This window comes from Nocardia sp. NPDC003482 (assembly GCF_053588115.1).
This window is the reverse complement of the sequence record NZ_JBSFPI010000035.1, coordinates 1-49,574: the sequence shown is the minus strand read 5'-3', so window position 1 is coordinate 49,574 and position 49,574 is coordinate 1. Positions and strand designations below refer to the sequence as shown.

41 protein-coding genes and 1 pseudogene are annotated in these 49,574 nt (G+C 70.4%); 33 read left to right on the top strand and 9 right to left on the bottom strand.

Annotated elements, in window-relative coordinates; translation table 11 throughout:
* Positions 1 to 238: pseudogene (locus ACWDSJ_RS35015) on the bottom strand (polyprenyl synthetase family protein); the annotation flags it as partial.
* Positions 239 to 356: 118 nt separating this feature from the next.
* On the opposite strand from ACWDSJ_RS35015, the gene ACWDSJ_RS35010 reads away from it, so the two are divergent.
* Both ACWDSJ_RS35010 and ACWDSJ_RS35005 read left to right on the top strand, forming a co-directional pair.
* On the top strand, positions 357 to 1,355 hold the full coding sequence (locus tag ACWDSJ_RS35010) for a methylenetetrahydrofolate reductase (protein WP_450037066.1): 999 nt from the start codon (positions 357 to 359) through the stop codon (positions 1,353 to 1,355).
* Positions 1,356 to 1,459: 104 nt separating this feature from the next.
* Complete coding sequence (locus tag ACWDSJ_RS35005; protein WP_450037065.1) at positions 1,460 to 2,146, top strand: hypothetical protein; 687 nt, start codon at positions 1,460 to 1,462, stop codon at positions 2,144 to 2,146.
* Positions 2,147 to 2,271: 125 nt separating this feature from the next.
* On the opposite strand, the gene ACWDSJ_RS35000 is transcribed toward ACWDSJ_RS35005, so the two are convergent.
* The 5 genes from ACWDSJ_RS35000 to ACWDSJ_RS34980 all read right to left on the bottom strand — a co-directional run bounded on the left by ACWDSJ_RS35000 (position 2,272) and on the right by ACWDSJ_RS34980 (position 7,500).
* Complete coding sequence (locus ACWDSJ_RS35000; RefSeq protein WP_450037064.1) at positions 2,272 to 3,450, bottom strand: glycosyltransferase family 2 protein; 1,179 nt, start codon at positions 3,448 to 3,450, stop codon at positions 2,272 to 2,274.
* Between the two features lie 353 nt (positions 3,451 to 3,803).
* Positions 3,804 to 4,520: an LppM family (lipo)protein gene (locus tag ACWDSJ_RS34995; RefSeq protein ID WP_450037063.1), complete on the bottom strand. Its 717-nt coding sequence runs from the start codon at positions 4,518 to 4,520 to the stop codon at positions 3,804 to 3,806.
* Positions 4,521 to 4,523: 3 nt separating this feature from the next.
* Complete coding sequence (locus tag ACWDSJ_RS34990; RefSeq protein WP_450037062.1) at positions 4,524 to 5,312, bottom strand: carotenoid biosynthesis protein; 789 nt, start codon at positions 5,310 to 5,312, stop codon at positions 4,524 to 4,526.
* Entirely contained in the window at positions 5,309 to 6,880 is a 1,572-nt protein-coding gene (locus tag ACWDSJ_RS34985; RefSeq protein ID WP_450037061.1) for a phytoene desaturase family protein, read from the bottom strand. Before ACWDSJ_RS34985 ends, ACWDSJ_RS34990 begins: the two co-directional genes overlap by 4 nt.
* A complete protein-coding gene (locus ACWDSJ_RS34980) occupies positions 6,877 to 7,500 on the bottom strand; it encodes a GNAT family N-acetyltransferase (protein WP_387361631.1) in 624 nt (207 codons plus the stop codon). Before ACWDSJ_RS34980 ends, ACWDSJ_RS34985 begins: the two co-directional genes overlap by 4 nt.
* A 117-nt stretch (positions 7,501 to 7,617) precedes the next feature.
* On the opposite strand from ACWDSJ_RS34980, the gene ACWDSJ_RS34975 reads away from it, so the two are divergent.
* The 24 genes from ACWDSJ_RS34975 (at position 7,618) to ACWDSJ_RS34860 (ending at position 35,895) form a co-directional block, all read left to right on the top strand.
* Positions 7,618 to 8,058: an SAV_6107 family HEPN domain-containing protein gene (locus ACWDSJ_RS34975; RefSeq protein ID WP_387361633.1), complete on the top strand. Its 441-nt coding sequence runs from the start codon at positions 7,618 to 7,620 to the stop codon at positions 8,056 to 8,058.
* 126 nt (positions 8,059 to 8,184) lie between these two features.
* Complete coding sequence (locus ACWDSJ_RS34970) at positions 8,185 to 8,604, top strand: DUF3040 domain-containing protein (protein ID WP_387361635.1); 420 nt, start codon at positions 8,185 to 8,187, stop codon at positions 8,602 to 8,604.
* 377 nt (positions 8,605 to 8,981) lie between these two features.
* Positions 8,982 to 9,413 carry a division/cell wall cluster transcriptional repressor MraZ gene (mraZ, locus tag ACWDSJ_RS34965; RefSeq protein WP_387361637.1) on the top strand — a complete coding sequence of 144 codons (432 nt, stop codon included), beginning with the start codon at positions 8,982 to 8,984 and terminating at the stop codon, positions 9,411 to 9,413.
* A 132-nt stretch (positions 9,414 to 9,545) separates the two neighbouring features.
* On the top strand, positions 9,546 to 10,532 hold the full coding sequence (gene rsmH / locus ACWDSJ_RS34960) for a 16S rRNA (cytosine(1402)-N(4))-methyltransferase RsmH (protein ID WP_450037072.1): 987 nt from the start codon (positions 9,546 to 9,548) through the stop codon (positions 10,530 to 10,532).
* Between the two features lie 520 nt (positions 10,533 to 11,052).
* Complete coding sequence (locus ACWDSJ_RS34955; protein ID WP_450037059.1) at positions 11,053 to 12,357, top strand: hypothetical protein; 1,305 nt, start codon at positions 11,053 to 11,055, stop codon at positions 12,355 to 12,357.
* Positions 12,354 to 14,240 carry a peptidoglycan D,D-transpeptidase FtsI family protein gene (locus tag ACWDSJ_RS34950; protein ID WP_450037058.1) on the top strand — a complete coding sequence of 629 codons (1,887 nt, stop codon included), beginning with the start codon at positions 12,354 to 12,356 and terminating at the stop codon, positions 14,238 to 14,240. Before ACWDSJ_RS34955 ends, ACWDSJ_RS34950 begins: the two co-directional genes overlap by 4 nt.
* Positions 14,241 to 14,360: 120 nt before the next feature.
* Entirely contained in the window at positions 14,361 to 15,950 is a 1,590-nt protein-coding gene (locus tag ACWDSJ_RS34945) for a UDP-N-acetylmuramoyl-L-alanyl-D-glutamate--2,6-diaminopimelate ligase (protein WP_450037057.1), read from the top strand.
* Positions 15,947 to 17,656: a UDP-N-acetylmuramoyl-tripeptide--D-alanyl-D-alanine ligase gene (locus ACWDSJ_RS34940; protein WP_450037055.1), complete on the top strand. Its 1,710-nt coding sequence runs from the start codon at positions 15,947 to 15,949 to the stop codon at positions 17,654 to 17,656. The genes ACWDSJ_RS34945 and ACWDSJ_RS34940 overlap by 4 nt, the downstream gene beginning before the upstream one ends.
* Positions 17,653 to 18,729 carry a phospho-N-acetylmuramoyl-pentapeptide-transferase gene (gene mraY / locus ACWDSJ_RS34935; protein ID WP_450037054.1) on the top strand — a complete coding sequence of 359 codons (1,077 nt, stop codon included), beginning with the start codon at positions 17,653 to 17,655 and terminating at the stop codon, positions 18,727 to 18,729. Before ACWDSJ_RS34940 ends, mraY begins: the two co-directional genes overlap by 4 nt.
* Positions 18,730 to 18,779: 50 nt before the next feature.
* Positions 18,780 to 20,228 (top strand): UDP-N-acetylmuramoyl-L-alanine--D-glutamate ligase, encoded by a 1,449-nt coding sequence (murD, locus tag ACWDSJ_RS34930; RefSeq protein ID WP_387361648.1) that lies wholly within the window; start codon positions 18,780 to 18,782, stop codon positions 20,226 to 20,228.
* A complete protein-coding gene (gene ftsW / locus ACWDSJ_RS34925; protein ID WP_450037052.1) occupies positions 20,225 to 21,691 on the top strand; it encodes a putative lipid II flippase FtsW in 1,467 nt (488 codons plus the stop codon). Before murD ends, ftsW begins: the two co-directional genes overlap by 4 nt.
* A gap of 92 nt (positions 21,692 to 21,783) precedes the next feature.
* On the top strand, positions 21,784 to 22,833 hold the full coding sequence (gene murG / locus ACWDSJ_RS34920) for an undecaprenyldiphospho-muramoylpentapeptide beta-N-acetylglucosaminyltransferase (protein WP_450037071.1): 1,050 nt from the start codon (positions 21,784 to 21,786) through the stop codon (positions 22,831 to 22,833).
* 59 nt (positions 22,834 to 22,892) lie between these two features.
* Positions 22,893 to 24,338, top strand: a complete 1,446-nt coding sequence (gene murC, locus ACWDSJ_RS34915; protein WP_450037070.1) for a UDP-N-acetylmuramate--L-alanine ligase — start codon at positions 22,893 to 22,895, stop codon at positions 24,336 to 24,338.
* A gap of 403 nt (positions 24,339 to 24,741) precedes the next feature.
* A complete protein-coding gene (locus ACWDSJ_RS34910; RefSeq protein WP_450037050.1) occupies positions 24,742 to 25,404 on the top strand; it encodes a cell division protein FtsQ/DivIB in 663 nt (220 codons plus the stop codon).
* Positions 25,405 to 25,744: 340 nt separating this feature from the next.
* Positions 25,745 to 26,965, top strand: coding sequence for a cell division protein FtsZ (gene ftsZ, locus ACWDSJ_RS34905; protein WP_387361653.1), 1,221 nt, complete (start codon positions 25,745 to 25,747; stop codon positions 26,963 to 26,965).
* 468 nt (positions 26,966 to 27,433) lie between these two features.
* A complete protein-coding gene (pgeF, locus tag ACWDSJ_RS34900; protein WP_387361655.1) occupies positions 27,434 to 28,174 on the top strand; it encodes a peptidoglycan editing factor PgeF in 741 nt (246 codons plus the stop codon).
* A 109-nt stretch (positions 28,175 to 28,283) separates the two neighbouring features.
* Positions 28,284 to 29,033, top strand: a complete 750-nt coding sequence (locus ACWDSJ_RS34895; RefSeq protein WP_450037048.1) for a YggS family pyridoxal phosphate-dependent enzyme — start codon at positions 28,284 to 28,286, stop codon at positions 29,031 to 29,033.
* A gap of 108 nt (positions 29,034 to 29,141) precedes the next feature.
* On the top strand, positions 29,142 to 29,288 hold the full coding sequence (locus ACWDSJ_RS34890) for a hypothetical protein (RefSeq protein ID WP_387361659.1): 147 nt from the start codon (positions 29,142 to 29,144) through the stop codon (positions 29,286 to 29,288).
* Entirely contained in the window at positions 29,285 to 30,067 is a 783-nt protein-coding gene (locus ACWDSJ_RS34885; RefSeq protein WP_387361660.1) for a cell division protein SepF, read from the top strand. Before ACWDSJ_RS34890 ends, ACWDSJ_RS34885 begins: the two co-directional genes overlap by 4 nt.
* Positions 30,068 to 30,194: 127 nt before the next feature.
* Positions 30,195 to 30,497 carry a YggT family protein gene (locus ACWDSJ_RS34880; RefSeq protein ID WP_062505179.1) on the top strand — a complete coding sequence of 101 codons (303 nt, stop codon included), beginning with the start codon at positions 30,195 to 30,197 and terminating at the stop codon, positions 30,495 to 30,497.
* Between the two features lie 73 nt (positions 30,498 to 30,570).
* Positions 30,571 to 31,410, top strand: a complete 840-nt coding sequence (gene wag31, locus ACWDSJ_RS34875) for a DivIVA-like cell division protein Wag31 (RefSeq protein WP_387361662.1) — start codon at positions 30,571 to 30,573, stop codon at positions 31,408 to 31,410.
* A gap of 48 nt (positions 31,411 to 31,458) precedes the next feature.
* Complete coding sequence (locus ACWDSJ_RS34870) at positions 31,459 to 31,800, top strand: hypothetical protein (RefSeq protein WP_450037069.1); 342 nt, start codon at positions 31,459 to 31,461, stop codon at positions 31,798 to 31,800.
* 261 nt (positions 31,801 to 32,061) lie between these two features.
* Complete coding sequence (gene ileS, locus ACWDSJ_RS34865; RefSeq protein ID WP_450037045.1) at positions 32,062 to 35,214, top strand: isoleucine--tRNA ligase; 3,153 nt, start codon at positions 32,062 to 32,064, stop codon at positions 35,212 to 35,214.
* 120 nt (positions 35,215 to 35,334) lie between these two features.
* Positions 35,335 to 35,895, top strand: a complete 561-nt coding sequence (locus ACWDSJ_RS34860; protein WP_450037044.1) for an exonuclease domain-containing protein — start codon at positions 35,335 to 35,337, stop codon at positions 35,893 to 35,895.
* On the opposite strand, the gene ACWDSJ_RS34855 is transcribed toward ACWDSJ_RS34860, so the two are convergent.
* Positions 35,886 to 37,517 carry a PucR family transcriptional regulator gene (locus ACWDSJ_RS34855; protein ID WP_450037042.1) on the bottom strand — a complete coding sequence of 544 codons (1,632 nt, stop codon included), beginning with the start codon at positions 37,515 to 37,517 and terminating at the stop codon, positions 35,886 to 35,888. The genes ACWDSJ_RS34860 and ACWDSJ_RS34855 overlap by 10 nt on opposite strands.
* Positions 37,518 to 37,604: 87 nt before the next feature.
* Here ACWDSJ_RS34855 and pruA point away from each other — a divergent pair, with 87 nt between their 5' ends.
* The 3 genes from pruA to ACWDSJ_RS34840 all read left to right on the top strand — a co-directional run bounded on the left by pruA (position 37,605) and on the right by ACWDSJ_RS34840 (position 41,155).
* Positions 37,605 to 39,254, top strand: coding sequence for an L-glutamate gamma-semialdehyde dehydrogenase (gene pruA, locus ACWDSJ_RS34850; protein WP_450037040.1), 1,650 nt, complete (start codon positions 37,605 to 37,607; stop codon positions 39,252 to 39,254).
* Positions 39,247 to 40,206, top strand: coding sequence for a proline dehydrogenase family protein (locus ACWDSJ_RS34845; RefSeq protein ID WP_450037039.1), 960 nt, complete (start codon positions 39,247 to 39,249; stop codon positions 40,204 to 40,206). Before pruA ends, ACWDSJ_RS34845 begins: the two co-directional genes overlap by 8 nt.
* Positions 40,207 to 40,606: 400 nt before the next feature.
* The gene (locus ACWDSJ_RS34840; RefSeq protein ID WP_387361676.1) at positions 40,607 to 41,155 is read left to right on the top strand and encodes a C40 family peptidase; all 549 of its coding nucleotides are present in this window, start codon (positions 40,607 to 40,609) and stop codon (positions 41,153 to 41,155) included.
* A 6-nt stretch (positions 41,156 to 41,161) separates the two neighbouring features.
* Here ACWDSJ_RS34840 and ACWDSJ_RS34835 read toward each other — a convergent pair whose 3' ends face one another.
* Positions 41,162 to 42,193 carry a hypothetical protein gene (locus tag ACWDSJ_RS34835; protein ID WP_450037038.1) on the bottom strand — a complete coding sequence of 344 codons (1,032 nt, stop codon included), beginning with the start codon at positions 42,191 to 42,193 and terminating at the stop codon, positions 41,162 to 41,164.
* Positions 42,194 to 42,270: 77 nt separating this feature from the next.
* Between ACWDSJ_RS34835 and ACWDSJ_RS34830 the strand changes: the two genes are divergently transcribed.
* Entirely contained in the window at positions 42,271 to 42,702 is a 432-nt protein-coding gene (locus tag ACWDSJ_RS34830; RefSeq protein ID WP_450037036.1) for a MarR family winged helix-turn-helix transcriptional regulator, read from the top strand.
* On the opposite strand, the gene ACWDSJ_RS34825 is transcribed toward ACWDSJ_RS34830, so the two are convergent.
* A complete protein-coding gene (locus tag ACWDSJ_RS34825; protein WP_387361682.1) occupies positions 42,699 to 43,598 on the bottom strand; it encodes a UTP--glucose-1-phosphate uridylyltransferase in 900 nt (299 codons plus the stop codon). The genes ACWDSJ_RS34830 and ACWDSJ_RS34825 overlap by 4 nt on opposite strands.
* A gap of 240 nt (positions 43,599 to 43,838) precedes the next feature.
* On the opposite strand from ACWDSJ_RS34825, the gene ACWDSJ_RS34820 reads away from it, so the two are divergent.
* The 3 genes from ACWDSJ_RS34820 (at position 43,839) to ACWDSJ_RS34810 (ending at position 49,275) form a co-directional block, all read left to right on the top strand.
* Entirely contained in the window at positions 43,839 to 45,227 is a 1,389-nt protein-coding gene (locus ACWDSJ_RS34820; RefSeq protein ID WP_450037067.1) for a DNA polymerase IV, read from the top strand.
* Positions 45,228 to 45,339: 112 nt separating this feature from the next.
* Positions 45,340 to 45,843: a hypothetical protein gene (locus ACWDSJ_RS34815; RefSeq protein ID WP_387361684.1), complete on the top strand. Its 504-nt coding sequence runs from the start codon at positions 45,340 to 45,342 to the stop codon at positions 45,841 to 45,843.
* A gap of 189 nt (positions 45,844 to 46,032) precedes the next feature.
* On the top strand, positions 46,033 to 49,275 hold the full coding sequence (locus tag ACWDSJ_RS34810; protein WP_450037035.1) for an arabinosyltransferase domain-containing protein: 3,243 nt from the start codon (positions 46,033 to 46,035) through the stop codon (positions 49,273 to 49,275).
* Positions 49,276 to 49,574 lie beyond the last annotated feature (299 nt).

Sequence of the window (49,574 nt, the reverse complement as noted above, 5' to 3'; positions counted from 1 at the left end):
GCCCGGTCGGGTCGCCGCCCGCGCCGAGCCAGCCCGTCCACGCGAAGGCGGGCCGGGTGCGTTTGCCGCCGCGCAGCACGAAGTCGCGCAGCGAGTCGGCGGCGGTCACGAACACCGGACCGAGTTCGTCGACGAACTCGTGCCGGGAGTCGAAGAATTCGACCAGGGTCTGCTGGACGGCGGCGATGAGCGCCGACTTGTCGGTCGATGCCGGACGTGTCGAAGTACCAGCGGACATCGGAACCTCCCATGGTGACTCGACGCGTCGATCGTGAACACAGCGCTGGGTGGAACGATACTGCCCGGGCGTACCCCGACATCTCGGGGGCGTCGGACCCGCCGACTACACTGGGCCGGTGAGTTCTGACATTGTACGGGGACGATCGACCCCTGGCCGACCTTCCCGGACACCTCGGGTCTCCGGAACTCCATCCGTCGTCGGCGCGTTGCGGAGCCGTCCGGACGGCGTGATCCCCTTCTCGGTCGAGTTCAATCCGCCGCGCGACGCCGCCGCCGAGGCCCGATTGTGGCGGGCGGCACGCGAATTCGAGCGCATGCATCCGGCGTTCGTGTCGATGACCTACGGGGCGGGCGGTTCCACCCGCGACCGCACCGCGCGGGTGACCGGTCAGCTGGCCCGCGACACCACGCTGCTGACGGTCGCGCATCTGACCGCGGTCGGGCACAGCGTGGCCGAACTGCGCTCGATCGTGGGCACCTACGCCGACTCCGGCATCCGCAATCTGCTGGTGCTGCGCGGCGATCCGCCCGGCGATCCGCTGGGGGAGTGGCAGCGGCATCCCGAGGGCCTCGAATACGCCGAGGAACTGGTGCGGATGGTGTGCGAACTCGGCGACTTCCACGTCGGGGTGGCCTCGTTCCCGCAGGGGCATCATCGCTCGCCGGATCTCGATCACGACACCCGCTACCTGTGCGCGAAACTGCGTGCGGGCGCGGAGTATTCGATCACGCAGATGTTCTTCGACGTGGATCACTATCTGCGGCTGCGCGACCGGGTGATCGAGTGCGATCCGGTCGAGGGCGAGAAGCCGATAATCCCCGAGCTCATGCCGATCACCTCGCTGCGCACGGTGCAGCGGGCCGAGGAGCTGTCGGGGCGACCGTTGCCCGCGCCCCTGATGGCGCGGCTGGAGAAGGCGGCGGGTAACGATCCCGAGCGCAATCGCGACGCGGTGCGGTCGGTGGGGATCGAGATCGCCACCGAGATCGGGGCGCGGTTGATCGCGGAGGGGGCGCCGTGCCTGCACTTCATCACGCTGAACTTCGCCAAGGCGACGAGCGAGGTGCTCACCAATCTCGGGTACACGGTGTCGGCCGCGCCGGTGAGCGCCTGATTTCGCGCGCTCACCCCGGCGTTTCGCGGGCGCGGCGCGGGCTGGTGGCGGTACCGTCGCCTGGTCCGTGACGTCGAGGAATCCGCTCGCGAAGGAGTACGCCGGTGTCCGTGCCGCATTCGTTCGCTCGTCTCGCCGCGACCGTGGCCGCGGCGGTGCTCTCCGCCGGTGTCTGGGCCGGGTCCGCCGCCGCCGACACCCCCGATCCCGCCGCCGCCATCGCGCGCGCCGAGCGGGCCGCGACCTCCGTGGACGCGCTCACCAGCTATGACCAGGCCGTCGAGGCGCTGCGTCGGCTGGGCGTGCAGCCGTTCCTGTGGCCGTCGGTCTCGCCGAACTGCGGTGCGACGCCCGCGGTGGCCGGTGCCGTGCCTGGTCCGTGGCCGCAGAACGTCCTCGCCATTCCGGGGCTGGATCTGGCCGGGGTGAAGGCGGGGCAGACCCTGTTCGCGTTCGTCCCGATGGGTCTGGCCCCCGACGGCCCCGACACCTCCGGTATGCAGGTGGCCTGGTTCAACACCGCGACCGGTCGCGGCGGCATGGCCCCCATGGGCCCGCTGTCCGGCCTGGTCGACATCCTCGTCCCCCCGCAGATCCCCGAACCCGCCCGCGGCATGGCCGAATCCGTCGTCCACGACTTCCTCGCCCGCATGCTGCCCGCGGGCGGCGTCCGCGTGGTGCCGGTCGACACCGGTTCCGGCACCGTCCTGTCCCTGATGTTCGGCACGGTCCGCGACGGCGCCCAGACCTGCTTCTTCCTGCCGACGGTCGGCATAACCACCGTGCCCTGACCCGAAAATCGTTGCGCCGCAAGGGTAAACGGGGTCGCTCTCGCTGGTCGGCTCGCGGATCCCTTGCGCCGCAGCTCATCCCGGGCGATTCGACCACGGGATGCCGGTGCTGGATGTGCCCGGGTTCATCCCGCGCGGGCGGCGATGGGGCGGCCCTTCCAGGTCAGTTCGCCCGCGTGGTGGAGGCGGTGGGAGCGGATCGACAGGCGGAGGTAGGCGGCGATGGAGAGGGGATGGGCCAGGGCGGCAAGGAGATCCGCGGGGGTGGGGGTGCCGCCGGATTCGAGGGAGCGCGCCAGGATTCGGCCGCCGACGGCGGTCGCGTAGCCGAGGACGCCGAGGCGGCGGACCGTGCCGTGGCCGAGGACGGCGGCCAGGGGCGGGAGCCAGTAGCCCAGCGCGGCGGCCGCGCCGACGGCCGCGCTGCCGCCGGGCGATCCGTAGGCCGACCACAGCCAGCGGCTGTAGCCCGCGTCGAGATCGCTTGCGTTGCGGTACATCCGGGTGCTCGCGACCCGTCCCGCGCCGACCAGCGCGGTGCGTTTCCCGGCGCGGCGCAGGGCGCGGGCCAGGGCCAGATCCTCGGTGACATCCGCGGCGACGGCCGCGTGCCCGCCCACCGCGCGATACGCCTTGGCGTCGAAGACCAGGAACTGCCCGCAGGACACGGCCGTCGCGGGGCGCAGGCTGTGATTGGTCAGCCGCACCGGCAGCGTCGTCGCCCACGACCAGCACAGCAGCGGCTGCACCAGCGCCTCGGCCACCGACTCGGCCCGCTGATAGGGCCACGGGACGACCAGCGCCGCGCCCGACCGCCGCAACTCGCCGACGGCGGCCGCGATCGCGCCCGGACCCAGGCGCACATCGGCGTCCAGGAAGATCAGCACCCCGGCGGGCGGCTCGGAACCGGTTGTCACCCCGGCGATCTCGGCCAGCCGGGCGCACGCCGCGGTCTTCCCCGTCCAGCCGGCGCGCGGCGCGGTCTCGATGGTGACGATCGTGAACCGCTCGTCCCCGTCGACCGCCGCCACCGCGGCCTGATACGTCCCGTCGGTGGAATCGTCGTCGAGGATCAGCACCCGCATCCGCGAAAGCCCGCGCTGGGCGCGCAGATCCGCGATCAGGGCGGGCAGCCGATCGGCCTCGTCCCGGGCGGGCACGCACACGGTCACGGGCTCGATGACCGAGGTGGCCACCGCCCCCAACTGCCGCACGGTCGCCCGATTGAACGCGGCCAGCACACCCCCCGCCCCGGACAACCCCGCGGCGGCGGCTACCACACCCCGAGCCGTGACCGTATCCATGTGAAGTCCAGCCTCCCACACCCGCTTCCCGCTGTCGCCTCCGACGCTACCCGGACCGACCCCCCGAGCGCGCGGACGTCCGCGCCCCCAACCCCTGCCCCGGTCGGCCGTCCAGTGGAAAGCGACTCGCGCGCACGTGGGTCCGCCGTCGCACGGGCGTGAACGGCTCGCGGTCTCACCACCGACCGCACGCGTTTTGGCCCCCTGCGGCGCGCTAGTCCGCAGCCCTTGCGATCAAACGCGGAAACCTGTACTCGCGGCGCTGAGGCTCGAGCGTTCTCGCGCGTCCCGACTCTTCGAATCCGCCGTCTCGCGGGGCGGCGCGGAACCCGTGACTCGCGCGGCCCTGGGGCTCAGGCGTTCTCGCGCATCCAGGGTGGGGTGGGGTTGCGGTTCATGTAGGCCAGGACGGCTACCAGGGCGGCGACGGCGAGGGTGATGCCGCCGACGATTCCGGCCCAGCCCGCGAAGGAGCGGGTGTTGGGGTCGGCGTAGCTGACCTCGGCGCGGACGGTGCTCACATCGCCCGCGGGGAGTTTCCAGGAGACGATCGAATCGCCCTCGCGGTTGCCGTTGGTGGTGGCGACGCGGGAGGGGAAGGCGACGGTGAACTGGACGTCCGACCCTTGCGGCGGAAGGGTTTTCAGGTCCACCCGGCCGGTGAGCGTGACGCGGTCACCGGTGCGGACGAACTGGAGGTTGAACATCCCCTGCGTCTGATCCGACAGGCCGCTCAGCTGCTGCACCTCGCCGAAGGTGAGGTCGTCGAAGTACACCTGACTGCCCACGTACCCGTCCTGCGAATACGGCTCCACCCGCACCTTGCTCGCCAGGGTCTCCGGCGCCTTCAGCACCGGCCCCTTGTCCTTGTCGTTGACCGGAACGGCCGCGGCCACGATCCGCCCCGACACCCGATCGTTGGACGAGACCCCCATCGAGACCTGCACACGCAGGCACCCGGCCAGCAACGGCAGCAGCAACGCCGCCAGAAAGACGATGGACCAGCCACGATGGCGGGACCGGCGGGCGCGTCTCGCGCCGGCGGTCGAGGGTGTCGGACTCGGTTGCACGGCTCACATCGTGCCATGACACGCCGGGTCGAGCGGTACACGACGGGCCCGTCGCCCCAACTGTGCCGCCAAAGGGATACCGAGCACCCCCAGACCGACGAAACCGTAGGCCGCCGACGCGGGCAGACCCAGGAAAACGGCGTGCGCGAGCGCCGACCCGAGCCACGTCCACCCGAACACCACGATCGGCACCGCCCCCGACACGCCGCGCGCCGGATGGGCCCGGGCGAGCAGACCCACCAGCGCCGCCATCACCAGCGCCACCGCGAACCAGCCGACGTAGTTGGTCCACGGAATGTGCGAAAGCCCCGGCAGCCCCGGCCGATTCGAACACCAGCTCCACTGCCCGTCGGCCACCATCTGCGGATCCAGATACAGATCCCACCCGACCGCCCCCACGGCCGTCAGCACCACCCGCGCGGGCGCCCGCCGCGCCAGCGACCCGGCCACCACCCACACCGGATACAGCCCGCCCGTCCAGGCCAGCGGAATCAACACCGGCACCCCCGCCACCGCCGGACCCAGCCGATCCACCGCGTAGTCGTAACACCCGAACGGGAAACCCGTTGCGGTGCCGACGATCTCGGCCACCAGACCCAGCCCGGACACGATCAGCAGGAATCCGGCGGCGAACCGCGCACCCCGATCCACCAGCGCGTGCGTCAGCGCGGTCGCCACCGCCAACAGCACCACGACGATCGTGACCGCGTCCCGCGCCCCGCCCGCGGTCAGCGGATAACCGATCTGCACGGCGATCCACGCGATCGCCGCGACCGCGGGCACCGCCCTCATCGCCGCCCGATCGACGACCACCGGGCTCGACGCCGATCCCGCAACGCCAGCCGCGCCGCCGCGCGCCCGCTCGCCCCCGACACGCCGCCGCCGGGATGCGTCGACGCGCCGGTCAGGAACAATCCGGGCGCGCCCGGCACCCGCTGCCCCGACAGTTCGGGCAGCGGCCGCCAGAAGAACATCTGATCCAGCGACATCTCCACATGCATGACATTGCCGCCCAGCAGACCCAGCTCCCGCTCCAGATCCGCGGGCGTCTGCACGAAACGCCGCCGCACCGAATCCGCGAAACCCGGTGCGAGCGAGTCCAATTCGCCGACGATGCGGTCGCCCTCCCGCTCGGCGTGGGCGTCCCACCCGCTGCCGTCGGCGAGCCGCCGCGGATGCCACTGCGCCCACAACGACAACTGATGCTCCCCGGCCGGGGCGATCGACGGATCGAGCGCGCTGAAACTCATGGCCAGCACCACCGGCCGCGGCGGCAGCTCCCCGGCCAGCGCCGCCCCGTGCGCCGCCCACAACCGCCGCCGATCCGAGACGAGCAGTTGCAGCCCGCGCGCGGACTCGGCGGCGGTCGCGCCCGGATACTCCGGCAGGGCGGATGTGGCCGCCCGCACCACCATCCCGATGCCCGGCCCGACCCGAATCCGCCGCGCCCAGTCGTCGAGGACCCCGGCGTCGAAACCGCCGCGCCGCAACAACTCCAGCGTGGTCAGGATGTGCGTGCCCGCGATCACGGTGGGCGCGGCCAACTCCCGGCCCGACGCGGTGCGCACCCGCCAGCCGCCGCCCGCGCGGCGCAGTTCGGTGACCGCGTCGCCCGCCGACACCTCGCCCCCGTCGGCCCGCAGCCGGGCCACCAGCGCGGCGGTGAGCGCGCCGCTGCCGCCGACCGCGCGGCCCGGCGGCAGGGTGTGCATGAGCGCCGCGAAGCCGACCATCGGCGCGGTGCCCGGCTCCGACATCGGCGGCCCCGACTGCGCGCCGAACCAGGCCAGCGCCGCCTTGAGCCGCTCGTCGTCGAACCAGCTGTCCAGCAAGGCGTCTCCGGTCTGGAGGAACTCCCGGGACAGGGCGCTGCCGCCCGCCCGCGCGTCCAGCCCCCAGAACGAGCGCACCAGCCGATCCGGCCGCGCGGGCCCGGCGAACGCCCGCATCACCCGGCGCGCCCGCGGCTCCCACACCGCCACGAACCGCCGATACGCGTCGGCGTCGCGGTGCCCGCACGCGGCGGCGATCGAGGCGCAGGTGCGATCCAGATCGCGATGGAAGACGATCGGCGCCGCATCGGAATTCGCGGGCGCGGGCGCGAAGGCCCACGGATCGCAGTCGAGATAGCGCAGCCCGAACCGCGCCAGCTCGAGTTCCTCCACGATGCCGGTGTGCCGAATCATGATGTGCGCGGACGATCCTCGATCGACCAGATGCCCCGGGAACCGGGCCACCGTCGACACCGCCCCGCCCAGCACCTCGTCGCGCTCGAGCACCTCGACCCGCTCGCCCGCCCGCGCGAGATAGCAGGCGGCCACGAGCGCGTTGTGGCCCGATCCGACGACCAGGACCGTCACGGGCGCGGATCCGCCAGCGGCAGCCGCCGACCCAGCACGGCGAAGCGGCGGGTGTCGCCGGAGAACACGAAATGCCTTACCACATCGGTGAATCCCTGCCTGCGATACAGCCGCCAGGCGCGGTTGTCCTCCCGGTCCACCTCGGGGGTCGACAGCAGCGCGGCCCGTTCCGGACGGTTGGCCAGCAGCCGCGTCAACAGCGTCTCGCCGATGCCGCGACCCTGCGCGGCGGGGTGCACGTGCAGTTCGGTCAGCTCGAAGTAGTCGGTCAGCAGGTCGCGGGTGTCCGCCTCGGACCAGCCCGAGCGGCGCATCCCGGTGTGCACCTGCTGATGCCACCACTGGTGCGGCGCGCCGTGGTAGCCGTAGGCGATGGCGAGCAGCGGCGCGGTGCGGACGTCGTATTCGCCGCTGTCGTCGGGCAATACGGCCCCGACGGCCTGCCACCCCGGGCGGGTGGTGTGCTCGGTCCACATCGGGGCCCGATGATGTTCGGTCCCCCGGGGATAGCCCATCGCCGCGACGTAGATCGATAGCGCGTCGTGTAGCCGGGCCCGGACGGTGGCGGCGGAGAGGTCGACGACGACGGGGGCGGGGGTGTGAGGTCTGAGGGCTGTCATGTCTGGGCGGCGCGGCTCTCGTTCGACGCGGAAAGTTGTCGGTGGTCCTCTCTATATTCACACCAGAACGAGATTCGAATACCTGTTCGGTCTACGAGGGGTGTGGAGGTAACCGCCATGGCTGATCGGATGAAGCATCCGGGGCATTCGGGGCGGGCCGGGAATTTACTCGCTCGCGCCGACGGACTGCTGTTGCAGGCCGCGGCCGAACCCGATCCGCGCGAACGGTTCCGGACCGCCTACCTGGCCGCCTTGCGCGGCGCGGGCGCGGTGCTCGCGCTCACGGGCGCCGACCGGGCGCCGCGGGCGCGCTCGCGTAACGCCTGGGTGCTCATGCAGCAGGCCGCGCCCGAGTTCGTCATGTGGTCGGACTACTTCAGCTCGCACTCGGAGACACGCGCGGCGCTCGAGGCGGGGCTCGAACGTCCGGTCGACACCGCCCGGGCCGACGAGTTCGCTTCCCGGGTAGGGGCATTCCTGCACGACGTGGAGGATATGGTCGCCGCGGCCACCCGCTTGCGGCCGCTGCCGGGGTGGCTCGGGGACGGCACGGGCTGAACATCTTCGGAGTAGGTGGTAGCACACTGATCGAACTCGTATCATTGGTGGCAGGTAGCCGCCAAGGTCGGCTACTAGTCGCCTACCCGGAGGCGACCACCACGACCTAGTGCCGGGGGAGGTACCGTGCCACTCTCCGAGCACGAGCAGCGCATGCTCGAACAGATCGAGAGCGCTCTCTATGCTGAGGACCCCAAGTTCGCCTCGACCGTGCGTGGCGGACGGCTACGTTCGGCGACCGGTAGACGCAGACTGCAATCGGCGGCGCTGTTCGTCCTCGGTCTGGTCCTTCTCGTCGCGGGTATCGCGCTGCCCGTCAAGCCGGGCGGCTTCCCGATCATCAGCCTGCTCGGTTTCATCGTCATGTTCGGCGCCGGCGTCCTGCTGCTGATGGGCGGGCACGGACTGCCGGGTTCGCGACGCGGTGGTCCCGCGAGTTCGGGGCCCGGCGGCGGTCCGAGCGGCGGACGGGGTAAGCAGCGCAAGTCGGGCGGCTTCTCGGCCCGCATGGAGGACCGGTTCAGGCGCCGGTTCGAACAGGACTGACACAGATCTCTTCCTGAGCGACACGCCGTGCGATGCACGGCGTGTCGTTTTGTTTCCGGCACCTTCCGAGCGCTCTCCCCAGCGCACCCCACAACGCCCCACGGCGTCCCCCACACCGCCCCACCCGGCGCGATAACCGGTTGCTATCTGCGCGTTTGCTGGCGGTTGTCGGATCGACGGGAGTGTCGACCGCGCGTGTCGGGCGAACTCGCGAAAATCTCCCCACCCCGGTGATAGCTGGTGTCACCTGCGGAAACCGGTCGCCGGGGACCGAGATCACCGCGGCTTTCGATTGAAAGTGGGGGAAAGTGGGGTAATGTGGAGCGCGCACTGAGGAGGCCGACCAGACGGGGTGTTCTCACGGGAGGTGTCGAGGCGTGTTTCTCGGTACCTACACGCCTCGCCTGGACGACAAGGGGCGACTGACGTTGCCTGCGAAGTTTCGCGACGAGTTGGCGGGAGGGTTGATGGTCACCAAAGGGCAGGACCACAGCCTTTCCGTGTATCCCAAGGAGGAGTTCGCCGCGCTCGCGCGGCGGGCCGCCGCGGCGTCGCGCAGCAACCCGCAGGCACGGGCATTCGTCCGGGCCCTGGCCGCCTCCACGGACGAGCAACGTCCGGACGCGCAGGGCCGGATCATGCTGTCGGCCGAACATCGGCGCTACGCCAACCTCACCAAGGACTGCGTGGTGATCGGCTCGGTCGACTTCCTCGAGATTTGGGACAAGCAGGCGTGGGAGTCCTACCTCGCCGAACACGAGGAGGATTACTCGCTGGCCAGAGACGAGTCGCTGGGCGGAATCTTCTAGCCCCGACGCGGCGAGTGCCCTGCGGCCTCTGCCCGACGGCGGACCCTGACGTACTTCCCCAACGCCAGGTGCCGTCGCTCGGTCAGAGACCCCGGGGCATTCACCACCGACGTAGAGTCCAATCGCCCCAGGATCCGGGAGGTCGAGGTGCATCATGAAGACCCCGGCCCGCGTCATGTTCCGGTCCTGTTACGGCGAGCCGACGAAATCCTCGGTCCCGCACTGGTTTCCGGCGGTGTCCTGGTCGACGCGACCCTCGGGCTCGGCGGGCACGCCGAGCACTTCCTGCGCACGTACCCCGCGATCCGGCTGATCGGGCTCGATCGCGACACCGAGGCGCTGAAGTTGGCGGGGGAGCGGCTCGCGCCGTTCGCGGATCGAATCACGTTGGTGCACACCCGCTATGACGGCATCGCCGACGCGCTGCGCGAGGCCGGGCTCGAGCCGACCGGATCGGTGCGGGCGATCCTGATGGACCTCGGCGTGTCGTCGATGCAGCTCGACGAGACCGAGCGCGGCTTCGCCTACTCGGTGGACGCCCCGCTGGACATGCGGATGGATCCCAGTGGCGGCCCGACCGCCGCCGACGTGCTCAACACCTATGCCCACGGCGACCTGGCGCGCATCCTCAAGACCTACGGCGAGGAGCGCTTCGCGGGCAAGATCGCGAGCGCGATCGTGAAACGCCGTGCGCGCCAACCCTTCACGACCAGCGGTGAGCTGGTGGAGTTGCTCTACGACACCATCCCCGCCGCCACCCGCCGCACCGGCGGCCACCCCGCCAAACGCACCTTCCAGGCCCTGCGCATCGAGGTCAACCGCGAGCTGGAGTCCCTCGAGGCCGCCCTCCCCGCGGCCCTGGCGGCCCTGGCCCCCGGCGGCCGCATCGTGGTCATGTCCTACCAATCCCTGGAGGACAAGCTGGTCAAACACCTCTTCGCCGACCGCACCACGTCCCGCACCCCCGCGGGCCTCCCGATCGACCTCCCCGGCACGGCCCCCGACTTCCGCCTCCTCACCCGAGGCGCCGAGAAGGCCACCGACGAGGAAATCGCGGAAAACCCCCGAGCCGCCCCAGTCCGCCTACGCGCCCTGGAACGAATAGAGGCAGCGGCATGACCACCCAGCGCCCGCGTCGCCCACCCCGCCCCACCGAAAACGACTGGGCGCGTACCCGACTCGTGCGCCATGCTGTTCCGACCCACCCCGACGCGAGCCACGCGCCGGGCCGAGCCGTCGGCGCCCCGAACCACCTGCCGATCCGCACGCCCGGCTCGAAGCCCGCGATCGCCGCACCCGGCCACGGGTTCCCGGCTGGTCGCGTGGTCGTCGGTTCGGGTGGTGCGGAACTCGTGCCCGCTCGGGTAGGCGGTTCGGGGTCGGTGGCCGGGGACGATGGCGCTGGGCTCGGGCTCGGTGGGAGTTCTGGTGTGGGGCCGCGGGTTTCGGGGCGTGGTCGGGTCGGAGGCGGTGCGGCACCGGGGTGTGCGGGCGGCTTGCGGCGGGTGGACGGGTTCGCGGGGTCTCGGGCCGAGGGTGGTTCGGGGAGCGTGAGCGTGGTCAGGATGGAGCCGGGCGCCCGGCGAGGAGGAGGCACGGGCGGGTCGGCGGGGTTTGTCGACGTAGGGGAGGCGAGAAGATGAGCGTGCGCACACGGGTGGACGCGCCGGATCGGGCGTCGCGGCGGACAGCGCAGCCGAAGAAGGTGACGCCGCGGTGGGCCGAATCCGCCGAGCGCGTGAAAACCGGTGCGGCGCAGCGGGCCTACGCCCGGCGACGCGCCCGGACGCGGGGTGGTTCGACCCCCCTGCCCGGGCGTGCCGCCTCGGCCATGGCCGGTCGCTTGCCGTTCGTGGCGGGCATCATCGCCCTGCTCGGCTGCGGCTTGGCCCTGACCCTGCTGCTCACCACGCGCGCCGCCGAGGACAGCTACCAACTCGGCGACGCCCGCCGCCTCAACCGCCAACTCGGCGACGAGCGCGCCGCCCTGCAACGCGAGGTCGAGGCCGCCGACTCGGCCCCCGAACTGGCCAACCGCGCCCGCGAACTGGGCATGATCCCTGCCAAGGACCCGGTCCGCCTCCTGGTGGCCCCCGACGGCACGGTCACCGTCATCGGCAAGGAAACCCCCGCCGAAGGCACCCCCGCGCCCCCACTGAACACCTCCCCGACCACCCCCACCCCCGCCCCCAAACTGGTGCAGGCCCAAGGCGAGCGCGTGGTCCCGGTCCAACCCCAGCCCGCCCCCGGCCAAACCCCGCCCGGCGCAACAACTCCCGGCCAGGGCCAGCCCCCCGCTCCGGGCCAGCCCAACGGCGCGAGCCAGCCCGCTGGCGCGCCCGCGGGCCAAACCGGAGCGAACGGCGCGGGGCAGGCCGCTGGTGCGCCCGCGGGCCAACCCGGCGCGGGCCAACCCGGCGCGGGCCAGCCCGCTGGTGCGCCTGCGGGGCAAACCGGTGCGAACGCCGCAGGCCAGGCCGCCGGTGCGAACGGCGCGCCCGTGGGCCAGGTCGGGGCAACCGGTACGGGCCAGACTCCTGGTGCTGGTGCGCCCGCCGACAACCCGGCTCCGGGTGCGAATGATGTTGCGCCGGGCCAGGTTCCCGCCGCGGGTGGGAATGGCGGCCCAGCCGCCGAACCGAACGGTACGGGCGCGGCCACGAATCAGGTGCCGGTCCCCGGTCAGGAACAGGCCGCGGGTGTGAGCGGCGCGTCGGGGCAGAGCGGCCGACCGCAGGCTGCCGGAACTCCGAACGCCCCCACGGGCGGAGCCATCGCGCGGGACGAATCCTCGGCTCCCGGAACCGTTCCCGAGGACGCCCCGGCCGGGGAGCCCCAGGGTGACGTCGGCGGACCCGCGACGCTGGAACATCCGGCGGCATCGCCCGATGCACGCGGCGAGTTGCGGGCCGATCCGCTCGCACCCGATGAGGCCGATCGATGAGTCCGACCCGGAACGGCACGCCCGCGCGCGGGCGGCAGGGGCCGGTGCGGCCTCGGCCGCGGCCGCGACCCGGGCGGGCGGGCAGTGGGGTGCGGTTGCGGTTCGGGGTCGGGCGGATCGTGATGTTGGTGGCGCTGATCGTCGTGGCCGCGCAATTGCTGTGGATCCAAACGATTTCCGCGCCGAATCTGTCGGCGGAGGCGGCCGATCAGCGGACCGTGCGGCAGGCCGATCACGCGCTGCGCGGGGCGATCACCGACCGGAACGGGAAGCCGTTCGCGTTCAGCATCGCCACCAAGGCGCTGCACATCCAGCCCGTCGTGGTGCGCAAGCAACTCGCGGCCGCGCGCGCCAAGAGCGACAAGGCCCCGGACCCGGACGAGCGCCTGAAGGCGATCGCCAAGACGCTGCACCAGAAGCTCGGCAAGGACGCGCCCCCGGAGGCCGACCTGCTGACCAAACTGCGCGGCGACGACGGATTCGTCTATCTCGCACGCAATGTCGACGCCCGCGTGGCCAGCGACATCCTCGACCAGTACCCGGAGATCGGCGCCGACGACGAACCCTCCCGCGCCCACCCCGGCGGCTCGCTCGCGGCCAACATCATCGGCGCCACCGGCTGGGACGGCCACGGCCAACTCGGCCTGGAATCCGCGCTGGACTCGGTCCTCGCGGGCACCGACGGCTCGCACACCTACGACCGCGGTTCCGACGGCGCGGTCATCCCCGGCAGCGAACGCGACCGACAGCCCGCCGTGGACGGCTCCACCGTCGAACTCACCCTCGACACCGACCTCCAGTACGAGGTGCAACAGCAGGTCCAGCAGGCCAAGCAGATGTCGGGCGCGGAGGACGTCTCGGCCGTCGTGCTGGACGCGCGCACCGCTCAGGTGCTGGCCATGGCCAACGACAACACCTTCAACCCCGATCTGGAACCGAAGTTCTGGAATCCGGACCAGATGGGCAACCGTTCGGTCACCGACGTCTACGAACCCGGTTCGGTCAACAAGATCGTGACCGCCTCCGCCGCCATCGAATACGGCCTCACCAAACCCGACGAGGTCCTCCAGGTCCCCGGCAGCATCCACATGGGCGGCGTGGACGTCAGCGACGCCTGGCAGCACGGCGTCGAACCCTTCACCACCACCGGCGTGTTCGGGCACTCGTCGAACGTGGGCACCCTCATGCTCGCCCAGCGCGTCGGCGAGGACCGTTACGCCGATATGTTGCGCCGCTTCGGCCTCGGTCAGCGCACCGGCGTCGGCCTGCCCGGCGAGAGCGCGGGCATCGTGCCGCCGCGCGATCAATGGTCGGGGTCGACATTCGCGAATCTGCCCATCGGACAGGGCCTTTCGATGACATTGCTGCAGATGACCGGCATGTACCAGGCCATCGCCAACGACGGCGTGCGCGTCCCGCCGCGCATCGTCAAGGACACCATCGACCCCAAGGGGCAGCGCACGCAGGAACCGCAGCCCGAGGGCGTGCGGGTGGTGAGCCCGCAGACCGCGCGGACGCTGCGCACCATGTTCCAGTCGGTGGTGCAACGGGATCCGATGAGTTCGGCCCAGACCGGCACCGGCCCCTCGGCCGCGGTCGAGGGCTACCAGATCGCCGGAAAGACCGGAACCGCCCAGCAGATCGACAAGGCGTGCCGCTGCTACTCCAACGACCGTTACTGGATCACGTTCGCGGGCATCGCCCCGGCGGACAATCCGCGCTACGTCATCGGCATCATGATGAACGCGCCGATCCGCAGCTCGGACGGCAGCGGCGGACAGTCCGCCGCCCCGCTGTTCCACAGCATCGCCTCGTGGGCCTTGCAGCGGGACCGGATTCCGCCGTCGCCGCCCGCCCAACGCCTGGTGTTGCAGGCCGATTGACCTGGTGCGACCATCGGCGCGATCGTTCCCGACGCGAATTCCCCCGGCCGCGTTGCCCGACCGTGATCGGTCGTCGGTAACCTGACACGTCGATCCGAATCCGCCTTCGAAAGGAGCTTCGTGCCCGTGCAGCCCAGCCCGCAGGTGCTGCGTCCGGCCGCGCCGCCGACCACAGCCCTGCGGACCCTCGTCGAGCGCACGGGTGTCCGCCCGGGCGCGGGCGAAATCGGCGATGTCGTCGTCACCGGAATCGAGCAGCGGTCCAACGCCGTCCAGGCCGGGGATCTGTTCGCCGGACTGGCCGGGGGGCGGGCGCACGGCGCGCGGTTCGCCCGCGATGCCGTGGCGCGCGGCGCGGTCGCCGTGCTCACCGATCCCGCGGGGGCCGGGTTGATCGGCGAGGTGGACGTTCCGGTGCTCGTGCACGACGAGCCGCGCGCGGTGCTGGGGGAGATCTCGGCGCTCGTGTACGGGAATCCCTCGGATCGGCTACGGGTCGTGGGGATCACCGGCACCTCGGGTAAGACGACGACCTCCTATCTGGTGGAGGCGGGGTTGGCGGCGGCCGGACTGTCGACGGCGCTGATCGGGACCATCGAGACCCGCATCGGCGGGCAGCGGGTGCCCAGCGCGCTCACCACCCCCGAGGCCCCGCAGCTGCACGCGATGTTCGCGCTGATGGTCGAGCAGGGGGTGCAGGCGGTGGTGATGGAGGTGTCCAGTCACGCGCTCGCGCTCGGCCGGGTCGACGGGGTGCGTTTCGCGGTGGGCGCGTTCACGAATCTGTCGCAGGACCATCTGGATTTCCACGCCGACTTCGAGGACTACTTCGCGGCGAAACGGCGGCTGTTCGAACCGGATTCGCCGGTGGCCGCGCGGACCAGCGTGGTGTGCGTCGACGACGCGTGGGGGTGGCGGCTGGTCCGCGAGATCGGCGGGCGCGCCACGGTGATCACGGTCGCGACCACGCCGAGCACCGTCGAGGACGCCCCGCCGGACTGGTCGGCCGGGGAGGTGGCGGCGCTGCCGGGCGGCGGTCAGGAGTTCACGGCGACCGGACCGGATACGAAAGTCGCTGTGCGCCTTCGGCTTCCGGGCCGCTACAACATCGCCAACGGGCTGTTGGCGGTGGCGGTGTGCGCGGCGGCGGGCGTCTCCGCCGAGACCGCGGCCGCCGCGCTCGCCGAGGTCGACGTGCCGGGCCGGATGCAGCGGGTGGATCGCGGGCAGGACTTCCTGGCCGTGGTCGACTACGCGCACAAGCCCGCGGCCGTCGAATCGGTCATCGCCACGTTGCGCCGCGAGCTGAAGGACACCGGCGGACGGCTGGCCGTGGTGGTGGGCGCGGGCGGCGACCGCGACACCGGCAAGCGGCCGCTCATGGGCGCGACCGCCGCGCGCGGGGCCGACCTGCTGATCATCACCGACGACAATCCGCGCGGCGAGGACCCGGCCGAGATCCGCGCCGCGATCCGCGCGGGCGCGCTGGGCATCGCCGAGCTCGAACGCGGGGAGGTCGTCGAGATCGGCGACCGCGCCGACGCCATCGCCGCGGCCGTGCACTGGGCCCGGCCCGGTGACATCGTGCTGGTGGCGGGTAAGGGACACGAGACGGGGCAGGAGATTGCCGGAGTGAAGTACCCGTTCGACGACCGCGAGGTGCTGGCGGAGGCCCTCTCTCGGAAAACGAAGGACCTGACGGTTTCATGATCGAGATGACCCTGCGGGAGATCGCGGACGTCGTCGGCGGCACGCTGCACGACGTACCCGACCCCGAGGTGCCGGTGACCGGCGCGGTCGAATTCGACTCCCGCCGAATCCAACCCGGCGGCCTGTTCCTCGCCCTCCCCGGCGAAAAGGCCGACGGCCACGACTACGCCTCCGCCGCAATCCAATCCGGCGCCGTAGCCGTCCTCGCCGCCCGCCCGGTGGGCGTTCCTGCCATCGTGGTCCGGCCGTTCCCCGGCGAAAAGCGTGCCGGGGAACAAGAGGGCGCGCGTGCCGGGGAACAAGAGAGCGCGCGAGCCGGGGAACAGGAAGGCGCGCGAGCCGGGGAGCAGGAAGGCGCGCGAGCCGGGGAGCAAGTGGGCGCGGGTGCCGGGGAGCAAGAGAGCGCGCGAGCCGGGGAACAAGAGAGCGCGCGAGCCGGGGAACAGGGGGCCGCGGGTGCCGGGGGTGAGCGGGCAGGGGTGGCCGCGAAGGGTGGGGCTTATGCTTTGGCGCACGATAGCGATGGTTCCGGGGCGGCGGTGCTTGCCGCGTTGGCGAAACTTGCTCGGGCCGTGGTGGATCGGTTGGTGGGGGAGAGTGGGCTGACCGTGGTGGGGGTTACGGGGTCTTCGGGGAAGACGTCGACGAAGGATCTGCTGGCGAGTGTGTTGGCGCCGTTGGGGGAGGTGGTGGCGCCGCCGGGGTCGTTCAACAATGAGATCGGGCATCCGTGGACGGCGTTGCGGGCCACGCGGAGCACGCGGTATCTGGTGCTGGAGTTGTCGGCGCGGGGGCACGGGCACATCAAGGCGTTGACCGAGATCGCGCCGCCGCGCATCGGGGTGGTGCTCAATGTGGGCACCGCGCATCTGGGGGAGTTCGGCAGCCGGGAGGCCATCGCGCAGGCGAAAGGCGAACTGGTGGAGGCGCTTCCGGCCGACGGGGTCGCGGTGCTCAACGCCGACGACGCGAAGGTCGCGGCGATGGCGTCGCGGACCGCGGCCCGCGTGGTGACCGTCGGACAGTCGGCGGGCGCCGAGGTACGGGCCACCGATGTCACCCTCGACGAGGCCGCCCGCGCGCGATTCACCTTGTCCGCCAACGGCGGTACCGCCGAGGTGCGGCTGGCCGTGCACGGCGAACACCAGGTCGGCAACGCGCTCTCCGCCGCCGCGGTCGCCCTCGAATGCGGCGCCGATCTCGACACCGTGGCCCGCGCCCTGTCCGGCGCGACCGTCGCCTCCGCGCACCGCATGGACGTGCGCACCCGCCCCGACGGCGTCACCGTCATCAACGACTCCTACAACGCCAACCCCGACTCCATGCGCGCGGCCCTCAAAGCCCTGGTGACCATGGCCAAATCGGGGGAGCGCCCGCGCCGCAGCTGGGCGGTGCTCGGCGAGATGGCCGAACTCGGCGACGACTCGGTGGTCGAACACGACCGCATCGGCCGCCTCGCGGTCCGCCTCGACGTGGACCGCCTCGTCGTCGTCGGCACCGGCCGCCCCTCGCACGGCCTGCATCAGGGCGCGGTCATGGAGGGTTCGTGGGGTGAGGAATCCGTCCTCGTCCCCGACCTCGACGCCGCCATCGCCCTGCTCGACGACGAACTGGCCCCCGACGACGTGGTGCTGGTCAAGGCGTCGAACTCCGTGGGCCTGTGGCGGGTCGCCCAGCATCTGACGAACACCGAGGCGGCCCGATGAGACAGATCCTGTTCGCGGCGGGCATCGCCCTGGCCGTATCGATCCTGTTGACGCCGTTGGTGATTCGCATCTTCGCCCGCCGCGGCTTCGGCCAGGAGATCCGCATCGACGGCCCGGAGAGCCACAAGGCCAAGCGTGGCACCCCGACCATGGGTGGCGTCGCCATCCTGATCGGCATGTGGGCCGGGTACTGGGGCTCGCACCTGATCGGCATCGGCTACCACGCCGAGGGTCCGAGCGTGTCGGCGCTGCTGGTGCTCGGCCTGGCCACCGCGCTGGGCATGGTCGGCTTCATCGACGACTTCATCAAGATCCGCAAGCAGCGCAACCTCGGCCTCACCGCCGCGGGCAAATACCTCGGCCAGCTCACCTCCGCGATCGTGTTCGGCGTGCTGGCCCTGCAATTCCCGGGCGCGGGTGGGCGCACCCCGGCGAGTCGGCACCTGTCCTACGTGCGCGACATCAACACCGTGTCGATGAGCGTCGTGATCTTCCTGGCGTTCGTCTGTCTGGTCGTGGTCGCCTGGTCGAACGCGGTGAACCTCACCGACGGGCTCGACGGCCTGGCCGCCGGATCGATGAGTCTGGTGCTCGGCGCCTACGTGATCATCACGTTCTGGCAGTACTACCACGCGTGCGAGGTCAAGGCCGAGGAGGGCTGCTACAACGTGCGCGATCCCCTGGACCTCGCGCTGGTGTGCGCGGCGGGCGCGGCGGCGTGCGTCGGATTCCTGTGGTGGAACGCGGCTCCCGCGAAGATCTTCATGGGCGACACCGGCTCGCTGGCCCTGGGCGGGCTGATCGCCGGACTGTCCATCACCACCCGCACCGAACTGCTGATGATCGTGATCGGCGCGCTGTTCGTCGCCGAGACCGTGTCGGTGGTGTTGCAGGTGGCGGTCTTCCGGACCACCCGCAACCGGTTGTTCAAGATGGCGCCCTTCCACCATCACTTCGAACTCAGCAAATGGGCCGAGACTACGGTGATCATTCGGTTCTGGTTGCTGGCCGGCATGGCGTCGGCGGTCGGACTTGGCTTGTTCTACAGCGAATACCTCTCTCAGGTCGGGTAACAGCAGCGATGGTCGAACACAATCCGCGGGCTCTGCGATCTCCGGGGCCCATGCTCGAATTCCTGCGTGGCCGTGACGTTCTCGTCGCGGGATGGGGGGTGTCGGGTCGCTCGCTGGTCGAGCCGCTGCGCGACATCGGCGCCCGTCCCGTCGTCACCGACGCCGGGGAGAAGGCGATGGCCGAGGCCGCCGAACTGGGCCTGACCACCGCGACCGGCGACGAACTGCTCGAGCCGGGCGCGCTGGACCGCTTCGCCCTGGTGATCACCAGTCCGGGCTGGCGGCCGGACTCGCCGGTGCTGGTCTCGGCGGTCACCGAGGGCGTACCGGTCTGGGGCGACGTCGAATTCGCGTGGTGGGTCGATCAGGCCCGGCTCTACGGCCCGGTGCGCAAGTGGCTGGTGATCACCGGCACCAACGGCAAGACCACCACCACCCAGATGACGCACGCCATCCTGCGCGCGGCGGGCATCGCCAGCGTCGCGTGCGGCAATATCGGGCTGCCGATCCTGGACGCGTTGCGCCGCAATCCCGGTCCGCAGGTGCTGGCCGTGGAACTGTCGTCGTTCCAGTTGCACTGGGCGCCGTCGGTGCGCCCGGAGGCGGGCGTGGTGCTGAATGTGGCCGAGGATCACCTGGATTGGCACGGCGGCCTGGACGCCTACGCCGCCGCCAAGGCCCGCGCGCTCACCGGGCGGGTCGGCGTGGTCGGGCTCGACGACGCGGTGGCCGCGGCGCTGGCGCGAAAGTCCAAGGCGCGCCGCACGGTCGGCTTCCGGGTCGGGGTGCCCGCGGACGGCGAACTCGGCGTGGTGGACGGCAAACTGCTCGACCGGGCCTTCACCAAGGCCGCGATCCTGGCCGAGGTGGGCGATATCAGCCCGCCGGGCCCGGCCGGTGTCGCCGATGCCCTGGCCGCGGCCGCGCTGACCCGATCCATCGATGTCGCACCGCAATTCGTCAAGGAGGGCCTGCAGGAGCATCGGGTGGGCCCGCACCGCGCCGCGCTCGTGCGCGAGCTGGGCGAGGTGGAGTTCGTCGACGACTCCAAGGCCACCAACCCGCACGCCGCCCGTACCTCGATCCTGGCCCACCCGCAGGTGGTGTGGATCGCCGGTGGTCAGCTCAAGGGCGCGCACATCGATGACCTGGTCGAAGAGGTCGCCGAACGGCTCGTCGGGGTGGTGCTGCTCGGCCAGGACGCCCCGATCTTCGCGACCGCATTGCGGCGACACGCCCCCGATGTCCCCGTTGTCGAGCTCGGTTCGGGTGACGATGCTGGGGTGGGTGCCGAGTTCTCGTCCGAGATCGATGGCGCGGACGCGGTGATGGCGCGCGCGGTCCGCATCGCCGCCGGATACGCCCGGCGCGGTGACACGGTGCTGCTGGCGCCCGCGGCGGCCTCGCTGGACATGTTCGCCGACTACACCCACCGGGGACGCAGTTTCGTCGCGGCGGTGGAGGCGCTCGACGAGGGAGATATCGGGAGCCCGCGGTGAGCCCGGCGCGCAAGCCCTCGGGCACCTGGTTCGGTGCCTGGCTGGCGCGCCCGTTCGCGGATTTCCATCTCATCGTCACCATCGCGACCCTGCTCACCATGCTCGGGCTGGTGATGGTGCTGTCGGCGTCGAGCGTGGAGGCGTATTCGGCCGACGGCTCGGCGTATTCGCTGTTCATCCAGCAGGCCGCGTTCGCGGTGCTGGGTGTGGTGCTGTTCTATCTGGCGCTGCGGATTCCGTTGCGGGTGCTGCGCGGGATCTCCTTCCCGGTGTTCGCGATCTCGGTGCTGGCGTTGGTGCTGGTGCTGATTCCGGGCATCGGGTCGCGGGTGCAGGGGTCGCGGCGGTGGTTCGATCTGGGGTTCGTCTCGCTCCAGCCGTCGGAGATCGTCAAGGTCACGTTCATCGTGTGGGGCGCGCATCTGCTCGCGGCGCGGCGGACCGAGAAGTCCACGTACAAGGACATTCTCCTGCCGCTGGTCCCGGCGGGGCTGCTGGTGTGTCTGCTGATCGTGCTGGAGCCGAATCTGTCCACCACGATCGCGGTCGGGTTGGTGCTGGCGGCGTTGCTGTGGTTCGGCGGGTTGCCGGTGCGGCTGTTCGTGACCATCGGCGTGTCCGGTCTGGTGGCGGCGCTGGTGCTGGCGTTGACCGCCGGGTACCGCTCCGATCGGGTGCGCGGGTTCCTGAACTCGAGTTCGGATCCGCAGGGCATCGGGTATCAGGCGCGGCAGGCGTTGTTCTCGCTGGCCGACGGCGGTATCTGGGGGCGTGGACTCGGGCAGAGCCGGGCGAAGTGGAGTTATCTGCCCAACGCGCACAACGACTTCATCTTCGCCATCATCGGCGAGGAGTTGGGCTTCCTCGGATGTGCCTTGGTGCTGGGGCTTTTCGCGTTGTTCGTCTACACCGGGCTGCGCATCGCGAGCCGTTCGTCGGATCCGTTCCTGCGCTTGATGACCGCGACCGCGACGACGTGGGTGACCGGGCAGGCGCTGATCAATATGGGATACGTCGTCGGGCTGCTGCCGGTGACCGGATTGCAGCTGCCGCTGGTGTCGGCGGGCGGATCGTCGCTGGCGATCACGCTGTTCATGTTCGGGCTCATCGCGAGCGCGGCCCGGCACGAACCCGAGGCCGTCGCAGCGCTGCACGCCGGGCAGGACGGCCGGTTCAGCCGCCTGCTGCGCCTGCCGAAACCCGAGGTGTACTCGGCGAGCCGGGCCCAGGCCGCGCGCGCCCGCGGCGGCCGCGAACCGGCACCCGCGCGACGACGGGGTGGGGGCGACGCGTCCTCGCGCCGGTCGATAGATTCGGATTCGGCCCGACGCCGCGCCGGAGCGAACGGGCGGGGCGATCCGGCCCGGGGCGAGAGCCGCAGCACGATGTCGTGGCGCACCACCCGGGCGTGGGAGCCGACGTATCCGATCACACATGCGAGAGAACGGGGTAAGCCGAGGTGACGAACGGCGGAAGCGGCAGATCCGCGGGCGGGCAACGCGCGCTTTCGGTGATCGTCGCGGGTGGCGGCACCGCCGGGCACATCGAACCCGCCATGGCCGTGGCCGACGCGCTGCGGCGACTCGACCCGTCGATCACGATCACGGCGCTGGGCACCCGGCGCGGCCTGGAGACCACCCTGATCCCCGAGCGCGGCTATCCGCTCGAGCTGATCCCGCCGGTCCCGTTGCCGCGCAAGCTGTCCGGTGATCTGCTGCGCTTGCCCGGCCGGGTGCGGGCGTCGGTGGCCCGCGTGCGCGAGGTGATCGATGCGGTACAGGCCGATGTGATAGTCGGCTTCGGCGGGTACGTGGCCCTGCCCGCGTATCTGGCGGCGTGGCGGCGCGGCGTGCCCGTGGTGGTGCACGAGGCCAACGCCAAGGCCGGGATCGCGAACAAGGTGGGCGCGCGCCGCGCGGCGCGGGTGCTGGCGGCCGTGCCGGGTTCGGGCGTGCACGCGCGCGGACGCACCGAGGCCGAGATCGTGGGAATCCCGGTGCGCCAAGCCATTTCGACATTGGATCGGGCGGGGCTGCGGGCCTCGGCGCGGGAGCATTTCGGGCTGCCCGCCGCGGGGCCGGTGCTGTTGGTGTTCGGCGGATCGCAGGGCGCGCGGCGATTGAACGAGGCGGTGTCCGGGGCGGCGGCCCAGTTGACGGCGGCGGGCGTGTCGGTGCTGCACGCGCACGGGCCCAAGAACACCCTGGAGATCTCCGGCGTGGATCCGGACGGTCCCGCGAAATACGTTGCGGTCCCGTACCTGTCCCGCATGGACCTGGCCTACGCGGCCGCCGACGCGGCGGTGTGCCGATCGGGCGCGATGACCGTCGCCGAGGTGTCGGCGGTCGGACTGCCCGCGTTCTACGTGCCGCTGCCGCACGGCAACGGCGAGCAGGAACTCAACGCCCGCCCGATCGTGGCGCAGGGCGGTGGCAGAATCGTGCCGGATGCGGAGCTGACTCCGAAATATGTGATCGACGAGGTGATTCCGCTGCTCACCGATCCCGAGCGGCTGTCGGGTACGGCGGCCGCCGCCGCGGGCGCGGGGCATCGGGACGCCGCGGACGAGGTGGCGCGGATCGTGGTGGAGGTGGCGGGCCGGTGACGGACGAGAACGAGACGCGGGATCCGGCGGAGCTACCGCCGCTGCTGCGACGGGTGCACATGATCGGCATCGGCGGGGCCGGAATGTCGGGCATCGCGCGAATCCTGTTGTCGCGCGGCGGGGCGGTGTCGGGTTCGGACGCCAAGGAGAGCCGCGGGGTACTGGCGTTGCGCGCCCGCGGTGCGGAAGTGCGGATCGGGCACGACGCCAATGCCCTGGACCTGCTGCCGGGCGGACCCACCGCGGTGGTGACGACCTACGCCGCGATCCCCAAGACGAATCCCGAACTGGTGGAGGCGAATCGGCGCGGGGTGCCGGTGCTGCTGCGCCCGGCCGTGCTGGCCGAACTCATGCGCGGGCATCGCACGCTGCTGGTGTCGGGCACGCACGGCAAGACCTCGACCACCTCCATGCTGGTGGTGTCGTTGCAGCACTGCGGGTTCGACCCGTCCTTCGCGGTCGGCGGCGAGCTGAACGAGGCGGGCACCAACGCCCACCACGGCACCGGCGGCTACTTCGTGGCCGAGGCCGACGAATCCGACGGGTCGCTGCTGCAATACGACCCGGACGTCGCGGTCATCACCAATATCGAATCCGACCACCTGGACTACTACGGGTCGGTGGAGGCTTACGTCCGGGTCTTCGACGACTTCGCCGCGCGGATCACGCCCGGCGGACTGCTCGTGGTGTGCCTGGACGATCCCGGCTCGCGGGCGCTCGCCGAACGGGTCGGCAAGCGAATCTCGGCCGGGGAGCTCGACATTCGCGTCCTCGGCTACGGGTCGGGGGAACTCGCCGACGCGCCGGTTCCGGTCGGGGTGCGGCTGCTGGCCTGGGAGCCGCGCGATGTCGGCGGCGTGGCCACGCTGCATCTCACCGACGAACTCGCCCCGCGCACGTTGCGGCTGTCGGTGCCCGGGCGGCACATGGCGTCGAACGCGCTCGCCGCGCTGCTCGCCGCCCGCGACGCCGGGGCCGATCTGGACGAGATCCTGCAAGGGCTGGAGGGTTTCGGCGGCGTGCACCGCCGGTTCCAGTTCGTCGGCCGGGAGAACGGCGTGCGGGTCTTCGACGACTACGCCCACCACCCGACCGAGGTGACCGCCGTGCTCGGCGCCGCCGCCGAACTGGTCCGCCAGGAGGCCGCCGACGGCGCCCGCTCGCGGCAGGGCCGGGTCATCGTGGTCTTCCAGCCCCATTTGTACAGCCGCACAGCCGCTTTCGCCGCCGAATTCGGCACCGCGCTCTCGCTCGCCGACGAGGTCGTCGTCCTCGACGTCTACGGCGCCCGCGAGAAACCGCTGCCCGGCGTCAACGGCGCGCTGGTCGCCCAGTCGGTCACCAAACCCGTCCACTACCAACCCGATATGTCCCGCGTCGGCCGCCAGGTCGCGGGCCTGGCCCACCCCGGCGACGTCGTGATCATCATGGGCGCGGGCGACGTCACCATGCTCGGCGGCCAGATCCTCGACGGGCTGCGGGTCCGCCCCTCGGTCGGGCGGTGAGCCGGTGAGAACCCGTGGGGGAGACGGGCATCCGGACGACGAGCCGATCGATGTCGAGATCGAGGAGTACTCGGATGGGGCGGGGGAGGAGGACGGGTCGGGGTATTCGTTCGACGCGGCGGATTCGTTCCGGGGGGAGGATGATGCGCTCGGGCGGTCCTTCGATGTGGCCGGGGGTTCTCGTGAAGCGGTCGGGTCTTCCGATGGGCGGGGGCGTTCGTCTCGTGACTCCGGGCGTTCTTCCCGTGGTCCCGGGCGTTCCTCCGATGATGCCGGTCGTTCTTCTCATGGCTCCGGGCGTTCTTCCCTTGATCCCGGTCGTTCTTCCCTTGATCCCGCCGAAGGCGAGGAACGCCGTTACTCCAGGCGCCTGCGGCGCAATCGCCGGAGGTCGCTGACGCCTGTGCAGCGGCGGCGAATCGCCTTGGCGGCGTTGGGTGTTGTCGCGGCCGTGATCGTGCTCGCCGGGATCGCGTGGTTCACTCCGGTGTTCTCGGTGCACAAGGTGGAGATCGTCGGGCTCGGCGCGGTGCCCGAGACCCAGGTACGGGAGGTGCTCGACATTCCGGAGAGCACCTCGATGTTGCGGATCGACACCGACGCGGTGGCGCGGCGGGTCGCGGCGCTGCCGAAGGTTCGGTCGGTACGGGTGCAGCGCGTGTTTCCCGCGACCGTGCGGGTGACGGTCGACGAACGTTTCCCGGTCGTCTACTACGACGATCCCCGGGGTTCGCACCTACTCGACGGCGATAGCGTGGAATTCGCGGTGGAGCCCCCGCCGCCGGGGGTGCCGAAACTCGTCACCGATCATCCCGGCGGTAGCGACCCGGTCACTCGCGCCGCCGTAGCGGTCCTCACGGCCACGCCCCCGGCGCTGCGCGCCCAGGTGGGAGAGGTTGTGGCGCGGTCGGTTTCGGACATCGCCCTGAACCTCACCGACGGGCGGGTGGTGGTGTGGGGCGGCGCGGGCGACTCCCAGCGCAAGGCGGCGGTCGTGCTGCCCGTGCTGACCCGTCCCGGAACGATATTCGACGTTTCGAGTCCCGATCTGGTAACGGTAAAGTAGTGATATTCGTTGTGCCCTCGACGTTTTCGGTGCTCGCCGAGGCGCCCCGGGCGCACGCGGAACGATTCGCCGCACCAGGAACGGCCGGACGCGATACGATGCAGGGCGGGCTCGGACGAGACGGATCACACAAGATTCTGACGCTCGTTTCGGCGCGCCTGCGCGCGTATCGCGGCCGGGGCGAATAGCGTTCCGCAACAGTCGGATACTTGACATAACGCTAACCCTATGGTTGAGGTCCAGGGTTTGCCCGAGTTCATGCTCGAGCTTGCCCGCTCCACCAGGCGCTCTGCCGAGAATCCGAAAACGACAGGCTTGGATCGAAGGAAGGCGAGAGCCCATGACGCCCCCGCACAACTACCTTGCAGTGATCAAGGTCGTCGGAATCGGCGGCGGCGGCGTGAACGCCGTCAACCGGATGATCGAACAGGGACTCAAGGGAGTCGAGTTCATCGCGGTCAACACCGACGCTCAGGCGTTGCTGATGAGCGACGCCGACGTCAAGCTCGACGTCGGCCGCGAACTCACCCGAGGTCTCGGCGCCGGCGCCGATCCGGAGGTCGGCCGCAAGGCCGCCGAGGATCACAAGGACGAGATCGAGGAGGTGCTCAAGGGCGCCGACATGGTCTTCGTGACCGCCGGTGAGGGCGGCGGCACCGGCACCGGTGGCGCGCCCGTCGTCGCGAGCATCGCCCGCAAGCTGGGGGCGTTGACGATAGGCGTCGTCACCCGGCCCTTCTCGTTCGAGGGCAAGCGGCGCAGCAATCAGGCCGAGGCGGGCATCCAGTCCCTGCGCGAGTCCTGCGACACCCTGATCGTCATCCCGAACGATCGGCTGCTGCAGCTCGGCGACGCGGCGGTCTCGCTGATGGACGCCTTCCGCTCGGCCGACGAGGTGTTGCTCAACGGTGTTCAGGGCATCACCGATCTGATCACCACCCCCGGTCTGATCAATGTCGACTTCGCCGACGTCAAGAGCGTGATGTCCGGCGCGGGTTCGGCCCTGATGGGCATCGGCTCCGCGCGCGGCGAGGGCCGTTCGGTGAAAGCGGCCGAGTCGGCGATCAATTCGCCCCTGCTCGAGGCGTCCATGGACGGCGCGCACGGCGTGCTGCTGTCGATCGCGGGCGGTTCGGACCTCGGCCTGTTCGAGATCAACGAGGCCGCCTCGCTCGTCCAGGAGGCCGCCCACATCGAGGCCAACATCATCTTCGGCACGGTCATCGACGACTCTCTCGGCGACGAGGTCCGCGTCACGGTCATCGCCGCGGGCTTCGACGGCGGCACCCCCGCCCGCCGCATCGAGAGCAGCGGCCGCACCTCCATCAGCACTGCCCGCGCCGGCGACCTCACCCGCTCCACCCCCCCGACCCCCACCCCAACCCCCCCACCCCCCGCCGAACCGGCCACCCCCACCCCCGTGGAACGCGGCCCCGCCCCCAACTACGGCCACCGCCCCACCACCGACCCCACCGTCGCCACCAACCCCCGCTCCCACATCCAACCCCCCGACGAGGACTCCGACGACGACGTGGACGTCCCCTCCTTCATGCGCCGCTGACCCCCGGCGCACCCACCCCGGTGCGCACACCACCCCCAGGCGCACGAACCCAGCCGCACCCTTTATTCGAATCCGCACCCGTTGTAGAGCCCTGCAAGGGGTGCGGATCCGAATAAAGGGTGCGGCTGTGTTTCGTAAAGCTTTGAGGCCCAAGCTTATTGGGGGTGGGCCGAACTGATCTGGCCCGGCCCCTTCTGAGGGGCGTGCGCTTCCAGAGGCGCGCCATCGCGAGGGGGAGGTGGGGCTCGGGGAGGGAGATGGGTTGCGGGGAGGGGTGGTGTTGCGTTGTAATGACCGGTTGCGATCCAGGTCTGAGAGGTTCGGAACTCGGGGCCGGAAAGGCTTGCCGGGGGAGGTTTTTCGGGGGCCGGGGTGGGTATGACTGGGCCGGATGCGGCGGAGAGGTGGAACGGGTGCGTAGTTGTCGGGTCGGGCGGGGGAGTGTGGGTGGCGACTAGGGTCGGGGGTATGACGACGACTTCGGTTCGGGTTCGGCGGGTGCTCACCACGCGGGCGGGCGGGGTGTCGCGGGGACCGTACGAGTCCTTCAATCTGGGGGACCACGTGGGGGACGATCCGGAGGCCGTGCGGCGCAACAGGTTGCGGCTGGCCGAGGGGATCGGGTTGGGGCCCGAGCGGCTGGTGTGGATGGAACAGGTGCACGGGCGCAATGTCGAGATCGTCGACGGACCGCGCGCCGAGCCCGTTCCGGTCACCGACGCATTGGTGACAACAGTCCCCGAACTCGCCCTGGTCGTGCTGACCGCCGACTGCGTGCCCATCCTGCTCTCCGACGACGAGGCGGGCGTCATCGCGGCCGTCCACGCGGGCCGGGTCGGCGCGCGGATCGGGATCGTGCCGCGCGTCCTCGACGCGATGATCTCCGTCGGCGCGCGGGTCGAGCGCATCGGCGCGCTGCTCGGCCCGGCCGCGAGCGGACGACAGTACGAGGTGCCCGCCGCCATGCGCGCCGACGTCGAGGCGCACCTGCCCGGCAGCGCCACCACCACGGTCAAGGGCACCCCCGGTCTCGATCTGCGCGCGGGCATCCAACGCCAGCTCGAACAGGCCGGAGTGGGCGCGGTCGCCGTCGACCCGCGCTGCACGATCGAGGACGAGACGCTGTTCAGTCACCGCCGCGGCGCGCCCACCGGCCGCCTCGCGGGAGTCATCTGGATGTCGGGTGACGAAACGGCCGGGGCGCCATGAATTTTGACGGCTTGCCCACTCCGGAAAACCTGGCTAAGTCCTGGCAATTCACCGTTTCGGCCCATTCGGAGTCTTTCGTGACGAGTTTCGCATTTCAGGGAGTTCGCCTATGACAGTCGAATCCGGCGCCGCCGCCGCGGAATCCACGCGCACCGCCGAACTGTCCGATGCGCTGACCACTCTGACGGACCGGATCGATGCCGCGTGCCGCGCCGCGGGTCGCTCCCCGGACGAGGTGAAGTTACTTCCGGTCACGAAATTCTTCCCCGCGCGCGATATCGAGATCCTGTACGGGTTGGGCCGCCGCGAATTCGGCGAGTCCCGGGACCAGGAGGCCGCCGCCAAGGTGGCCGGTTTGGGACACCTGTCCCAGATACGCTGGCACATGATCGGCCGCCTCCAGCGCAACAAGGCGAAATCGGTCGCACGCTGGGCGGATGTCGTCCACTCGGTCGACAGCGATCGCCTGGCTACCGCCCTTGACGCGGCCGTGGGAGCCGCCCGCGACGCCGGTGAACGCGCGACGCCCCTGGAGGTGTTGCTGCAGGTCAGCCTCGATCGCGACCCCACCCGAGGCGGCGTCGCCCCGGCCGACCTGCCCGCCCTCGCGGACCACGTCGCCGACACCCCGAACCTGCGGTTGGCGGGCCTGATGGCCATCCCGCCGCTGGACACCGATCCCGAGCCGGAATTCGAACGGCTCGCCCGGCTGCACGCCGAGCTCCGCGCCCGACATCCCGGGGCGCGCGAACTCTCCGCCGGTATGTCGGGAGATTTGGAAGCGGCTATTCGACACGGGTCCACCTGCGTGCGTGTCGGTACAGCCTTGATGGGCGCTCGACCGATAACCTCGGGATAGCAAACAAACCTCATCAGTCACATTCGAAACATTATGCTTGTGACAGACGAGACTGAGCAGGACTTCAACACCCCAGGCCAGCCGGGTGCCGTAGGAAGGTCGACCAGGATGAGCGAGCGCAGCGAGCGAGTGAAAAGCGCAGCCACGAGCGGGCTCGTGCTGGAGTGGAGCGTCGGCGAGGTGGAAGCCCGGGAAATGAACCCAGCCACGAGGGTGCTCGTGCTGGAGGCGAGCGCCAGCGAGGTGGAAGCATGAGCACCCTGCACAGGTTCAAGGCCTATTTCGGCATGGTCCCGCTCGAGGAGTACGAGGACGACTACGTCGACGATCGCGGCCCCCGAGGTGTGGACGACCGCGCCCGTCGCGGCCGCGACTACCCCGAGCCCCGCTACGAGCCGAGCGGCCGCTCCCGGTTCTCCGAGGACCGCTACGACGACGAGCCCGGCTACCCCGAACCGACCTACAAGGCGCCCTATCAGCCCGGCTACACGGTCGCCCGGCGCGAGGACTACGGCGACGAGTCCTACGCCGACGACCGCTACGAGCCCCCGCGCCGGCCCACCCGCATCGACTCGGCCGGTTCGGGCCGTTCGCGCGGGCTCGGCACGCCCCCGATGGTCCGCGGCACCACGCACGGCGCGCTCGCGGTCGATCCGGAGGTCGAGCGGAGGCTGGAGGAGCGGCGGGTCGAGGAGCAGCGGGCCCGTTTCGAGCCCGCGCCGCGCCGCGCGCCGGTCTTCGAGGACGGAGGCCCCTTGTCCAAGATCACGACACTGCGCCCGCGCACCTACGCCGAGGCCGCCATCATCGGCGAGCGCTTCCGCGACGGCACCCCGGTGATCATGGACCTGGTCGAGATGAGCAACGCCGACGCCCGGCGGCTCGTCGACTTCGCCGCGGGCCTGGCCTTCGCGCTGCGTGGCTCGTTCGACAAGGTCGCCACGAAGGTGTTCCTGCTCTCACCCGCCGACGTGGACGTATCGGCCGAGGAACGCCGCCGCATCGCGGAAAACGGCTTCTACAACCAGAAATAGGACATATCACCGAGAACGTCGGGCGGGGTTGGTTACCAGGGCCGACACGCCGTGAGTGGGGGGAGTCAGGCCGTGCGCGTCGGCGCGGGGAGTTTGCAGGACACCGATTCTGAGGCAGAGTGGACCCGTGGCCTTGTTCAAGGTGCTGTATGTACTCCTGTTCCTCTTCTGGCTGCTGTTGATCAGCCGAGTCATCGTCGAGTTCATCCGCAGCTTCGCCCGGGACTGGCATCCCAGGGGCGTCGTCGTGGTGATCCTCGAGGTGATCTTCACGATCACCGATCCGCCGGTGAAACTGTTGAGGCGTTTGATACCTCCCGTGAACTTGGGTGGAATTCGCCTCGATCTGTCGATTATGGTGCTGCTTTTCATCGTCTTCATCCTGATGACGATCACGAGCAGGCTCGGGCAGCCGGTAGGCCCGGTGTGACAGAATGGGCCGTGAAGAATAGCTTGCCGGATCTAGTGCTAGATCTCCGTACGAAGCGTGAAGGGATCCTTCCATGCCGCTGACCCCAGCCGATGTGCACAACGTCGCGTTCAGCAAACCGCCGATCGGGAAGCGCGGCTACAACGAGGACGAAGTCGATGCCTTCCTGGACCTGGTCGAGCAGGAACTCTCACGCCTGATCGAGGAGAACGCCGATCTTCGCCAGCGGGTTGCCGAGCTCGACGCCGAGCTCGCCGACGCCAAGAAGGCCCGCCCGGCCCCGCAGGCGGTGAAGGCTCCGCCGCCGCCCGCGCCCGAGCCCCCCAAGCCTGCGGCCGTCGCGCCGCCGCCCGCCCCGATGCCCGCCCCCGTGGCGCTGAAGGATCCGGCCGGCGCCGACGCCAACCTCCAGGCCGCCAAGGTGCTCAGCCTGGCCCAGGAGATGGCCGACCGGCTCACCAGCGACGCCAAGACCGAGGCCGAGCAGCTGCTCGCCAACGCCCGCGCCAACTCCGAGCGCCTCGTCAGCGACGCGCGCACCCGCTCGGAGGGCATGGTCGCCGAGGCCCGGCAGAAGGCCGAGTCGCTGCTGTCGGACGCGCAGTCCCGCTCGGACAACCAGCTGCGTCAGGCCAAGGAGAAGGCCGACGCCCTGCAGGCCGACGCCGAGCGCAAGCACACCGAGATCATGGCCACCATCACCCAGCAGCGCAGCGTGCTGGAGAGCCGGATCGAGCAGCTGAAGACGTTCGAACGCGAATACCGGGTGCGGCTGAAGTCCTACCTGGAGTCGCAGCTCGAGGAGCTGGAGAATCGTGGGTCCGCGGTCCCGGTCGACGGCGGCGACACCTTCGACGGCGCGGGAGCCAACCACAACCACGCACCGGCCTCGTTCGCCAAGGGCGGCAAGTAGTCCCGTCGTCCGCCGGAGCGTGCGGCTCGGCCCGTCTCGGGGGTGACCATGCTCGTTCTGACGCTCGTCCTGGCCGCGATCGGCTTCGGCCTCCTGGTGACCGCGCTGACCACCGGATCGGTGGTGTGGGCGTGGGGTTGCATCGTCGTGTGCGTCATCGGCGCCGTCGTGCTCCTGATGAGCGCGCTGTCGATGCGCGAGGTCGAGGACGAGACGCAGGCCGGTCCGGCCCGGCACGCCAAACGGGGGGCTCCCACGCGTCCGACCCGGCGACCCGATTCCGGACGCGCCCAGGGCGATTCCGGCGATTTCGGTCGACGTCCCGGTGAATCCACGCGCTACCCCGGCGGTTCCTCTCGTCGCCCCGGCGAACGCCCGGGCCGACAATAGGTTTGCCCACTGCGGCTACAATCAAACCAGCGACATCGGCATCGATCCGGCCATCACCGGGGAGCCTTCGGAAGAACGGCGCGCGAGCGCTCAGTAGAACCGAACGGGTGAGCCCGTCACAGCTCACAACGAAGCGGTCCGGCCCGCACGACGGCCGGGCAAGCGGGGTGGTACCGCGGTCTCGGCGCACCGGCGCCGGCATCGTCCCCGTGCCCACGACGCGCGCACAGCGCACCGGCACGGAGGAGACCGACGCCCGACATGGCGGACCAGACAACCACCGAAAACGCTTATCCCCGAGTCGATCTCGGCGAGGGCGGCCAGGTGTCGTTCCCGGAGCTGGAGCGGCGCGTGCTGGACTATTGGGCCGCCGACGACACCTTCCGCGCCAGCATCGACAACCGTTCGGGCGCAGAGGAGTTCGTCTTCTACGACGGCCCGCCCTTCGCCAACGGGTTGCCGCACTACGGGCATCTGCTCACCGGATACGTGAAGGATTTGATCCCGCGTTTCCAGACCATGCGCGGTAAGAAGGTCGAGCGTCGTTTCGGCTGGGACACCCACGGCCTGCCCGCGGAAATCGAAGCGGAGAAACAGCTCGGTATCACGGACAAATCACAGATCGATGCGATGGGTCTCGCGGAATTCAATGCCGCGTGCAAAAGGTCTGTGTTGCGTTACACCAACGAGTGGCGCGCGTATGTGACCCGTCAGGCCCGTTGGGTCGACTTCGACAACGACTACAAGACCCTCGATCCCGACTTCATGGAGTCGGTGATGTGGGCGTTCAAGTCGCTCTACGACAAGGGCCTGATCTACCAGGGTTTCCGGGTGCTGCCCTACAGCTGGTACGAGCAGACCCCGCTGTCGAATCAGGAGGCGCGCCTCGACGACGCCTACCGGATGCGCCAGGATCCGGCGGTCACCGTGGACATGCCGCTCGCGGTCCCCGCCGATCATCCGCTGCGCGAACTCGACGGCGCGAACGCGCTGATCTGGACCACCACGCCGTGGACGCTGCCGTCGAACCTGGCGATCGCGGTGCATCCCGACATCACCTACGTGCACGTCGAGGGCGCGGACGGCAAGCGGTATCTGCTGGCGGCCGAACGGGTTTCGCACTACGCCCGGGAGTTGGGCGAGCGGCCGCGCGTGCTCTCGGAGCATTCCGGGGCGGCGCTGGTGGGCCTGCGCTACCGTCCGCCGTTCGACTTCTTCGCCGGTCACCCGAACGCGCATCGCGTGCTCGAGGCCGACTACGTGACCACAGACTCCGGTACCGGCGTGGTGCATCTCGCGCCGGCGTTCGGTGAGGAGGACATGGCGGTCTGCGCGGCCAACGACATCGAGATCGTGCAGCCGCTGGACCCGGGCGGCCGGTTCACCTCGATGGTGCCGCCGTACGAGGGCCTGATGATCTTCGACGCCAATCCGGTGATCATCAAGGATCTCAAGGCCGCGGGAAAGCTGTTGCGGCACGAGACGATCGAGCACTCCTATCCGCACAGCTGGCGGTCGGGGCAGCCGCTGATCTACATGGCGGTGCCGTCCTGGTTCGTCGCGGTCACCAAGTTCCGCGACCGGATGGTGGAGCTGAACAAGCAGATCACCTGGGTGCCCGAGCACATCCGCGACGGCCAGTTCGGCAAGTGGCTGGAGAACGCGCGGGACTGGAACATCAGCCGCAATCGCTATTGGGGCGCGCCGATCCCGGTGTGGGTGTCCGACGATCCGGAGTATCCGCGCGTCGACGTGTACGGCTCGTTGGATCAGCTCGAGCACGACTTCGGGGTGCGCCCCGCCGATCTGCACCGGCCCGCGATCGACGAGCTGGTGCGGCCCAATCCCGACGACCCGACCGGCAAGTCGATGATGCGGCGGGTGCCGGAGGTGCTGGACTGCTGGTTCGAGTCCGGGTCGATGCCCTACGCGCAGGTGCACTACCCGTTCGAGAACAAGGAGTGGTTCGAGGGCACGCACGACGAGAAGGCGCACAGCCCCGGCGATTTCATCGTCGAGTACAACGGGCAGACGCGCGGGTGGTTCTACAACCTGCACGTCCTGTCGACCGCGTTGTTCGATCGGCCCGCGTTCAAATCCGTTGTGGCGCACGGGATCGTGCTGGGTGACGACGGGTTGAAGATGTCCAAGTCCAAGGGCAACTATCCCGATGTCAACGAGGTGTTCGACCGGGACGGCTCGGACGCCATGCGGTGGTTCCTCATGGCGTCGCCGGTGCTGCGCGGCGGGAATCTCATCGTCACCGAGCGCGGTATCCGCGAGGGCGTGAGCCACGCGCTGCGGCCGCTGTGGAACGCGTGGACGTTCCTGCAGCTGTACGCCTCGAAACCCGGTGTGTGGCGGACCGATTCGCCGCATGTGCTGGATCGCTACATCCTGGCCAAGCTGGCGGCGACGCGCGACGTCATGACCGAGGCGCTCGAGGTCTACGACATCGCGACCGCCTGCGACGCGTTGCGCACCTTCGCCGACGCGCTCACCAATTGGTATGTGCGCCGGTCGCGTTCGCGCTTCTGGGACGAGGAGCGCGACGCCATCGACACCCTGCACACGGTGCTCGAGGTGACCACCCGCCTGGCGGCCCCGCTGCTGCCGTTGATCACCGAGGTGATCTGGCGCGGGCTGACCGGCGGCCGCTCGGTGCATCTCACCGACTGGCCCGCCGCGACCGATCTGCCGAAGGATCCGGAGCTGGTGGCGGCCATGGACGAGGTCCGCACGGTCTGCTCGACCCTGCTCGGCCTGCGCAAGGCCCGCAACCTGCGGGTGCGCCTGCCGCTGTCGGAGGCCACCATCGCCGCCCCCGACGCCGAGCGCCTGGCCCCCTTCACCGACCTGATCGCCGACGAGGTCAATGTCAAGAAGGTGGACCTGACCACGGATGTGGCCGCCCACGGCCGCTTCGAACTGGCCGTCAACGCCCGCGCGGCCGGTCCGCGCCTCGGCAAGCAGGTGCAGACGGTGATCAAGGCGGTCAAGGCGGGGGAGTGGACCGAGAGCCCGGAGGGCGTGGTCAGCGCCGCCGGCATCGACCTGCTTCCGGAGGAGTACACCCAGCGCCTGGTCGCCGCCGAACCCGAGTCCACCGCCGCCCTCCCCGGCAATGCCGGCCTGGTCGTGCTGAATTCGGAGGTCACCGAGGACCTCGAGGCCGAAGGCTGGGCCCGCGACCTCATCCGCGACCTCCAGGAAACCCGAAAGTCCCTGGGCCTGGACGTCTCCGACCGCATCACCCTCACCCTCGAAATCCCCCCGTCCCACCTCCCCTGGGCCGAAACCCACCGCGCCCTCATCGCAGGCGAGGTCCTGGCCACCACCCTCACCTTCGGCAACGCGGGGCCGAACGCCGCCGAGCTGGTGGGTGGCGTACGCGCCTCGATCACCAAGGCGTGAGCGGGTCCTAGGGCCCGACCCCCTCCCATGTTCCTCGTATCCGGCGCCCCAGCGCCGGATACGAGGACCCGCAACATAATTCGATAGCCGCGAACCCCATCCACCTCTAATGTCACCCCCATGACCACCCACTACCTCAACGTCATAGACGTCGAGGCCACCTGCTGGCAGGGCAAGCAGCCGAAGGACCAAACCAGCGAGATCATCGAAATCGGCCTGTGCGTCATCGATCTGACGACGCTCGAGCGGGTGGACAAGCACAGTGTGCTGGTGCGGCCGGAACACTCGACGGTGAGCGAGTTCTGTACCCGACTCACGACCCTGACGCAGGAACAGGTCGACGGCGGCGTCGGTTTCGCCGCGGCCTGCGAATGGCTGCGGAGGGAACAGGACTCGACGGGCCGGGTGTGGGCGAGCTGGGGTGCCTACGATCGCAAACAGTTCGAAAGCCAGTGCGCCGCAACGGGAGTCGAGTATCCGTTCGGCCCGCATCACATCAACGCCAAGGCGGAGTTCTCCGAATCTCTGGGCACCACACAACGTTTCGGCATGGCCGGAGCCCTTCGGCTGCGACAGATCCCGCTCGAGGGCACCCACCACCGCGGCGGCGACGACGCCTGGAACATCGCCGCCCTGATCATCGACATGATCCGCCGCGGCGTCGGTTTCGATCACCCCTGACGCAACACCGCCAGCTCGATCTCCAGCAACAACCGATCCGCCGCGTTGTCCAGATCGATCCCCATCAACTGCGTCGCCCGCCGGATGCGGTAGCGCAGTGTATTCGGATGAATGCGCAAATCCGTTGCCGCCGTGCGGACGTCACCGCGGCGGGTGAGGTAGACCTCGAGGCTGCGGCACAGGTCGGCGGAGTAGCGGGTGTCGTAGTCGAGCAGGGTGGTCAGGCGGGGGTCGCGGAGTTCGGGGTGTTCGCTCACCAGGGTGAGGATCTCGGCGAGCAGGACCGTCGTGCGGGAGCTTGCCAGGGTGGTGACCCGTTCGGCGTCGGGGAGGGTGGCGGTGCGGTCGAGGACGCGGTCCACCTCGGCGCGGGCGCGGGCGACGTCGGCCAGGCCGTCGACGGGGGCGGCGATGGCGGCGCGCAGGTCCAGCCCGGATCGTTCGGCCAGTTGGCCGATGACCTGCCGGGTCCACGACGCCACCCGATCCGCCGAATGATGGTCGGGGAACAGCACATACATCCGGTCGCCCAGCCGCGTCGTCAGGCAGTCCTGCCGAAAGGCGCTGGCGTGCAATCGAAGTGCGACCGTGCCGCGATGCAGGACGTCCTCGTCCGGTGCGTCGGCGGCGTGCCGGGCGAAGCCGATCACCGCCGCGCGGCCGTCGGCGGGCACCGCGAAGGTCTCGGCGAAGATCGGGATGTCCACCTCGCCGCCGTGCTCGCCGAACAGTCGCTGGATCAGCAGCGCGTCCGAGGTCGGCGCGTGCCGGGTCCGCCAGATCACCCGCGCCGCGATGGCCGCCGCGCCGCGCAGCACCCGCGCGCTGTCGGCGTCGAGCGGTTCGGTGCCCTCCTGCACCCAGATCGTGCCGAGCCAGGTGCGTCCCGCCCCGCCGCGCCGGCCGGGCTCGCGGATCCCGATGGCCACCCGCCGCCGCGTCTCGAACTCCGGTTGCGCCGAAACCTCTACGGCCTCACCGGTATTGCGCAGCCGATCGAACACCCCCTCGCGCTGCAACCAGTGCAGATAACCCGCCGGACCCTGCCGCCCCAGCACCGAGGCCCGCCGCACCACATCCGCCGACGCCGTGCTGTCGGCCGAATACGCCAGCAGCCGCGACTGATCGTCCTCGATGCTCACCAGCCCCCGCGTGGACTCGGCCACCGACTGCGCCAGCCCGAACAGGTCGGTGTCCGGCCGCGGCATCGACTCCAGCGCCCGCGGCCCGGCCCCCTCCCCGATGATCCGGCCGATGAGCGAGTGCACCATCTCCCACCGCGCGTGCGGATGCACCGCGACCACCGCGATCCCCGCCTCCTGCGCCGCCGCCCGCAGCCGTGCCGACGCGCCCTTGGAGAACACCACCCGCGGCCGATGCGCGGCCGGACACCGCCGCCCGAGATCGCACAGCCACCGCGTGGCGTCCTCGTCGGCCACGCCGACCTGGAGATACACCTCCGGCAGCGCCCGCCCCGGCGGCATGTCCATGTGCAGATCGTCCACGTCCATGAACGCCACCGAGTCCACGGTCACGTCCTCGCCCGCCGGGGCGTCCAGCAGCGTGACGACCGCGCTGGTCAGCGCCGACACCAGCTCGGACAGCGGTATGAACTGCTTCACACTCTTCATTCAATCGGACGAAAATCCGGCTGGCAATTCGGCCGCTGGGACAAGGGTCTGCGCGCCCGGATGGAGTGTATTCGAGCCATGGACGCGATAACCTCCGTTCCCGCCCCGGCGAACGAGCCGGTCCACTCCTACGCCCCCGGCACCCCCGAACGCGCCCGCCTGCGGGCCGCGCTGCGCGAGCTGACGGACCACCCCACCGAGATCCGCCACGTCATCGACGGCGAGCACCGACCCGGCGCCGGCGCCCGGGTGGAGGTGGTGCAGCCGCACCGCCACGCCGCCGTGCTGGGCGCCTTCCGCGTGGCCGAACCGAGTGACGCGCAGGACGCCGTGGATACCGCGGTGAGAGCCGGAACCGCCTGGCGCGCACTGCCTTTCGACGAACGCGCCGCGGTCTTCCTGCGCGCCGCCGACCTGCTCGCCGGACCGTGGCGCGAGACCATCGCCGCCGCGACCATGCTCGGCCAATCCAAATCGCCGTATCAGGCCGAGATCGACGCGCCCTGCGAACTGGTCGACTTCTGGCGCTTCAACGTGCACTTCGCCCGGCAACTGCTGGCCCAGCAACCGAATTCGAGCCCCGGGGTGTGGAACCGCACCGACTACCGACCGCTCGAGGGTTTCGTCTACGCGATCACCCCGTTCAACTTCAGCGCCATCGCCGGAAACCTGCCCACCGCACCGGCTCTCATGGGCAACACCGTCGTGTGGAAGCCCTCGCCCACCCAGGCCGTCGCCGCGTACCACACCATGCGGCTGCTCGAGGCCGCCGGACTGCCCCCGGGCGTGATCAACCTCGTGCACGGCCACGGCCCCGAGGTCTCCGACGTGCTGCTGACCGATCCGCGCCTGGCGGGCATCCACTTCACCGGCTCCACCCGCACCTTCCAGCACCTGTGGCGCGAGGTCGGCCAGCACATCGATCGCTACCGCACCTATCCGCGGCTGGTCGGCGAGACCGGCGGCAAGGACTTCGTGCTCGCGCACCCCTCGGCCGACCCCGAGGCGCTGGTCACCGCGCTCATCCGCGGCGCCTACGAGTACCAGGGCCAGAAGTGCTCGGCCGCCTCCCGCGCGTTCGTGCCGCGGTCGCTGTGGTCGCGGATCGGGGACGAGCTGATCGACCGGATCGGCTCGCTGCGCTACGGCGACGTCACCGATTTCACGAATTTCGGTGGGGCCGTGATCGATCGGCGCGCCTTCGACCGCAATGTCGCCGCCATCGAACGGGCCAAGGCCACCGACAGCCTGACCGTGGCCACCGGCGGCGGCTACGACGACGCCGTCGGCTGGTTCGTCAGCCCCACCCTGCTGGTCGGCGACGACCCCACCGACGAGGCGTTCCGCACCGAGTACTTCGGCCCGATCCTGTCGCTGCACGTCTACGACGACACCCGCCCGCACGCCTTCGACGAGGTGCTGCGCCTGGTGGACTCCGGCGCCGCGTACGGCCTCACCGGCGCGGTGTTCGCCACCGACCGGACCGCCGTCGAGAAGGCCGGCGCCGCACTGCGTTTCGCGGCGGGCAACTTCTACGTCAACGACAAGCCGACCGGCGCGGTGGTGGGGCAACAGCCGTTCGGCGGGTCGCGCGCCTCGGGCACCAACGACAAGGCCGGTTCCGCGCTGAACCTGCTGCGCTGGACGTCCCCGCGCTCGATCAAGGAGACCTTCGTCCCGGCCACCCGCCACGAGTACCCGCACCAGGAGGGCGGTCCCGATGAGTAACAACCCGCTGCGCCCCGCCCTGCTGGCCGCCGCCCGATCCCCGCGCATCGAACGCGGCCTGACCGGACTGCCCGTCACCCGCCGCATCGTCGACCGCTTCGTCGCGGGCGAGACCCGCGCGGCGGTGCTGGACACCACGCGAGAGCTGTTGGCGCGCAACCGCTTCGTGACCATCGACTACCTCGGCGAGGACACCCTCGACCCGGACCACGCCCAGCGCGTGGTGGACGAATACCTCGATCTCGTCGCGGCGCTGGGCGCCTTGTCCGGCGACGACTCGAATCTGGCCCGCCCGCTGGAGGTCTCGGTGAAACTGTCGGCGCTGGGCCAGGCGCTGCCCGGCGACGGGCACACCATCGCCCTGCACAACGCCCGCAAGATCGTCGAGGCCGCCGCCACCGCCCGGGTGTGGGTCACCATCGACGCCGAGGACCACACCACCACCGACTCCACCCACGCCATCGTGCGCGAGCTGCGCCGCGACCACCCCGACACCGTCGGCACCGTACTCCAGGCGTACCTGCGCCGCACCGAGGACGACTGCCGCGACTTCGCCGCCGCGGGCGCGCGGATCCGGTTGTGCAAGGGCGCCTACGACGAACCCGAATCGGTGGCCTTCCGCCGCAAGCGCGAGGTGGACGACTCCTATCTGCGCTGCCTGCGAATCCTCATGCGCGGCAACGGGTATCCGATGGTCGCCACGCACGATCCGGCCATGATCGAGGCCGCCGCCCTGCTGGCCACGGCGACGCCGCGCGGACGCGAGGACTTCGAATTCCAGATGCTCTACGGCATCCGGCCCGCCGAACAGGACCGGCTGGTGCGGCTCGGCCAGCACCTGCGGGTGTACGTGCCGTTCGGTGACCAGTGGTACGGCTACTTCGTCCGGCGGCTGGCCGAGCGCCCGGCGAATCTGATGTTCTTCCTGCGGTCGGCCGTCCCCGGTCGATAGAGAATCGGCACGTTGTTCAACGTGCCGTTGTTCAGCGGCAGATTTGTGGTACGGTAACTCGCGTGACAGTGACGGGGCCCACCCCGAGTCCGGCTTTCGAATGAGGGGATAGCCGGGCCACCACTGTCTCGGACTTCCCGTGGTCGCTCTACCACGGGAACGCGAACCGATGCCCGGCGGGCGCGGACACCCACCAGTGACGCCACCCGCGTTCGCCGGGCACGGTGAGCCTTTTCGTCATTTCGCGCACTTCGTTCCGCTCGGCAGTTATGCTCGGCAACTATCACTGTCAAGTTGAGGTTCCATCCGCACCACCAGGCAGGCTTCGCCCGGTCGAGTGTGAGAGCAGTGTCCGGGCCCGGTCCGTCGCGGTGGTGTACGCCGACCGGAGGGCGAGTGAATGGCGACAACACTGCACGGCAGCGGCGTCCGGCCACTACGGGCCGGTCTCCTGGCGGCCCTGGCCGTCGCGATCTGGGCCGCCCCCGCGGCGGCCGATGTGGATCTGATCAGCGGTAGTGCCAGCGGGAGCGCGTCCGGTTCCGGATCGGGATCGTCCTCGCTGAGCGCGGACGGGCTCGCGAACATCCCGATGGCGAGTCCGCGCGCGATGGCCGCGCTCAGCGTGGCGACCTCGCAGACCGGCAAACCGTACGAATGGGGTGGGGTGGGACCGTACGCGTACGACTGTTCCGGCCTGGTGCAGTGGGCGTTTCGCTCCGTCGGCATCCTGCTGCCGCGCACCACCTGGGAGCAGGCGCGGGCGGGCAGTGCGGTGCCGTTCTTCGCGCTCATGCCCGGCGACGTGGTCATCGTGAACGACGACGGGTCGCACGAGGGCATCTACGCGGGCGGGGGTCTGCTGCTCAACGCTTACGACGTGGGCGTCGGCGTGGTGCTCACGCCGTTGAGCGAGTTCCACATCTACGCCATCCGCCGGTTCTTCTGAACCGGGTCAGACGCCGACGGCCTCCTCCATCTCCTCCTCGGCCGAGCGTCGCGCGTGCACCGTCGCGGAAACCCGTGCGGCCCGGCGACGTTCGGTCGAACCGGCGATCACCACCAGCGCCACCCCGGCCGCGAGCCACAGCGCCAGGCTGGCCATCCGGCCGCCGAATCCGGCCCCGCCGTCGAAATACAGCAGGCTGCGCGCGCCCTCGACGAATCCCGCGCCGTTCCAGAAGCCGTGCAGCGCACCGAAGAAGCCGTTCTGCAACTCCGGCCGGTACACCCCGCCGGAGGTGGTGAAGTTGAGCATCACGAACAGCACCATCATGGCCAGGGTGGTCCAGCGGGTCAGGAAGGTGTGCGCGCCGATCCCGATCAGCAGGATGCCCGCCGAATACAGCCAGCCCATCGCCCAGATCTGCGCGTAGTCGTGGTCGACGATCCCGAACACCGGTCCCGCCAACACGATTCCGATGACGCTCACCGCCAGCGCGGTCGCGATCCCGATCAGCGCCCGCAGCGCCGCGCTCAGTCCGGCCCCGGCCGCGCCGATCGCCGCGACGCTGCCGTAGGAGCCGATGCTCAGCGCCACCAGCAGGAAGAACAGCCCCTGCCCGGTCGGATCGCCGGGGGAGGTGGCGGCGACGTCGGTGGTCGTCATCGGTACGTGCTGGGTGTCGGCGACGCGGCCGAAGACGCTGCGCACCGCCATGGCCGTGGTGTCCGAATTCGCCTCGGCGACAAGCACTTCCGGTCGCGCGGCGTCGGGGACGTAGGCTCCGGCGAGCGCGCGGTCGCGCAGCTGGGACACCGCGGCGTCCCGATCGGGCACGGTGACGACCTCGAGGGCGTCGCCCGCGTCGTCCTTCAGCGTCTGCGCCAGCACCTTCACCTGCGGCGTCTCGCCGACCACGGCCACCTTCAGGTGATTCGGCTCGGGCTGGTGGAACGCCCCCAGATACGCCAGCCCCATGCCCAGGCACATCAGCAGCGGAGTCAGCAGGTGAACGGCGACGTGCCGGAGCTGACGGGAGACCATGCGACCACTCCAATGGTTGGTAAATACAACTATGACGACCTCCGTACTGTACCGCCTCATCGTTGTACTATGCAACTATGACCCCCAGCGCGCGGAACGCGGCGATCCAGACCATCCAGCGCGAGCTGACCGCCTTCGCGCGCCGCGCCCGGGGCCGGGCAGCCGAGTTGCATCCGGAATTGACGCTGGTCGCGGCCAGCATTCTCGATCTGGTCATCGATCGCGACGGCTGTCTGGCGGCGGAGTTGGCCGAGCACTTCCTGCTGGACAAGTCCACGGTGAGCCGCCAGGTCGCCGCCCTCGAACAGCAGGGCTACCTGACCCGCGAGGTCGATCCCGCCAACCGCCGCAACCACATCCTGCGCGCGACGCCCGAGGGCCGACGCGTCTCCCGCGAGGCCGAACGCGCCCGCGCCCGAGCCTTCACCGAACGCTTCCGCGACTGGGACGACCGCGATATCGCCCGCCTCGCGGAGTACCTGGTCCGCTACAACGCCCCGGACGCTTAGAGCGCCCCCGACTTCTCCTGATTCGCCACCATGTCCCGCAACAAGGGCCCGTACTCGGGATGGGCCAGGGCCGAGGCGAATTGGGCCGTCAGGTAGTCGGCCGGGTTGCCGGTATCGTACCAGCGGCCGCTGATCACCTGGCCGTACACGGCGTTCGAATCGGCGAAGGCGTTGATCGCGTCGGTCAGGTACACCTCGCCGGTGCGGTGGGTGTACCAGTCGGCGACCTGCTTGCGCAGTTCGTCGATGATGCCGGGGGTGACCACGTAACCGCCGATCGCGGCGTAGGCCGAGGGCGCGTCCTCCGGCTTGGGCTTCTCGCGCAGGCCGCCGATGCGCAGCAGGCCGTCCTCGAGGGTCTCGCGGACCACCGGCACGCCGTAGCGCTTGGAGTCGGCCGGATCCATCGGCATCAGCGCCAGTACCGGGGCCTTGGTCTTGTTGTAGGCGTCGATGAGCTGCTGCGCGCGCGGGACGTCGGCGACGAACACGTCGTCGGGCCACAGCACCAGCATCGGCTCGTCGCCCAGGTTGCGCGCGGCGTTGAGCACCGGCGTGCCGTTGCCGTACGGGCCGTGCTGGTCGAGGTAGGTGATGTGGCCGAGGCGGCCGAGTTCGCCGACCTCCTCCACCGCGTCGGCGTAGGCGGTCTTGCCGTCGGCGCGCAGCTGCGCGGCCAAGGCCGGATTGGGCCGGAAGTGGTCCTGGATGAGCGACTTTCCGGCACTGACCACGATCGTGATGTCGGTGATACCCGAGGCCACCAGCTCGCGCACGGTGTGCTCGATGACGGGCTTATCGCCGACCGGCAGCATCTCCTTGGGGATGGCCTTGGTCAGCGGCAGCAGGCGAGAACCGATACCAGCGGCGGGGATCACGGCCTTGCGGATAGTCATGTGACCGATCATCACATACTCACCCGCACGGATCTGTCGGTAGGCGAGCGTAGATTTCGGGTCATGAACCCCGACCACGTCTCGGCTACGCCACGGTTCTGGCCTGGTCGTGAGGCATTCGGCGGGGTGGGGGAGGGTAGCGCGGCGCGGCCTCGCGCGCGCCCCGACGGTCAGGAATTCAGCAGCAATTTCCCAGCGGGTCGCCGGGCCTCGGCGCGCCGATGGGTGCTGCACATCGATATGGACGCCTTCTTCGCCTCGGTCGAGCAGCTGACCCGCCCGACGCTGCGCGGGCGGCCGGTGCTGGTCGGCGGCACGGGCGCGCGGGCGGTGGTGGCCGGGGCCAGTTACGAGGCCCGGGTGTTCGGGGCGCGGTCGGCCATGCCCATGCACATGGCCCGGCGGCTGGTCGGGGTGACGGCCGTGGTGGTGCCGCCGCGCGGGGTGGTCTACGGCGAGGTGAGCGGGCAGGTGTTCGAGACGTTGCGCTCGCGCATCCCGGTGCTGGAGACGCTGTCGTTCGACGAGGCGTTCGGCGAGCCGGCCGAATTGGCCGGGGCCACCGCCGAATCCGTGCTGCGCTTCTGTGAGGAGCTGCGGGCGCTGGTGCGCGAGCGCACCGGACTGGTCGCGTCGGTCGGCGCGGGCACCGGCAAACAGCTCGCCAAGATCGCCTCCGGCCTGGCGAAACCCGATGGCGTGCGGGTGGTTTCGCCCGCCGAACAGCGGGAGTTGCTGGCCGCGCTGCCGGTGCGCAAGCTGTGGGGGATCGGCCCGGTGGCCGAGGGTCGGCTGCGCTCGGTGGGTATCGAGACCGTCGGCGCGTTCGCGGCGCTGCCCGAGGCCGAGGCGGTGTCGCTGCTGGGCGGCAGCGTCGGCGCGGCGCTGCACCGGCTGGCCCGCGGCGTCGACGATCGCCCGGTGGCCGAACGCGCCGAGGCCAAGCAGATAAGCGCCGAAACCACCTACGAGAGCGACATTCTCACCCTGGCCCAGCTGCGGCCCGCGATCGAGGCGATGGCCGCGGCCGCGCACCGGCGCCTGACCCACGACGGCCGGGCCGCCCGCACGGTCGTGCTGAAACTCAAGAAGGCCGATATGAGCATCGTGACGCGCTCGTTCACGCTGCCCTACGCCACCGAGAATCTCGCCACGCTCACCGCCGCGGCGCTGCGCTCGGCCATCGATCCGCAAGAGCTGGGCCCGATTCGCTTGGTGGGGGTCGGTTTCGGCGGATTGTCCACGGTGCGTCAGGAGTCGCTGTTCCCCGAACTCGACCAGGACATCGCCGCCCGCCGCGCGCCCGGCCGCGCCGAGCACAGCGCGGGTCCGCTCGCCGCGCTCGACGAATTCGTCGCTCCCGAACCGACTTTGGCCGTCGCCACCCCGGCCGCGGCCGCGGGCCCGCAGCCGGTGCCGCCCGCGACCCGCTCCTACACCACCGAATTCTGGTACCCGGGTCGTGATGTCTCCCATCGCGAGCACGGCCACGGCTGGGTGCAGGGCAGCGGACACGGCCGCGTCACAATCCGATTCGAGACGCGCTCGACAGGACCGGGTCCGGCGTATACCTTTGCCGCCGACGACGTCGATCTGTCCCCGGCCGACCCGCTCCTTAGTCTTCGTTGAATTTCGGCGGGTAGCGTGAGGCCACTCGTGCAGCGCTGCCGGTGTGGTGGTGGCGCTCGCGTGAACGGAACCAGACCAAATCGAATGCAAAGGACGAGCATTGAAGCTTCAGATGACTGGACGCATCGCGGTCGCCACCGTGGCCGTCGTGGCTGCGCTCGGCATGTCGGCCTGTGGCAGCGGTGACAAGAACTCCGACGGCAAGTCCACCAAGACGACCACGAGCCAGGCGTCGGGCACGGCCTCGGCCAATGTCCCGCCGGTGCCGTCGGTCTCGGAGCTGAACACCCTGCTGCAGCAGACGCTGGACCCGAACGTGCCCGACTCCCAGAAGGTCGAGTACCTCGAGGACGGCCAGCAGGCGCTGACCAAGGATCCGCAGATGATCCAGAAGCTGGTCACCGCCTACCAGCAGAACAACGCCAAGATCGAGGTGACCGACGTCAAGCAGCTGCTCGACCAGCTGACCGCCAAGGTCAACTTCTCGGTCAACGGCGGCGCCCCCACCGAGGCCGACGTCCCGTTCGTCGCGCAGGACGGCAAGTGGAAGCTCCAGAAGAGCTGGGCCTGCGCCGGGTTGCAGAACCTGGGCCAGACCTCCCCGGCCTGCACGTAGTATTCGGTTCCCCCACGGCGGTATCCCGCTCCCGCTCACGGCGGTATCCCGCTCGCGCCCACGGCCGGTATCCCCACGCGGATACCGGCCGTCGGCGTGTCATGGCTCGGCGCGGCGACTTTAAGCGGAGGCTGAGAATCGTCGGACGACTTCGCTTCCGCCGAATCGGTCGCGCTAGCATCTGCCTCCGTGACGGACACGATGGTGCGAGCGGATGAGGATTCCGCGCCCGGCGACCTACCCGCGACCACCGGACGACGTCGGGGCTGGGCCGCGCCGGTGGCGTTCGTGGCCGGATTGCTCGCCGTGTTGTGCGCCGTCGCGGTGCCGCTGCTGCCGGTCGCCGTCGACCACACGACCGTGTCCTGGCCGCAACAGGATTCGCCGCGGTCGATCACCGCGCCGCTGGTGTCCTACGCCCCGTTGACCTTCGACGCGACGATTCCCGGCGCGGCCGCCGCGCAACTGGCCGAGCACGGCGGGATCGTCACCTCGACGCTGCCCGAGGGCGCGCCGGATCTGGAGCACTACGGTTTCGTCGCGCGGGTGCGGCCCGCGGGGGACGACAAGCCCGCCCGGCTCGAGCTGGTCCTGCGCAATCAGGCGCTCGCGGAGGTGCCGCTGGACGTCCTCGCCGCCGGGTCCGTCACCGTGCACTCCGATATCTCCGCGACCTCGGTCACCGGTCCCGGCGTGAATGCCGTTGCGCTGCAAGGCGATCACCGGCCGCAGCTGGTGGGCGTCTTCAGCGATCTGCCGACCGCGGCCGGGACGCGAGTGACCGCGCAGGTGGACAGCCGGTTCTCGGTGACGCCGACGCCGCTCAAGCGGGTGGCGAGCGTGCTGGCGGTGGTGTGCACGCTGCTCGCGTTGGTCGCGCTGCACCGGCTGGACGCGCTCGACGGGCGGCGGCTGAGGCGCTGGATTCCGTTGCGCTGGCGCACCTTCGGGGTGGTCGACGCGGTCGTGTTCGCGACGCTGGTGGTGTGGCATTTCATCGGGTCCACCACCTCCGACGACGGCTATCAGTTCGGCATGGCGCGGACCTCGCTGGTGTCGGGGTACATGGCGAACTACTTCCGGTTCTTCGGCGTGCCCGAAACCCCGGTCGGCACACCGCCGTACGACGTGATCGCGCGGATGGCCGAGATCAGCCCCGCGAGTCCGTGGGTGCGGTTGCCGACCCTGCTGGCGGGGGTGCTGACCTGGCTGATCCTCAGCCGCGAGGTGATCCCGCGGCTCGGGGTGGCGGTGCGCCACGATCGGGTCGCGGTGTGGACCGGGGCGCTGGGATTCCTGGCGGTGTGGCTGCCGTACAACAACGGGTTGCGGCCCGAACCGGTGGTCGCCGTCTGCGTGCTGCTCGCCTGGGTGCTGGTGGAACGGTCGATCGCGACGCGGCGGCTACTGCCCTACGGGCTGGCGATCGTGGTGGCGGCGTTCAGTTTCACGGCGGCGCCCTCGGCCTACATCTGTCTCGCGCCGCTGATCGCGGGAATGCGCACGGCGGTGCGGACCGGGGTAGCGCGGGCGGAAACCGTTGCGGGACAGCGGGGTTCGCGGATCGTGGGCTACGGCGCGATGGTGACGCCGCTGCTCGCCTCGGGGGCGGTGATGCTGGTGGCGATGTTCGGGGTCGAACCGCTGTCGGCGACGTTCGAGATGTACCGGGTGCATCAGGCCGTCGGTCCAGCCGACCCCTGGTACAACGACTATCTGGCCTATCAGTGGCTGTTCATGCCCACCGCGGACGGGTCGATCGCGCGGCGGTTCGCGATGGTGGCCATGTGGATCGGGCTGCTGGTGTGCGTGTTCGTGCTGCTGCGCAAGGGCGGGCGGATTCCGTTCACGGCGTCCGGCCCGGCCAAGCGGCTGCTCGGAATCACGTTCGGCGCAATGCTTTTCATGGCGATCACGCCGACGAAGTTCACCCATCACAACGGCATCTACGCCGGGCTGGCGGGCGCGGTGGCGGTGTTGACCGCGGTCGCGGTGGGGCCGCGGGTGATGCGGTCGCCGCGCAACCGGGCGTTGTTCGCGGCGGTGGTGTCGCTGGCGCTGGCGCAGATCTTCACCAGCGTCAACGAGTGGTGGTGGATCTCCAGTTTCGGGGTGCCCTGGCACGACAAGGCGCCCTCGTTCCACGGGTTCGGGTTCTATCTGGTGTTCCTGGCGGCGGCGCTGGTGTTCCTGCTGCTCGCGGGATGGTGGCATGTGCGCGCGCCGGAACCCGGTACGCCGCACCAGATCTCGCCGCGCGCGTGGCGGCTGGCGTCGATTCCGCCGTTGACGGTGGCGGCGGCGCTGCTGGTGGTGTTCGAGGTCGCCTCGTTCGCCAAGGGCGCGGTGTCGCAGTATCCGGCGTTCTCGCTGGCGAAGTCGAATGTGGCGGCGGTGCTGGGGGAGCCGTGCGGGCTGGCGAACGAGGTGCTGGTGGAGACGGATCCGAACGCGTCGCTGCTGACGCCGTTGGGCGGGGACGCGTTCGCGGCGTTCGGGGCGAACGCCGACGGTTTCGTGCGCGGCGGCGTCGGGGATCTCACGCCCGACGGGGAGCCGAGCAACGGCAGCAGTATCGCGGGCGCGTTCGACAACAAGCCCGGCGGCGACAGCGGCACCGAAACCGGCGGGGCCCCTTTGCCTTTCGGTCTGGACTCGGCGACCACGCCGGAGTTGGGCACGGCCGGTCATCCCGGCACGGCCGATCTGACCACGGGGTGGTACCGCCTGCCCACGGGCGGCGATCGCGGTGGTCTGGTGGCCGTGGCGGCGGCCGGGCGGATTCGCTCGGTGGACAAGGACGGCGTCGTGACGCCCGGTCAGTCGGTCGAGATCGAGTACGGCACAAGCGATTCCGCGACGACCGCGCGGCCGCTGGGCCGCGTCACGCCGCTCGATATCGGCCCCGCCCCCTCGTGGCGGAATCTGCGTGTCCCGATGGATCGGATCCCGGCGAACGCCGACGCCATCCGGATCGTCGCCAGCGCCCGCAGCCTCGACCCCACGCAATGGCTGGCCCTCACCCCGCCCCGCGTCCCTCGCACCCGAACCCTTCAGGACCTCGTCGGCTCGCAAACCCCCGTCCTCCTCGACTGGGCCGTCGGCCTCCAATTCCCTTGCCAACGCCCCTTCGACCACCACGACGGCATAGCCCAAACCCCCGAATGGCGCCTCCTCCCCGACCGAGTCGGCGCCCACGACACCAACCTCTGGGAAAGCCACGACGGCGGCGGCCCCCTCGGCTGGAGCCAACAACTCCTCCACTCCCAAACCCTCGCCACCTACCTCGACCACGACTGGGACCAGGACTGGGGCGAACTCCAACACCTCACCCCCATCGCCCCTGGAGCGGCCCCCGCCACCCCCACGGTCACCCGCCAACCCCACCCCGGCCTCTGGTCCCCAGGCCCCATAAACACCACCTGGCAGTAAGGCAACCCAGCCGCACCCTTTATTCGAAAACGCACCCCTTGCAGGGCCCTACAAAGGGTGCGGATCCAAATAAGGGGTGCGGCTGGGTTCGTGTACCTGGGGGGCCGTGCCTTGTTGTGCTTGCCGTGGGTGCTCGGCCTCACCGTTTGTTGCTTGCCTGGCCCCCCTTTCGGCCCTGTTTCTGGAGTCGGGCACTGCCCCCTCCTGTTCCTCGTCGTGGGGGCCCCCACGAGGCGGCTCGCCGGGCGGCGGCGGAGACGCCCGCAAGTAGCGCGAACAACAGCGGCGCAAGAGACACG

Coding starts and splice junctions, on each gene's coding strand:
- ACWDSJ_RS35000 (WP_450037064.1), bottom strand. CDS start 3,450: ATGGATACGGTCACGGCTCGGGGTGTGGTAGCCGCCGCCGCGGGGTTG.
- ACWDSJ_RS34990 (WP_450037062.1), bottom strand. CDS start 5,312: ATGAGGGCGGTGCCCGCGGTCGCGGCGATCGCGTGGATCGCCGTGCAG.
- ACWDSJ_RS34980 (WP_387361631.1), bottom strand. CDS start 7,500: ATGACAGCCCTCAGACCTCACACCCCCGCCCCCGTCGTCGTCGACCTC.
- ACWDSJ_RS34975 (WP_387361633.1), top strand. CDS start 7,618: ATGGCTGATCGGATGAAGCATCCGGGGCATTCGGGGCGGGCCGGGAAT.
- ACWDSJ_RS34955 (WP_450037059.1), top strand. CDS start 11,053: ATGAGCGTGCGCACACGGGTGGACGCGCCGGATCGGGCGTCGCGGCGG.
- ACWDSJ_RS34950 (WP_450037058.1), top strand. CDS start 12,354: ATGAGTCCGACCCGGAACGGCACGCCCGCGCGCGGGCGGCAGGGGCCG.
- ACWDSJ_RS34940 (WP_450037055.1), top strand. CDS start 15,947: ATGATCGAGATGACCCTGCGGGAGATCGCGGACGTCGTCGGCGGCACG.
- mraY (WP_450037054.1), top strand. CDS start 17,653: ATGAGACAGATCCTGTTCGCGGCGGGCATCGCCCTGGCCGTATCGATC.
- murD (WP_387361648.1), top strand. CDS start 18,780: ATGCTCGAATTCCTGCGTGGCCGTGACGTTCTCGTCGCGGGATGGGGG.
- murG (WP_450037071.1), top strand. CDS start 21,784: ATGGCCGTGGCCGACGCGCTGCGGCGACTCGACCCGTCGATCACGATC.
- murC (WP_450037070.1), top strand. CDS start 22,893: ATGATCGGCATCGGCGGGGCCGGAATGTCGGGCATCGCGCGAATCCTG.
- ftsZ (WP_387361653.1), top strand. CDS start 25,745: ATGACGCCCCCGCACAACTACCTTGCAGTGATCAAGGTCGTCGGAATC.
- pgeF (WP_387361655.1), top strand. CDS start 27,434: ATGACGACGACTTCGGTTCGGGTTCGGCGGGTGCTCACCACGCGGGCG.
- ACWDSJ_RS34895 (WP_450037048.1), top strand. CDS start 28,284: ATGACAGTCGAATCCGGCGCCGCCGCCGCGGAATCCACGCGCACCGCC.
- ACWDSJ_RS34890 (WP_387361659.1), top strand. CDS start 29,142: ATGAGCGAGCGCAGCGAGCGAGTGAAAAGCGCAGCCACGAGCGGGCTC.
- ACWDSJ_RS34885 (WP_387361660.1), top strand. CDS start 29,285: ATGAGCACCCTGCACAGGTTCAAGGCCTATTTCGGCATGGTCCCGCTC.
- wag31 (WP_387361662.1), top strand. CDS start 30,571: ATGCCGCTGACCCCAGCCGATGTGCACAACGTCGCGTTCAGCAAACCG.
- ACWDSJ_RS34870 (WP_450037069.1), top strand. CDS start 31,459: ATGCTCGTTCTGACGCTCGTCCTGGCCGCGATCGGCTTCGGCCTCCTG.
- ileS (WP_450037045.1), top strand. CDS start 32,062: ATGGCGGACCAGACAACCACCGAAAACGCTTATCCCCGAGTCGATCTC.
- ACWDSJ_RS34860 (WP_450037044.1), top strand. CDS start 35,335: ATGACCACCCACTACCTCAACGTCATAGACGTCGAGGCCACCTGCTGG.
- pruA (WP_450037040.1), top strand. CDS start 37,605: ATGGACGCGATAACCTCCGTTCCCGCCCCGGCGAACGAGCCGGTCCAC.
- ACWDSJ_RS34845 (WP_450037039.1), top strand. CDS start 39,247: ATGAGTAACAACCCGCTGCGCCCCGCCCTGCTGGCCGCCGCCCGATCC.
- ACWDSJ_RS34840 (WP_387361676.1), top strand. CDS start 40,607: ATGGCGACAACACTGCACGGCAGCGGCGTCCGGCCACTACGGGCCGGT.
- ACWDSJ_RS34835 (WP_450037038.1), bottom strand. CDS start 42,193: ATGGTCTCCCGTCAGCTCCGGCACGTCGCCGTTCACCTGCTGACTCCG.
- ACWDSJ_RS34830 (WP_450037036.1), top strand. CDS start 42,271: ATGACCCCCAGCGCGCGGAACGCGGCGATCCAGACCATCCAGCGCGAG.
- ACWDSJ_RS34825 (WP_387361682.1), bottom strand. CDS start 43,598: ATGACTATCCGCAAGGCCGTGATCCCCGCCGCTGGTATCGGTTCTCGC.
- ACWDSJ_RS34820 (WP_450037067.1), top strand. CDS start 43,839: ATGGACGCCTTCTTCGCCTCGGTCGAGCAGCTGACCCGCCCGACGCTG.
- ACWDSJ_RS34815 (WP_387361684.1), top strand. CDS start 45,340: ATGACTGGACGCATCGCGGTCGCCACCGTGGCCGTCGTGGCTGCGCTC.